This is a genomic window from Streptomyces sp. NPDC025721 (assembly GCF_055558595.1).
This window is the reverse complement of record NZ_JBVHMF010000016.1, coordinates 79,077-135,602: the sequence shown is the minus strand read 5'-3', so window position 1 is coordinate 135,602 and position 56,526 is coordinate 79,077. Positions and strand designations below refer to the sequence as shown.

At 73.7% G+C, this 56,526-nt stretch carries 47 protein-coding genes (1 of these 47 cut by a window edge); 22 read left to right on the top strand and 25 right to left on the bottom strand.

Going from position 1 to position 56,526, the window contains the following annotated elements; genetic code table 11:
- The first annotated feature begins 123 nt into the window (after positions 1-123).
- Positions 124-2,067: an N-acetylmuramoyl-L-alanine amidase gene (locus tag ACZ4EF_RS22615; protein ID WP_391050110.1), complete on the top strand. Its 1,944-nt coding sequence runs from the start codon at positions 124-126 to the stop codon at positions 2,065-2,067.
- Between the two features lie 210 nt (positions 2,068-2,277).
- Here the strand turns inward: ACZ4EF_RS22615 and ACZ4EF_RS22610 are convergent, their stop codons facing one another.
- The 3 genes from ACZ4EF_RS22610 to ACZ4EF_RS22600 form a co-directional block, all read right to left on the bottom strand.
- The gene (locus tag ACZ4EF_RS22610; protein WP_355344009.1) at positions 2,278-2,778 is read right to left on the bottom strand and encodes a hypothetical protein; all 501 of its coding nucleotides are present in this window, start codon (positions 2,776-2,778) and stop codon (positions 2,278-2,280) included.
- Between the two features lie 128 nt (positions 2,779-2,906).
- Positions 2,907-5,852, bottom strand: a complete 2,946-nt coding sequence (locus ACZ4EF_RS22605) for an ATP-binding protein (RefSeq protein ID WP_467506250.1) — start codon at positions 5,850-5,852, stop codon at positions 2,907-2,909.
- Positions 5,853-6,413: 561 nt separating this feature from the next.
- Positions 6,414-7,046 carry a CGNR zinc finger domain-containing protein gene (locus ACZ4EF_RS22600; RefSeq protein ID WP_467506249.1) on the bottom strand — a complete coding sequence of 211 codons (633 nt, stop codon included), beginning with the start codon at positions 7,044-7,046 and terminating at the stop codon, positions 6,414-6,416.
- 49 nt (positions 7,047-7,095) lie between these two features.
- Between ACZ4EF_RS22600 and ACZ4EF_RS22595 the strand changes: the two genes are divergently transcribed.
- Entirely contained in the window at positions 7,096-7,749 is a 654-nt protein-coding gene (locus tag ACZ4EF_RS22595; RefSeq protein ID WP_355344000.1) for a pyridoxine/pyridoxamine 5'-phosphate oxidase, read from the top strand.
- Positions 7,746-8,471 (top strand): maleylpyruvate isomerase family mycothiol-dependent enzyme, encoded by a 726-nt coding sequence (locus tag ACZ4EF_RS22590; protein WP_467506248.1) that lies wholly within the window; start codon positions 7,746-7,748, stop codon positions 8,469-8,471. The genes ACZ4EF_RS22595 and ACZ4EF_RS22590 overlap by 4 nt, the downstream gene beginning before the upstream one ends.
- A 91-nt stretch (positions 8,472-8,562) precedes the next feature.
- On the opposite strand, the gene ACZ4EF_RS22585 is transcribed toward ACZ4EF_RS22590, so the two are convergent.
- The 5 genes from ACZ4EF_RS22585 to ACZ4EF_RS22565 all read right to left on the bottom strand — a co-directional run bounded on the left by ACZ4EF_RS22585 (position 8,563) and on the right by ACZ4EF_RS22565 (position 13,046).
- Entirely contained in the window at positions 8,563-8,802 is a 240-nt protein-coding gene (locus ACZ4EF_RS22585) for a DUF397 domain-containing protein (RefSeq protein WP_093716245.1), read from the bottom strand.
- A 97-nt stretch (positions 8,803-8,899) separates the two neighbouring features.
- Positions 8,900-10,066: a thiolase domain-containing protein gene (locus ACZ4EF_RS22580; protein ID WP_467506247.1), complete on the bottom strand. Its 1,167-nt coding sequence runs from the start codon at positions 10,064-10,066 to the stop codon at positions 8,900-8,902.
- Positions 10,067-10,069: 3 nt separating this feature from the next.
- Positions 10,070-11,113, bottom strand: coding sequence for a thiolase domain-containing protein (locus ACZ4EF_RS22575; RefSeq protein WP_391164171.1), 1,044 nt, complete (start codon positions 11,111-11,113; stop codon positions 10,070-10,072).
- Positions 11,114-12,085, bottom strand: coding sequence for an OB-fold nucleic acid binding domain-containing protein (locus ACZ4EF_RS22570; protein WP_391050122.1), 972 nt, complete (start codon positions 12,083-12,085; stop codon positions 11,114-11,116). It lies immediately after the preceding gene.
- Positions 12,086-12,242: 157 nt separating this feature from the next.
- On the bottom strand, positions 12,243-13,046 hold the full coding sequence (locus tag ACZ4EF_RS22565) for a crotonase/enoyl-CoA hydratase family protein (protein WP_401313935.1): 804 nt from the start codon (positions 13,044-13,046) through the stop codon (positions 12,243-12,245).
- A gap of 198 nt (positions 13,047-13,244) precedes the next feature.
- Between ACZ4EF_RS22565 and ACZ4EF_RS22560 the strand changes: the two genes are divergently transcribed.
- The 6 genes from ACZ4EF_RS22560 (at position 13,245) to ACZ4EF_RS22535 (ending at position 18,429) form a co-directional block, all read left to right on the top strand.
- Positions 13,245-14,882: an acyl-CoA synthetase gene (locus ACZ4EF_RS22560; RefSeq protein ID WP_391050124.1), complete on the top strand. Its 1,638-nt coding sequence runs from the start codon at positions 13,245-13,247 to the stop codon at positions 14,880-14,882.
- 9 nt (positions 14,883-14,891) lie between these two features.
- Complete coding sequence (locus tag ACZ4EF_RS22555) at positions 14,892-15,500, top strand: isochorismatase family protein (RefSeq protein ID WP_391164164.1); 609 nt, start codon at positions 14,892-14,894, stop codon at positions 15,498-15,500.
- A gap of 99 nt (positions 15,501-15,599) precedes the next feature.
- Positions 15,600-16,169: a TetR/AcrR family transcriptional regulator gene (locus ACZ4EF_RS22550; protein ID WP_355343976.1), complete on the top strand. Its 570-nt coding sequence runs from the start codon at positions 15,600-15,602 to the stop codon at positions 16,167-16,169.
- A 117-nt stretch (positions 16,170-16,286) separates the two neighbouring features.
- Positions 16,287-16,874 (top strand): DUF4865 family protein, encoded by a 588-nt coding sequence (locus ACZ4EF_RS22545; RefSeq protein WP_401313941.1) that lies wholly within the window; start codon positions 16,287-16,289, stop codon positions 16,872-16,874.
- A 68-nt stretch (positions 16,875-16,942) separates the two neighbouring features.
- A complete protein-coding gene (locus ACZ4EF_RS22540) occupies positions 16,943-17,443 on the top strand; it encodes a carboxymuconolactone decarboxylase family protein (RefSeq protein WP_467506246.1) in 501 nt (166 codons plus the stop codon).
- The gene (locus ACZ4EF_RS22535; RefSeq protein WP_467506245.1) at positions 17,440-18,429 is read left to right on the top strand and encodes a phosphotriesterase family protein; all 990 of its coding nucleotides are present in this window, start codon (positions 17,440-17,442) and stop codon (positions 18,427-18,429) included. Before ACZ4EF_RS22540 ends, ACZ4EF_RS22535 begins: the two co-directional genes overlap by 4 nt.
- Here ACZ4EF_RS22535 and ACZ4EF_RS22530 read toward each other — a convergent pair.
- Positions 18,426-19,268: an endonuclease/exonuclease/phosphatase family protein gene (locus ACZ4EF_RS22530; RefSeq protein WP_467506272.1), complete on the bottom strand. Its 843-nt coding sequence runs from the start codon at positions 19,266-19,268 to the stop codon at positions 18,426-18,428. The two genes, ACZ4EF_RS22535 and ACZ4EF_RS22530, sit on opposite strands and share 4 nt — an antisense overlap.
- Positions 19,269-19,396: 128 nt before the next feature.
- Here ACZ4EF_RS22530 and cpt point away from each other — a divergent pair, with 128 nt between their 5' ends.
- The gene (cpt, locus tag ACZ4EF_RS22525; protein ID WP_391164157.1) at positions 19,397-19,942 is read left to right on the top strand and encodes a chloramphenicol phosphotransferase CPT; all 546 of its coding nucleotides are present in this window, start codon (positions 19,397-19,399) and stop codon (positions 19,940-19,942) included.
- A gap of 119 nt (positions 19,943-20,061) precedes the next feature.
- Here cpt and ACZ4EF_RS22520 read toward each other — a convergent pair whose 3' ends face one another.
- The 4 genes from ACZ4EF_RS22520 to ACZ4EF_RS22505 form a co-directional block, all read right to left on the bottom strand.
- Complete coding sequence (locus ACZ4EF_RS22520) at positions 20,062-20,793, bottom strand: alpha/beta fold hydrolase (protein ID WP_467506244.1); 732 nt, start codon at positions 20,791-20,793, stop codon at positions 20,062-20,064.
- 28 nt (positions 20,794-20,821) lie between these two features.
- Positions 20,822-22,375: an acyl-CoA synthetase gene (locus ACZ4EF_RS22515; protein ID WP_467506243.1), complete on the bottom strand. Its 1,554-nt coding sequence runs from the start codon at positions 22,373-22,375 to the stop codon at positions 20,822-20,824.
- Between the two features lie 58 nt (positions 22,376-22,433).
- Positions 22,434-23,579, bottom strand: coding sequence for an NAD(P)H-dependent flavin oxidoreductase (locus ACZ4EF_RS22510; RefSeq protein ID WP_401313951.1), 1,146 nt, complete (start codon positions 23,577-23,579; stop codon positions 22,434-22,436).
- A gap of 213 nt (positions 23,580-23,792) precedes the next feature.
- Complete coding sequence (locus ACZ4EF_RS22505) at positions 23,793-25,298, bottom strand: MFS transporter (RefSeq protein WP_467506242.1); 1,506 nt, start codon at positions 25,296-25,298, stop codon at positions 23,793-23,795.
- Between the two features lie 160 nt (positions 25,299-25,458).
- Here ACZ4EF_RS22505 and ACZ4EF_RS22500 point away from each other — a divergent pair, with 160 nt between their 5' ends.
- A complete protein-coding gene (locus ACZ4EF_RS22500) occupies positions 25,459-26,442 on the top strand; it encodes an Lrp/AsnC family transcriptional regulator (RefSeq protein WP_401313953.1) in 984 nt (327 codons plus the stop codon).
- A 40-nt stretch (positions 26,443-26,482) separates the two neighbouring features.
- On the opposite strand, the gene ACZ4EF_RS22495 is transcribed toward ACZ4EF_RS22500, so the two are convergent.
- Together ACZ4EF_RS22495 and ACZ4EF_RS22490 are read right to left on the bottom strand one after the other, a co-directional pair.
- Positions 26,483-28,774 (bottom strand): serine/threonine-protein kinase, encoded by a 2,292-nt coding sequence (locus ACZ4EF_RS22495; RefSeq protein WP_355343947.1) that lies wholly within the window; start codon positions 28,772-28,774, stop codon positions 26,483-26,485.
- Between the two features lie 254 nt (positions 28,775-29,028).
- Entirely contained in the window at positions 29,029-30,207 is a 1,179-nt protein-coding gene (locus tag ACZ4EF_RS22490) for an acyl-CoA dehydrogenase family protein (RefSeq protein ID WP_401724719.1), read from the bottom strand.
- Between the two features lie 292 nt (positions 30,208-30,499).
- On the opposite strand from ACZ4EF_RS22490, the gene ACZ4EF_RS22485 reads away from it, so the two are divergent.
- The 4 genes from ACZ4EF_RS22485 (at position 30,500) to ACZ4EF_RS22470 (ending at position 34,305) form a co-directional block, all read left to right on the top strand.
- Positions 30,500-31,966, top strand: a complete 1,467-nt coding sequence (locus tag ACZ4EF_RS22485; protein WP_467506241.1) for an LCP family protein — start codon at positions 30,500-30,502, stop codon at positions 31,964-31,966.
- Positions 31,967-32,163: 197 nt separating this feature from the next.
- Positions 32,164-33,156 (top strand): dihydroxyacetone kinase subunit DhaK, encoded by a 993-nt coding sequence (gene dhaK / locus ACZ4EF_RS22480; RefSeq protein ID WP_391050147.1) that lies wholly within the window; start codon positions 32,164-32,166, stop codon positions 33,154-33,156.
- Positions 33,157-33,229: 73 nt separating this feature from the next.
- On the top strand, positions 33,230-33,904 hold the full coding sequence (gene dhaL, locus ACZ4EF_RS22475; protein ID WP_355343936.1) for a dihydroxyacetone kinase subunit DhaL: 675 nt from the start codon (positions 33,230-33,232) through the stop codon (positions 33,902-33,904).
- Positions 33,901-34,305 (top strand): PTS-dependent dihydroxyacetone kinase phosphotransferase subunit DhaM, encoded by a 405-nt coding sequence (locus ACZ4EF_RS22470; RefSeq protein ID WP_391050151.1) that lies wholly within the window; start codon positions 33,901-33,903, stop codon positions 34,303-34,305. The genes dhaL and ACZ4EF_RS22470 overlap by 4 nt, the downstream gene beginning before the upstream one ends.
- A 76-nt stretch (positions 34,306-34,381) precedes the next feature.
- Here ACZ4EF_RS22470 and ACZ4EF_RS22465 read toward each other — a convergent pair whose 3' ends face one another.
- The 5 genes from ACZ4EF_RS22465 to ACZ4EF_RS22445 form a co-directional block, all read right to left on the bottom strand.
- Positions 34,382-34,639, bottom strand: a complete 258-nt coding sequence (locus ACZ4EF_RS22465) for a hypothetical protein (RefSeq protein WP_355343930.1) — start codon at positions 34,637-34,639, stop codon at positions 34,382-34,384.
- Between the two features lie 254 nt (positions 34,640-34,893).
- Positions 34,894-35,967 carry a hypothetical protein gene (locus ACZ4EF_RS22460; protein ID WP_467506240.1) on the bottom strand — a complete coding sequence of 358 codons (1,074 nt, stop codon included), beginning with the start codon at positions 35,965-35,967 and terminating at the stop codon, positions 34,894-34,896.
- Positions 35,968-36,147: 180 nt separating this feature from the next.
- Positions 36,148-37,803: an MFS transporter gene (locus ACZ4EF_RS22455; RefSeq protein WP_355343925.1), complete on the bottom strand. Its 1,656-nt coding sequence runs from the start codon at positions 37,801-37,803 to the stop codon at positions 36,148-36,150.
- 343 nt (positions 37,804-38,146) lie between these two features.
- Positions 38,147-40,924, bottom strand: a complete 2,778-nt coding sequence (locus ACZ4EF_RS22450; RefSeq protein WP_467506239.1) for an AfsR/SARP family transcriptional regulator — start codon at positions 40,922-40,924, stop codon at positions 38,147-38,149.
- A 384-nt stretch (positions 40,925-41,308) separates the two neighbouring features.
- Positions 41,309-41,818, bottom strand: coding sequence for an NUDIX hydrolase (locus ACZ4EF_RS22445; protein WP_391050159.1), 510 nt, complete (start codon positions 41,816-41,818; stop codon positions 41,309-41,311).
- Positions 41,819-42,006: 188 nt separating this feature from the next.
- Between ACZ4EF_RS22445 and ACZ4EF_RS22440 the strand changes: the two genes are divergently transcribed.
- The gene (locus ACZ4EF_RS22440) at positions 42,007-43,149 is read left to right on the top strand and encodes an O-antigen ligase family protein (protein ID WP_467506238.1); all 1,143 of its coding nucleotides are present in this window, start codon (positions 42,007-42,009) and stop codon (positions 43,147-43,149) included.
- Between the two features lie 76 nt (positions 43,150-43,225).
- Here ACZ4EF_RS22440 and ACZ4EF_RS22435 read toward each other — a convergent pair whose 3' ends face one another.
- Both ACZ4EF_RS22435 and ACZ4EF_RS22430 read right to left on the bottom strand, forming a co-directional pair.
- Positions 43,226-43,777 (bottom strand): hypothetical protein, encoded by a 552-nt coding sequence (locus tag ACZ4EF_RS22435; RefSeq protein ID WP_401313969.1) that lies wholly within the window; start codon positions 43,775-43,777, stop codon positions 43,226-43,228.
- 46 nt (positions 43,778-43,823) lie between these two features.
- Entirely contained in the window at positions 43,824-44,585 is a 762-nt protein-coding gene (locus tag ACZ4EF_RS22430; RefSeq protein WP_391050165.1) for a glutamate racemase, read from the bottom strand.
- A 351-nt stretch (positions 44,586-44,936) separates the two neighbouring features.
- Between ACZ4EF_RS22430 and ACZ4EF_RS22425 the strand changes: the two genes are divergently transcribed.
- A complete protein-coding gene (locus ACZ4EF_RS22425; protein WP_355344119.1) occupies positions 44,937-46,094 on the top strand; it encodes a glycosyltransferase in 1,158 nt (385 codons plus the stop codon).
- A 69-nt stretch (positions 46,095-46,163) separates the two neighbouring features.
- On the opposite strand, the gene ACZ4EF_RS22420 is transcribed toward ACZ4EF_RS22425, so the two are convergent.
- Complete coding sequence (locus ACZ4EF_RS22420) at positions 46,164-47,504, bottom strand: TerD family protein (protein ID WP_467506237.1); 1,341 nt, start codon at positions 47,502-47,504, stop codon at positions 46,164-46,166.
- 195 nt (positions 47,505-47,699) lie between these two features.
- Between ACZ4EF_RS22420 and ACZ4EF_RS22415 the strand changes: the two genes are divergently transcribed.
- From ACZ4EF_RS22415 to ACZ4EF_RS22400, 4 genes are all read left to right on the top strand, one after another.
- The gene (locus ACZ4EF_RS22415) at positions 47,700-48,332 is read left to right on the top strand and encodes a DUF6643 family protein (RefSeq protein WP_355343905.1); all 633 of its coding nucleotides are present in this window, start codon (positions 47,700-47,702) and stop codon (positions 48,330-48,332) included.
- 53 nt (positions 48,333-48,385) lie between these two features.
- A complete protein-coding gene (locus ACZ4EF_RS22410) occupies positions 48,386-49,213 on the top strand; it encodes an MOSC domain-containing protein (RefSeq protein WP_355343902.1) in 828 nt (275 codons plus the stop codon).
- A 93-nt stretch (positions 49,214-49,306) separates the two neighbouring features.
- A complete protein-coding gene (locus ACZ4EF_RS22405) occupies positions 49,307-49,936 on the top strand; it encodes an Rv1733c family protein (RefSeq protein WP_355343899.1) in 630 nt (209 codons plus the stop codon).
- 118 nt (positions 49,937-50,054) lie between these two features.
- Positions 50,055-52,466 carry a right-handed parallel beta-helix repeat-containing protein gene (locus tag ACZ4EF_RS22400; RefSeq protein WP_355343896.1) on the top strand — a complete coding sequence of 804 codons (2,412 nt, stop codon included), beginning with the start codon at positions 50,055-50,057 and terminating at the stop codon, positions 52,464-52,466.
- Here the strand turns inward: ACZ4EF_RS22400 and ACZ4EF_RS22395 are convergent.
- On the bottom strand, positions 52,436-54,862 hold the full coding sequence (locus ACZ4EF_RS22395; RefSeq protein WP_467506271.1) for a hypothetical protein: 2,427 nt from the start codon (positions 54,860-54,862) through the stop codon (positions 52,436-52,438). The genes ACZ4EF_RS22400 and ACZ4EF_RS22395 overlap by 31 nt on opposite strands.
- Before the next feature lie 347 nt (positions 54,863-55,209).
- Between ACZ4EF_RS22395 and ACZ4EF_RS22390 the strand changes: the two genes are divergently transcribed.
- Positions 55,210-56,055 (top strand): DeoR/GlpR family DNA-binding transcription regulator, encoded by an 846-nt coding sequence (locus ACZ4EF_RS22390; protein WP_188286022.1) that lies wholly within the window; start codon positions 55,210-55,212, stop codon positions 56,053-56,055.
- 114 nt (positions 56,056-56,169) lie between these two features.
- Here the strand turns inward: ACZ4EF_RS22390 and ACZ4EF_RS22385 are convergent, their stop codons facing one another.
- Positions 56,170-56,526, bottom strand: the final stretch of a protein-coding gene (locus ACZ4EF_RS22385) for a hypothetical protein (protein WP_467506236.1). It continues 1,047 nt past the right edge of the window; only the last 357 of its 1,404 coding nucleotides appear in the window; its start codon lies off the right edge, out of view; it ends in the stop codon at positions 56,170-56,172.

Genomic DNA, 56,526 nt, shown 5'->3' with positions numbered 1-56,526 from the left:
TTGACGGATGTTCCGGCAGCCGATACCTCTGTGGTGCCGATCGTTCGGCATCTCTTGGAGGAGGCTGCTTTGCGAGGATCCGCTCCCCCGTCCGACAGACGCCGTGGACGGCGCGCGCTGCGTATGGCCACGGCGGCCGCGGCTGCCGCCGCTCTGCTCCCGGTGTTCGGTGTCGCCCACGCGGCCGAGCCCGGCCCGAGTGCCGCGGGCTCGCTGCAACAGGCGTTCACGGACGCCGCCAAGGCGTACCACGTGCCGCAGAGCGTGCTGCTGGGCGTGTCGTATCTGGAGTCCCGCTGGGACGGCCACCAGGGCATGCCGAGTGTGACCGGCGGCTACGGGCCGATGCATCTGACCGACACCCGTACCGCCCTCGCGGACTTCCCGAGCAAGGGCATGGGGGACGGCGCGGACGACGGGCGCGGGGACGACACCCGGCCGATGATCAGTACGGCGACCGCGCAGGCGCCCGATCTGGCCGCGCTGCCCGCCTCGTACACCACGCTGGACCGCGCGGCGACGCTGACCGGGCTGTCGGCCGGTGCGCTGCGCGAAGACGCGGCGACGAATGTGGCGGGCGGCGCGGCGCTGCTCGCCGACACCCAGAAGTCGCTGGGCGAGCCGCTGAGTTCGGATCCCGCGGACTGGTACGCGGCGGTCGCCCGCTACTCCGGCGCCGACGACACGGCGACGGCCGCGGCCTTCGCCGACGACGTCTTCGACGTCCTGAAGCAGGGGCAGACACGGACCACCGACGCCGGGCAGCGGGTCACGCTGGCCGCGGCTCCCGCGGTGAGGCCCGCGGCGGGCCAGGCCGCCAGGATCGGCCTGAAGCAGGTCAACGCGGCGGGGACGGAGTGCCCGAGCGGCCTGGGCTGCGAGTGGATCCCGGCGCCGTACGAGGACACCGGCGGCGGGGACTACGGCAACTACGACAAGGCCGACCGGCCGAACACCGAGAAGATCGACACGATCGTCATCCACGACACCGAGGGCTACTGGGACACCGCCCTCCAGCTCGTCCAGGACCCGACGTATCTGGCCTGGCACTACACCGTGCGCTCCTCCGACGGGCACATCGCCCAGCACCTGAACACCAAGGACGTCGGCTGGCACGCGGGCAACTGGTACACCAACTCCAAGTCCGTCGGCATCGAGCACGAGGGCTTCCTGACCGATCCGGGCACCTGGTACACGGAGTCGATGTACCGCACGTCCGCGCGGCTGGTGAAGTACCTGGCGGCGAAGTACCACATCCCGCTGGACCGGCAGCACATCCTCGGGCACGACAATGTGCCGGGCCCGACGGCTTCGTACATCTCGGGGATGCACACCGACCCGGGCCCGTACTGGGACTGGGGTCACTACATGGCGCTGATGGGCGCCCCCCTGCGCGCGACCGCCGGTGCCTGGGGCGGCGTGGTCACCATCGCCCCCGACTACGACACCAACCAGCCGGTCTACACCGGCTGTGTGACGGCCGCGGCGGTCTGTCCGGCGCACGGCTCCGACGCGGTCCGGCTGTACACGGCGCCGAGCGAGGACGCGCCGCTGGTCAAGGACATCGGGCTGCACGGTGCGACCGGCGCGAGCACCACGGGCGTCAACGACGTGGGCGCGCGGGCCTCCGCGGGCCAGCAGTTCGCGGTGGCCGAGCGGCAGGGCGACTGGACTGCGGTGTGGTACCTCGGCCAGAAGGCGTGGTTCCACAACCCGGCGTCGCGGCCGACGGCCGTCAACTCGATCGGCCTGGTGATCACCCCGAAGAAGGGGCTGGCGAGCATCCCGGTCTACGGCCGCGCGTACCCGGAGGCGGCGGCGTATCCGGCGGACGTGCCGGTGCAGGGCATCTTCCCGATGCCGTACGCGATCCCGGCCGGACAGCGGTACGTGGTCGGCAATGTGGTGCCGGGCGAGTACTTCTACTCGACCTCCTTCGACACCAGCAACCAGAAGGTGGTGCGCGGGAAGCAGCTCTACTACGAGATCCAGCTCGGCCACCGGGTGGAGTACGTGATGGCCTCCGACGTGACCTTGCTGCCGTCGGTGCTGGGCGCTCCGCGCTGAGTCCGCCGGGCCCGCGGCGGCGGGCCCGAGGGTAGCGGGGGAAGGGCGGCACCGGGATTCCGGTGCCGCCCTTCGCCGTGTCCTGTCGCGCCCGTGTCGCGAAGCGTGCGTGTGCCGAAGCGTGCGTGTCCCGAAGCGTGCGTGTCCTGGGCGTCCTGTCGCGTCCGCGTCCTGGGCGTCCGCCCCGCGGAAGGTGTGTGTCCGCCGGTCTCAGCCCGCCTGGAACATCTCCGCGGGCAGCGGCTTCAGAAGCTGGTACAGATCGTCGGTGATCGGCCGGTCCCAGGTGGCGATGGTGACCTGGACGCCGTCGCTGCGGTCGAACTGGGCGCAGGCGACCCGCGACTCGGAGATCTTGATCCGGCGCACGATCAGCAGGCTGTCGCCGTGCATCACGGGGGTGTCCTCGATGCCGGTGACCTCGGCCGGTTCGTCGTTGCCGAGCGCCGCGAGGAGCTGGGCCACCTCGAAGGGCACCTGGCCGTCGTCCAGCTCGCGGGCGGGCGAGCCGACCGGGAGGTTGCCGATCAGCATCGCGGGGCCGCGTCCGCCGAACAGGTCGTAGCGCAGATAGATGCCCTGGCAACTGCCGTCGGGGCCGGGCAGCAGCCCGGCGCCGAGGTCACCGGGCCAGTCCCCCGGGTCCATCGCGAGGACATCGAAGTCCGGCCCGGTGGGCGTGGCTGCGCTACGGCGGCGGAGGAAGGACATGCCGCCATCGTACGGGTAGCGACCGCCGCCGGGGACCGGGCCCGCGCCCCTTCCGTGCCCTGGTCGCGTGCCGCCCCGGCCGGTGCGATCCCGTACGGCGGCCCGCCCATGGGCCGCTCCCCCGGCCGTCAGCGGCCGTAGGCGTCGTCGTCCGGCGGCGCGGGCGCCGCGGGGGTTTTGCGCAGGGCTTCCGGCAGCCCGGTGGGGTCGGTGCCGAGCTTGCGGTAGACGGCGTTCAGGGTGCGGACGACGTCGCGCTCGCCGGTGCCGAGGGCGGCGGCGATCCGGCGGTGGTCCTCGCCCTGTGCGGCGCGCAGGGCGGCGGCGTGCTCGCGGGCGGTGAGGGCGTCGGAGTCGGCCGAGTGCGGGTGCCGCGGGCGCAGCCCGGCCAGCTCCAGCTCCTGGCCGGCCCGGTCGGCCAGTCCGTCCGCGCCGCACGTCCGGGCGGTGTCGAGTCCGCGGTGGAGCTGTTCCGCGGCCCGCTCTGGCTGTCCCGCCCGGCGCAGCGCGGCGCCGTGGGCGACGAGCGAGCAGGCGAGCTGGTGCGCGGAGGGCGACTCCTCCAGCCGGTCGACGGACTCCTCGAGCAGCTTCAGCCCGTCCGGGCCGCCGGTGACCTCGGCGGCGACCCGCAGCGCGTGGCCGACGGCGGAGGCGGCGCCGAACTGGCGGGCGCGGGCGACGGCGTCCAGCGCGGTCGCCCTGGCCCGCTCGGGGGTGTCGTGCGCCTCGGCGAGCGCGAGGTGCAGTTGCCAGGGGCTCCAGGCGGGGTTGCGCATCCCCCGCGGGTCGAGCCTGCCGCCGACACCGGTCAGTTCGGCGACGGCTTCTTTGTACCGCCCCTGGGCGAGCAGCAGTTCGCCGTGCACGGCCTGGGCGTCGGGGAAGGTGACGGCCGCGGGGAACGGCTCCCGGAAGTCGTACGCGGCGGCGAGCGCGACGGCTTCCTCGGTCCGGCCGCGGGCCAGCAGGATCTCGATGAGGACGGCCACCGAGTACCACTGGACGGGGGTGCCGCGGCCGACCCGCTCGGCCAGCCGCAGCCCGTCGCGGGCGAAGTCCTCGGCCTCCGCGAGCCGCCCGCGGCGGTAGCGCAGGTAGCCGAGCAGCAGATACCCGAAGGACAGGTGGGCGCCGCGCCAGCCGTGCCGCTCGAAGCCCGCGATGCCGGTGGTGAACAGCTCCTCGGCGCGGCCCGGCTGGTCGGCGTACATGTAGGTCATGGCGACCAGGACGGGGACCTCGAAACCCCACCCCTCGTTGGCCCAGGGCAGGCCGCCGTCCAGGGCGCGGCCCGCGTGGTGCAGGACGGTGGTCGTGGGCTCGCCGCGCAAGGTGGCGTCCCAGGCGCGCAGGCCGATGATGTACCGCTCGGTGAGGTCGCGGCCGGTGAGCCGGTCGGCGAGCCTGGCCAGCCGCCGGGAGCGGCTGGGCGAGTCGGGTTCGTCGGCGCGGAAGGCGTCCCACATGAACTGTTCCGCCTGCATCCGCAGCCTGGTGCGGGCGCCGGTGGCGGTACGGGCGGCGTGCGCGACGACGTCGGCGGCCTCGCCGAGCCGGTCGCTGTGGGCGAGGGACTGGGAGAGCCGGAAGACGATCCCGTCGCGCAGTTCGGGGTCGGTGATCGGCTCTTCGAGCGCGGCCCGCAGGTGGTTGACGGTGACCGAGGGCTCCAGGAGCTGGGAGGCGGAGCCCAGTTCGTAGAGCACGGCGGCCCGGTCCTCGGGCGGCGGGGGTTCGCGCAGGGCGCGGCCCAGGTACGCGCGGGCCGCCTCGGGGGCGCCCGCGCGCAGCGTCTCCCGTGCGGCGGCGCGCAGTTGGGCGACCACCCAGGGGTCGCCCTCGGGGTGGGTCTCCAGCAGGTGGCGGGCCGCGGCGGCCGGGCCGAGGCCCTCGTCGACCACCGACCAGGCGGCCTGACCGTGCAGGGCGACGCGTACGGCGTCCGGGATCGCCCGGTAGACGGCGGTGGCGATCAGCGGGTGGACGAACTCCAGGGTGCCGCTGCCGGTGACGATACGGGCGTCGCGCAGCCGGTCGGCGCAGTCGGCGGCCTCCTCGCGGCCGAGTCCCGCGACGGTGGCGGCCAGCGTCGGGGAGATCTCCGTGCCGAGGACGGCGGCGGCCCAGGCGAGGCGGACGGTGGAGGGGCCCAGACGTTCGAGCCGGGCGATCAGACCGCTGCCCTTGGCCGCGGCGGCCAGGTCGCGCAGCAGGTGGGCGCTGGACTCGTCGGGGCGCAGCCCCCGGTCGCGGACCTTCTCGGCCAACTCGACGGCTTCGAAGGGGTTTCCGGCGGTGACCGCCCAGCACTCGCGGCAGAACGCCTCGTCGGCGTGCGCGCCGACCGACTCCCTGATCAGGTGGCGGATGGCGGTCGCGGTGAGCGGTTCGAGGCCGATCGGGCGGTGTCCCGCCCGGCCGGGCAGGCCGCGGAACGACTCGGCGCCCGGCGGGAGTTCGTCCGGCCGGTAGGCGACGACGATGAGCAGCGCCAGTTCGTCGGCGCGCGGCGCGAAGGCGGCGAGCCAGTTGAGCGACTGCGGGTCGGCCCAGTGCGCGTCGTCCAACACCAGTACGACGGGCGCGCGTTGGACGGCGATGTGGGTGAGGACCCAGTCCAGGCCGTCGCGCAGACCCTGCGGGTCGGGGGCGGCGCCTTCCGCCGTGCACAGTCCGAGGGCCGGGCCGACGATGCCGTACCAACTGCCGAGCCTGGCGCGGATTTCCGTCTCCGGGGCTCCGACGAGCTGGGGTTGCAGCAGTTGCCGCGCGACGTGGAAGGCGACCTGCTGCTCCTGGTCGCCGCCGCGCGCGGACAGTACGGTGCAGCCGCGTTCCGCGGCCCTGCGGCGTACTTCGGTGAGCAGTGTGGTCTTGCCGAGGCCGGCGGACGCGGCGAAGGCGATGAGCCCCCCGTGCCGTTCGGCGGGGCGCGCGGCGATGCCCGCGTCCGTACCGGCGTCGTCGTCGGCGCCTAAGCCGGTGAGATCGCTCAACGCCTCGTCCACGGCGACGAGTTCGGCGTCTCGTTCGAGCAGCGCGCGCCGGTTGCGCGAGTGGCGCTGCGACATGGTCAACCCCCCTGCCTGCCGGTGGTGTGCGCCCGGCGCACGACATGCGGGGACGTGCAGGACGGACAGCCGACCGGTGGCCTCACAGCGTACGCCGTCGGCTCCGCTGTGTAAGGGGGACGGCCGTGCCGGTTCGCCACTGGCAGGGGACGTGACCGGCACGGCGGGAGCGGCGGCGACCTGGGAGATCTTCCCGCCGCCCAACACGGGCGAGACTGCCACGCGAGACGGTCGTCCCACCAGGCACCGCAGTCCCCGCACCGCACTGGAGCACCCGTGCGCCCCATGTGCGCCCCCCTTACCCGCCGTAACGCGCCGTCTCGTCCGCGGGTCCTGCCATACGCCCCTCGTGCGCGCGTCAGCCCCCGCGGGATGTCGGCGCCTCTCGCTCATCGGCTCGCCGCGCACCTCAATCCGACGCGGGCCCCAACTCGACGCGGGCCTCAACTCGTCCCGCGCCTCAGCTCGCCCCGCGCTTCAGCTCGACGCGGGCCTCGACTCGAGCGGGCCTCGACTCGGCGCGCACACCCGCTCGATCCGCGCGTCACCCCCTCCCTTCGGTCAACTCCCCTGCCCAGCCCGCTCCTCGCGCTGCCGCGCGTGATGGCGGGCGACGCGGGCGCGGTTGCCGCAGGACGGTTTGCACCACTCCTGGCGGGCGTGCTCCTTGACGAAGTAGCGGACGCAGCGCGGGGCGGGGCAGGCGCGCAGCAGCGCGCGCTCGGGTCCGGCGAGGAAGGCGATGGCGGCGCGGGCGAGGGCGGCGGCCAGCCGGTCGGCCGGAGCCGCGTCGGCGGACACGGTGTGAGCCGCCGCGGGTTCCGCGCCGTCCGGCCAGTCCAGGCGCGGGGCGACGGGGACCACGGCGGACGCGGTGTTCAGCCGGTCGAGCGCCTGCCGGGCCGACGGCAGCCGTCCGGCGTCCGCGCGGCTGGGCGGACCGGGCAGCACGGCGCGGGCGAAGAGCGCGCGGACCGCCGTACGCACCTCGACGACGGCGGTGCGCGCGGCCTCGTCGGCGGTGAACCGCGCCGCCGAGCCCGGCACTTCACCGAGAACGCCGCTGAGCGCGTCGGCGTGCTCGCGCACCCACCGGGTCAGCCCGGCGGGGTCCGCGAGGTCGTCGGCGACGCCGCCGTGGCCGTCGTGCCGGATGGTGACGGCGAGGTCGAGCGCGAGATGATCACCGGTCATGTCCTAATGCTATCGTCGCCATGAGCCATTAATGACTGAGGGGGTACCTGTGTCCGACCTCCGCGAGATCCTGCGCGGTCTCGATGTGTTCGACGGCGACCTGCCGCCTTTCGACATCGCGGAACTGCCCGCGGATCCGCATGAGTTGTTCATCGAGTGGCTGCTGGCGGCCGTCGCGGCCGGGGTCCGCGAGCCGCACGCCATGACGGTCTCCACGCTGGGCGCCGACGGCGACCCCGCCGCCCGCGTGCTCATCGTCAAGAACGTGTCGGCGGCGGGCTGGGAGTTCGCCTCCGACACCGGCAGCCGCAAGGGCCGCGAACTGGCCGCCCACCCCGCGGCGGCGCTCACCTTCTACTGGTCGCCGCTCGCCCGCCAGGTGCGGATTCGCGGCCGGGTCGAGACCGCGGGCCCCGAGGCGAGCGCGGCGGACTTCCTGGCCCGCTCCCCCGGCGCCCGCGCCGAAGCGCTGCTCGGCCGCCAGAGCGCACCCCTGACCGACCTCGCCACCCGCGACGCGGCCGTGCGGGAGGCCGCGGGGCGGATCGAGCGCGACCCGGACCTGGTGGCCCCCGGCTGGGCGCTCCACACGCTGCGCGCGGACAGTGTCGAGTTCTGGCAGGGCGACCGCGACCGCAGACACACCAGAGTCAACTATGTCCGCACCGAAGGTGGTTGGGAGCGAGGTCTGCTGTGGCCGTGACCGGACACACGACCGGCCCGACGGCCGGAGGACCCGCGCTCGCGGCCGTGCTCGACGCGGGGCAGACCCGGCTGCGCACACTGCTCGACGGTCTCGACGACGCCGCCGTCCGCGCCCCCAGCGCGCTGCCCGGCTGGACCCGCGGACATGTCCTGACGCATATCGAGGGCGTCGGCCTCGCGCTGGCCCGGCAGGCGCGCTACGCGCTGCGCGGCAAGCTGATCGAGGTGTACGACGGCGGTCGCAGCGGCCGGGACGCGGCCATCGAGGCCGGGCACGGCCGCTCCGCACCGGTGCTGACCGCCGCGCTCGGCGACGCGCTGGACGAGATCGAGGCGTCCTGGGCCGCGGTCGGCCCGGACGACTGGGACCGGCCGGTGAGCTACCGCGACGGCACGGTGACCACGGCGGGGCTCGCCTGGTGGCGCGAGCTGGAGATCCACACGGCGGACGCGCTGCTCGGCCCGACCCCGGCGGACTGGTCCCCCGAGTTGTGTACGCACCTGGTCGACTTCCTGTCCGCGCGGGTGCCGGACGGGATACGGCTCACGCTCGGCACGCCGGGGGACGCGGCGGACGACACCTGGTCGTTCACGCGGGGCCAGGGCACACCCGTGCTCGTACGGGGTCGGCTGACCGACCTGGCGGCCTGGCTGGCCGGACGGGTGCCGCCGCGGGCGCTGACCGGCGATCCGCTGCCGACGCTGGGCAGTTGGCCGTAGCGGGCCCGCTGACCACGGTGACCCGCGGCGGGCGGCGGAAGCCTCCCGGCCGCGGGTGGGCGGCGGCCGATGCCGTCCGCCCGTGCTGGGCTCAGGTGAGGTCGAACTCGCCGTCCCGCGCGCCCAGCACGAAGGCGCGCCACTCGGCGGGGGTGAAGATCAGGGCGGGCCCGTCGGGGTTGCGCCCGTCCCGCATCGCGATGTAGCCCTCGACAAAGGCGATCTGTACGTCGCCGGTGCCCTGGCTGCTGGAAAGCCACTCCGCGTCCGTCAAGTCGACCTGCGGCTTCTTCCCGTTGGCCAACGGCTGTCCGATGGTGCTTTCGGCCACGTCCGCTCTCCTCCTACGTCGTCGTCCGTCCTCCAGCCTATCCACCGGATCCGGAGCCCGCACAAGTCCGCGGAAACCACCCGGCGCACGGTGTACTTCAGGTAGTGGGGGGCTCGCTGCCCACCACCCACATGGAGAAGAACTGCGACCCGCCGCCGTAGGCGTGTCCCAGGGCCCGCCTGGCGCCGGGGACCTGGTGCTCCCCGGCCTCGCCGCGTACCTGAAGGGCCGCCTCGGCGAAGCGGATCATGCCGGACGCGCCGATCGGGTTGGTGGACAGCACGCCGCCCGAGGGGTTGACCGGCAGGTCGCCGCCCAGCTCCGTGACGCCGGACTCGGTGAGTTTCCAGCCCTCGCCCTCGTCGGCGAAGCCCAGATTCTCCAGCCACATCGGCTCGTACCAGGAGAAGGGCACGTATATCTCGACGGCGTCGATCTCGCGGCGCGGCGCGGTGATCCCGGCCTGCCGGAAGACGTCGGCCGCGCAGTCCCGGCCGGCCCGCGGGCTGACGTAGTCCTTGCCCGCGAACATCGTGGGTTCGCTGCGCATGGCGCCGCCGTGCATCCAGGCGGCCGGTCGCGGCGCCCGGTCCGCGCCCGCGGTGTCGGTGAGCACCATCGCGCAGGCGCCGTCGGAGGACGGGCAGGTCTCGGAGTAGCGGATCGGGTCCCAGAGCATCGGCGAGGAGCGCACCTTCTCCAGGGTGATGTCGGTCTCGTGCAGGTGCGCGTAGGGGTTGAGCAGGGCGTTGCGGCGGTCCTTGTAGGCGACCAGCGAGCCGACGGCGGCGGGCGCTCCGGTACGGCGCATGTAGGCGCGCACGTGCGGTGCGAAGAAGCCGCCCGCGCCCGCCAACAGCGGCTGCTGGAAGGGGATCGGCAGCGACAGGCCCCACATGGCGTTGGACTCCGACTGCTTCTCGAACGCGACGGTCAGCACGGTGCGGTGGACGCGTGCGGCGACCAGTCCTGCGGCGACCAGCGCGGTGGAACCGCCGACCGAACCCGCGGTGTGCACCCGCAGCATCGGTTTGCCGACCGCGCCGAGCGCGTCGGCCAGATACAGCTCCGGCATCATGACGCCCTCGAAGAAGTCGGGCGCCTTGCCGATCACGACGGCGTCGACGTCCGCCCAGTCCAGTTCGGCGTCGTCCAGCGCGCGGCGGGCGGCCTCGCGGACGAGTCCCGCGATGGACACGTCGTGGCGCGCGGCGACGTGTTTGGTCTGGCCGACGCCGACGACGGCCACGGGCTCCTTGGGCATGGGTTACTCCCCTTCCAGGACGGCCACGAGATTCTGCTGGAGGCAGGGGCCCGAGGTGGCGTGGGCCAGCGCGCGGTCCGAGCCGCCGCGGTGGATACGGGCCGCCGCCTCGCCGAGCCTGATCAGCCCGGCGGCCATCATCGGATTGGCGGCGAGCGGCCCGCCGGAGGGGTTGACGGCCACGTCGGGGCCGAGCCGCAGCGCCCTGCGCAGGACGACCTCCTGCGAGGTGAAGGGCGCGTGCAGCTCCGCGGTGTCCACGGGCGCGTCGAAGGCCCCGGCCCGCTCGGCCGCGAGCCGCGTCGAGGGCGAGTCGGTGAGGTCGCGGACGCCGAGAGAGGGGGCCTCGATGCGGTGGTCCATGCCGCGGATCCAGGCGGGCCGCGCGCACAGCCGCCGGGCGGTGTCCCCCGCCGCGAGCACCACGGCCGCGGCCCCGTCGCCGACCGGCGGGCAGTCGGCGCGGCGCAACGGGCGTACGACATAGGGGTCGTCGGCTGCGGGCGCGGTGGTGAGCTGCGCGTTCGGGTTGGTGCGGGCGGCGGCGCGGCTGCGGGCGGCGATCCCGGCCAGCTCGCGCTCGTCGGTGGCTCCCGCGTCGATCAGCGCCCGGGCCTGGAGGGCGGCGAGCGCGACGGAGTCGGGCCACAGCGGCGCCATGTAGTACGGGTCGAGCTGCCGGGTGAGGACCGAACGCAGGTCGCCGGGCGAGGACTTGCCGTAGGAGTAGACGAGCGCGGTCTCGGCCTCGCCGGTGAGGATCCGCACCCACGCCTCGTACAGCGCCCAGGCGCCGTCGGTCTCGACGTGGGACTCGGAGATCGGCGGCCAGGCGCCGACGCCGTCCAGCGCCATGGTGAAGGAGAAGGCGCGTCCCGCGAGGTAGTCGGCGGAGCCCGAGCAGGTGAAGTCGATCTCGCTGGTGGCCAGTCCGGTCTGCCCGAGCGCGTCGTGCAGGACGGGCATCAGCAGTTCGACCTCGGAGACCTCGTCGGTGCGCGCGCGGTGGCGGGACTGCGCGAAGGCGACGATGGCGACGTCGGGCATCTAGACCAGCTCCCGGTAGGTGTCGTATTCGGCGTCCGGTTCCCCGGTGGGGCGGTAGTGGTCGGGGTAGCGTCCGCCCTCGGTCCAGACCGCCTCCACCCGCAGGCCCATCCGCACCTGGTCGTACGGCATTCCGGCGATCCGTCCGTGCAGCGGGAGGTCGGCGCCGTCGAGCGCGATGTGCGCGTAGACGTACGGGACTTCTATGTCCATGGCCTTCAGGTGGGCGCTCTTGATGTTGACGATGCAGAAGGTGGTGACTGTGCCGCGCGGGCCGACCTCGACCTCTTCCGCGGTGGCGACGCCGCAGGTGGGGCAGGCGCCGCGCGGCGGGACGTAGACCTTGCGGCAGGACGGGCAGCGCTCGCCGACGATCCGCCGGTCCTCGGCGGCGCGCAGGTAGCCGGTCTGGGCGCGGCCGGGCGAGTAGGTGTAGTCGAGGCGGGCGGGGGCGACGATGCCGGTGACGGGGTCGGTGAAGACGCCGTCGTGGGCGGTGGCCGCGCCGCGCGTACGGCCGTCGTCGTACGGCTCGAAGCAGGCGATGTCGGTGATGGCGCCCTGGCGTTGCCCGGCCCAGCGGATCGCGACGCGCATGCCGGTGCTGACGTCCTCGGGCGCGGCGGCGTCGAGCGCGTGCAGCAGGGCGGTGTCGGCGCCATCGAGGCGGACCAGGACCCAGGCGAAGGGCGTGGCCAGTGGCTGGTTGGGGCGCGGGTCGGGATTCCAGGCCCAGGTGGTGACGGTGCCGGTGGCGCCGACCTCGACCAGGTCGCGCACCTCGGCCGCGGTGACCGGGTCGTACTCGACGGGGGGTACGAGGACGCGGCCTTCGGCGGTCCGCACGCCGAGCACGGTGCGCTCGCGCAGCCCGGTGAGGAAGGCGCTCTGCACGGGGCCGAGCGAGCGGGTGAAGGGGAATTCCACGACGAGCGGGGCGCTGAGCACGTCCGGTGCGTGGCCTGGTGTCATGGGCTGGCCTCCTGGGGTGGGGCGGCTCGTCGGGGGTGGTGCGCGGTGGCTGTCCGAGCGCGCTGGGCGTCCGGTGCCGGGGGGGTTCAGGTGCCCGGCTTCAGGCGCCGGGGGTTCAGGTGCCCGGCTTCAGGGGCCGGGGTTCAGGGGCCGGGGCTCAGGCGCGGCGGAAGACCGGCTGCCGCTTCTCGGCGAAGGCGCGCGGTCCTTCCTTCGCGTCGGCGGTGGCGAACAGCGGCCAGCCGCGCTCGAGTTCGAGTTTCAGCCCCTCGGTCTCGGGCAACTCCGCGGTGTCGTAGACGCTGGCCTTGACGGCCTCGACGGCGAGCGGGCCGTTGGCGTTGATCAGCTCCGCGGTCTCCAGGGCCCGGTCCAACGCGGTCCCGTCGGGCACGACATGGCCGATCAGGCCGATGTCGCGGGCCTCGTCGGCGCTGTACGGGCGTCCGGTGAGCAGCATCTCCAGCGCGTGGGTGCGGGCGATCTGCCGGGTGAGCCGTACGGTCGAGCCGCCGATCGGGAAGAGGCCGCGACGGACCTCGAACAGGCCGAAGACCGCGCTCCGTCCCGCGATCCGGATGTCGGTGCCCTGGAGGATCTCGGTGCCGCCCGCCACGCACGGTCCTTCGACCGCGGCGATCACGGGTTTGCGCGGCCGGTGGTGCCGGAGCATCGCCTTCCAGTGCAGATCGGGATCGTCCTTCAGCCGGGCCCGCGCCCGCGTGGCGGTCTCGTCGGCGCCCTCCGACAGCGCTTTGAGGTCCATCCCGGCGCAGAAGGCGCCGCCCGCTCCGGTCAGCACGATCGAGCGGATCGCGTCGTCCTCGTCGGCCTCGACCCAGCCGTCGTACAGCCCGACAAGCATCGGCAGCGAGAACGCGTTGCGTGCCCGCGGCCGGTTCAGGGTGAGGACGAGGGTGGCGCCCGCACGCTCCACGGTGAGGTGTTCCGTACCGCCCATCACGGTGCTCCTTCCGTCCGGTACTGGAACAGGTTGCAGTAGCCGCAGGCCGGGGACAAGGGTTTTCTGACTACTCGTCAGATTTGTTGGACGGGAGCCCTTCCCACCGCACGCCCGGACCGCTCTAATGACCGCGAGCCCACCGCCACTTCACCATCACCGACGACCGACGCGGGACCGCGCGGGACGGGAGACGCCGTGGAGTACAACCTTGCCGACCTCTTCGAGTCGGTCGTCGACGCCGTACCGGACCGGGAGGCGCTGGTGTACGTCGACCACCCCGGCACCGGCTCCGAGCGGCGGCTGACGTACGCGCAACTCGACGCGGCGGCCAACCGGCTCGCCCACCACCTCCTCGCGGCCGGGCTGCGCCCCGGCGAACACGTCGGACTGCACCTCTACAACGGGGTCGAATACCTTCAGACCGCCTACGCCTGCCTCAAGGCCCGCCTGGTGCCGGTCAACGTCAACTACCGCTATGTGGCCGAGGAGTTGGTCTACCTCTACCGGGACGCCGACCTCGCGGCGCTGGTCTTCGACGCCGAGTTCACCGACCGCGTGGCCGCGGCCCTGCCGCAAGCTGACCGGCTGCGGCATCTGATCCGGGTGGGCGGCCCGCCCGCCGCCGAGGACGCGGAATCCGCCCTGGATACGGTGGAGTTCGCCGACGCGGTGGCCGCGGAATCGTCCTTACGCGACTTCGGCCCGCGGTCGGCCGACGACCAGTTCGTCATCTACACCGGCGGCACGACCGGCATGCCCAAGGGTGTGATGTGGCGTCAGGAGGACCTGTTCTTCTCGGGGATGGGCGGCGGCGCCCCGACCGGCGAGCCGGTCAAACGGCCGGAGGAACTGGCGGAGCGGGTCGCGGCCGGCGGCGAGGGCCTGGTCTTCTTCCCCACCCCGCCGCTGATGCACGGCACGTCCACGCTCACCGCCTTCATCGGCTTCCACTTCGGCCAGAAGGTGGTGATCCACCGGAAATTCGTGCCGGAGGAGGTGCTGCGCACCATCGCGAAGGAACGGGTCACCAGTGTCTCGCTGGTCGGCGACGCGATGCTCAGGCCGCTCGCCGACGCGCTGGCCGGACCGCTCCAAGGCACCGACTGCTCCTCGCTGTTCACCCTGTCCAGCTCGGGCGCGGTGATGTCGCAAACGGTCAGGGACCAGTTCCAGTCGCTGGTGCCCGGGGTGCTGATCCTCAACAACTTCGGCTCGTCGGAGTCCGGTTTCAACGGCACCGCGACGGCCGACGCGGGCCCCGACCGCGGCTTCCGCATCTCGGTCGACTCGCACATCGCGGTGGTCGACCCGGCCACGCTCGAACCGGTGACCGGCGCGGCGCCCGGCCGTATCGCGCTGCGCGGCCACGTACCGCTCGGCTATTACAACGACCCCGCCGCGTCCGCGGCGACCTTCTTCCGGCGGGACGGCGAACGCTGGGTACTGCTCGGCGACATGGCCACCGTGGACGAGGACGGCGTGGTGACGGTGCTCGGGCGGGGCTCGCAATGCATCAACACCGGTGGCGAGAAGGTCTATCCGGAGGAGGTCGAGGAGGCGCTCAAGGCGCATCCCGACGTCTACGACGCGCTGGTGGCGGGGGTGCCGGACGAGCGCTGGGGCCACCGTGTGGCGGCGGTGGTGCAGCCGCGCGACGGGGCGGACCCGCTCACCCTCGAGGACGTGCAGGCGCACTGCCGTGCGCGGCTGGCCGGGTACAAGATTCCGCGCAGTCTGGTGGTGACCGACCGCATCCAGCGCTCCCCCAGCGGCAAGGCCGACTACCGGTGGGCCCGTTCGATCGTCGTACAGGGGGCCGGATCCGGCGGGTAGGGTCCGATCATGACCGTACATGATCACCAACGCGGCGCCGGGCGGAACTCCGGCCGCGAGTCGCCGCATGCGCCGCACTCCGCCCTGTCCCCGCTCTCTCCCGGCCTCGATCCGGCCCGCACCGCGCTGGTGCTGGTCGACCTCATGGACCGGATCGTCGCGTTACCCCTGGCTCCGCACAGCGGGCCCGACGTGCTCACCGCCGCGTGCGGCCTCGCCGCGTCCTTCCGGGACGCGGGCGCGACGGTCGTCGCCGTCCGCGCGCAGCGCACCGGCCCCGCGGAACAGCCGCCGGGCAGCGGCCTGGTGGAGGGCGTGGCGCGGGACGGCGACCTGCTCGTCGTGAAGCGGACCGTCGGCGCCTTCCACGACACCGGCCTCCACGACCGGCTCCAAGAGCGCGGCATCGACACCCTCGTCATGGCCGGGATAGCCACCAACATGGGCGTGGAGTCCACCGCGCGGGCCGCCGCCGACCACGGCTACCGGCTGGTCTTCGCCGAGGACGCGATGTCCGGCCTCACCGCCGCCGAGCACCGGGCGACGGTCTCCCTCGACTTCCCCCGGTTCGGCACCGTCGTCTCCGCCGCGGAGGTGGAATTCGCCGGTCCCGGCTGAACCCGCCGGTCTTGGGGAACCTAGGAGTGGCGGCGGGGTGGCCCGCCGCCTTCTTTTTCACCCTGGTTTCTGTACCTACTAGTATGTACACTCGGTACCATGGACACGGCGGAGCGGTTGATCGAGAGCGCCCAGGAGCTGCTCTGGGAGCGGGGCTATGTCGGGACCAGCCCGAAGGCCATACAGGACCGGGCGGGTGCCGGGCAGGGCAGCATGTACCACCACTTCCGGGGCAAGCCGGACCTGGCGGTGACGGCGATGCGGCGCAGCGCCGCGCAGCTCAGGGCCCAGGCAGAGGAGCAACTGGCGGGCGGCGAGACGGCTGTGGAGAAGGCGCTGGCGTATCTGCTGCGCGAGCGCGACGCCCTGCGCGGCTGCCGGGTCGGCCGGATGGCCATGGACCCGGACGTCATCGACAGCGCGGAGCTGCGACAGCCGGTGGCGGAGACCTTCGGCTGGCTGTGCGACCGGCTCGCCGGGATTATCGCCGACGGCATGGACAGCGGCGAGCTGCGGCCGGGCCTGGATCCGTACGACACGGCCGCCGCGATAGTCGCCGTCGTCCAGGGCGGTTACGTCCTGGCCCGCGCCGCCGACTCGCAGGAGCCGTTCGACCGGGCGGTACGGGGTGCCACGGCGCTACTGACGGCGGCGCGTACGGCGTCCTGACCACCGCCGCCCTGCGCCGCTTCTCGACCCGACACCTGACAAGGACCCGTCCCGCCGCACGACGGCGGCGCACCGCTCCGAGGCGGCGCCGCGGCACTCATGGGGGAGCCACCGACCATGCACGCGATGAACTACCGCATCACCCTGCCCGCCGACTACGACATGGGGATCATCCGGCACCGGGTGGCGACCCGCGGCCACCTCCTGGACGATTTCCCCGGCCTGGGCGCCAAGGCGTACCTCATACGTGAGCGCGGGGTCGAGGACTCGCCGGTCAACCAGTACGCCCCGTTCTATCTGTGGAACACCCCGCAGGGCATGAACGGCTTCCTGTGGGGTCCCGGATTCCAGGGGATCGTCAGCGACTTCGGACGGCCGGTGGTCGAGCACTGGACCGGGCTCGGCTTCGCGCGGGGACCGTCCTTCGGCGCCGTTCCGCGCGCGGCGGCCAGGCGGGCGTGGCCGCTGGACCCGGGCGCCGAGCCCGCCGCCGTGATCAGTGCCGCGCTCGCGGAACTGCCGGAGCTGGCCGCACGCCCCGGCGCGCACAGCGTCGCGCTCGCCGTCGACCCCCGGCGGTGGGAGCTGCTGCGCTTCACCCTGTGGGAACAGACGGCCCCGCCCGCTCCCGGCGAGGAGCGGTACGAGGTGCTGCGTCTGTCGGCACCGGAGTTGGACACGATCGAGACGGGACAGCAGTGGTGAGCACCCCTACGGCTGATACGGCGCGTACATCCCCAACGGTCCCTACGGCCCGTACGGCCCCTGCGACGATGACGCCGAGCACGATCGACCGGGACGCGGGCTACCGGCTGCTGGCCGAAATGGCGGGCCCCTCCACCGTCGAGTCCACCCTCACCGGCCTCGACTCGCTCGCCCCCGGCTTCCCCGACTGGATCGTCACCGCCCTCTTCGGCGGCACCTACCAGCGCGAGGGGCTGGCCCTGCGGGACCGGCAGATCGCCAATCTGGCGGCGCTGACCGCGATCGGCGGGGTCGAGCCGCAGCTCGACGACCATGTCCGCAACAGCCTGCGGATCGGCATGTCCGCACGCGAGATCGTGGAGGTGATGGTGCACCTCGCACCGTACGCGGGCGTGCCGAGGGCGTTGGCCGGGCTGCGGGTGGCGGCCGGCGTCTTCGCGGACGGGGCGGGCGGCACGGGCAGCGCGGACTGCGCGGGCGATTCGGGTGGCGCGGGCAATTCCGGCGATTCCGGCGATGCGGGCAACGCGGACGACGCCGACGGCACAGCGCCGGGCGGTGCGCGATGAGCGGGCGGTCCGGGACGAGGGCGGTGCGTACGGTCCTCGGGGACATCGCGCCCGACCGGCTCGGAGTGTGCGACGCCCACGACCATCTCTTCCTGCGCATGCCCGCGCTCGCCGGACAGGAGCTGGACGATCCGGCGGCGGCGGTGGCCGAGTTGGCCGCCTTCCGGGCGCTCGGCGGGGCGGCGGTCGCCCAGTGGACGCCGTTCGGCCTCGGGCGGCGAGCGGCCGAGCTGCCCGCGCTGTCGCGGACCTCGGGCGTGCACGTCGTGGCGGCGACCGGACTGCACCAGGCCGCCCACTACGCGCCCGAGCTGGTGGAGCGGCTGCGCGCGGACGGCCTGGCCGCCTTCTTCATCGCCGAGCTGACCCGGGGGCTGCTCGATGGCGACGACCCGGACGGCCCGCGCGGCACCGCGAGGGCGGGCATGATCAAGGTCGCCGGGATGTTCCACGGCCTCGACGGCCACGCCCGGCGGGTCCTGGCGGCGGCGGCCGAGGCCCACCACGCCACGGGTGCGCCGATCGGCGTCCACCACGAGCTGGGGACCGCCGCGGTCGACGTCCTCGGCGTACTCCACGGTGAGGAGGGCGTGCCCACCGCCAGCGTCCTGCTCGGCCACCTCAACCGCTTCCCCGATCCGGGCGTCCACCGCGAACTGGCCGCCTCCGGCGCGTTCCTCGCCTTCGACGGCCCCTCACGCGCCAACCACGCCACCGACTGGCGGCTGATCGACTGCATGGTCGCGCTCGCCGAGGCCGGCCACACCGCGCAGCTCCTGCTCGGCGGCGACACCACGACGGCCGCCGCCCGCTCCTCGACCGGCGGCGGTCCGGGGCTGCCCTACCTCCTGCGTACGCTCCGGCCGCGCCTGGAAAGGGAGTTGGGCACGGCGGCGGCCGATGCGGTCTTCGTGACCAACCCGGCGCGGGCGCTGTCCGCCGAGTGGCACGACGGGGGCGGGAGCACGGGCGCCGACAGGGCCTAGCGCGGGTCCGGTCGGCCGCCGGTCGCCGCGCCCTGGGCCAGGTCGGCGACCACGGCCGCGTGGTCGGAGGGCCAGACGCCGTCGACCGGGCGGTCACCGGCCCGGTGGGTGCGCTGGACGGCGCCGCGCGTGCCCCCGGCCGTCGGCATGCCGACGAAGATGTAGTCGAGGCAGGTGGGCCGGTTGCCGAAGTTGGCCGCGTCCTGCTGGGTGATGTCCCACGTGCCGTTCGGCAGGGCGGGGTCGGCGAACCGCCAGGCGTCGACCAGCACGAGCCCCGGAACGGCGGGCGCCGTCCGGTAGCCGCCCATCAGCCGGATCTCGTCGAAGTCCGGTTCCGCGTTGAAGTCCCCGGTGACGACGGGCGGATGCCCGCCGGTCGACCGCTCGGCCACGAAGGCGGCCAGCTCCCGCACCTGGAGGCAGCGGACCGCGGAGTCGGCGGCCCCGGAGTTGAGGTGGGTGGTGAAGAAGGGCAGCGGGCCGCCGGGCGCGTCGATCAGCGTGTGCAGCGCCGTCTTGCCGTCGTCGGCGGCGGCGCCCGCGGGCAGCCGACGCTCGGCGGTCTCCAGGATCGGGTGGCGGCTGAGCACCGCGACCCCGACGTCGACGGTGGTGTCACCGCCGTTGCGCCCGTGCCAGCGGTCCTGCACCGGGGCGCGCGACCAGGCCCACTCCATGCCCAGCTCGTCCGCCAGCCACCCGGCCAGATTCTCGTCCGCGCTCCCCCACACCTCCTGGAGGCCCACGACGTCCGGCCGGACGTCGGCCAGGGTCCGCACGATCGCGTCCCGCCGCTCGCGCCAGTTCCCGAACCGCCACCAGAGATTCCAGGTCATGACGCGGGTGGTGTCCGCCGACCCGGAGCCGCTGCCGGAGCCGCCGCCGGAGCCGCCGTCGAAGCCCGTGTCCGGGCCGCTGCCGATATCCACTCGCCGGTTCCCCTCGCCGCGCCTACCGTGTCGGGATGTCCACTGAGGTGATCATTCTCAACGGCGGATCGAGTTCCGGGAAGTCCAGGATCGCCCGCTGCCTGCAAGATGTGCTGCCGCGGCCCTGGCTGACCTTCGGCTGCGACACCCTGGTCGACGCGCTGCCCGCCGCGATGCGCACCTCGGAGGACCCCGAGGGCGGCATCGGCTTCGGACCCGACGGCTCGGTGTCGGTCGGCGACGACTTCCGGCTGCTGGACATCGCCTGGGCGCGGGGCATCGGGGCGATGGCCCGCGCGGGGGCCAGGATCGTCGTGGACGAGGTCTTCCTCGGCGGGCCCGACTCCCAGGAGCGCTGGCGCACCGCCCTGACCGGCCTCGACGTCCTGTGGGTCGGCGTGCGCTGCGACCCCGAGGTGGCGGCGGCCCGCGAGGCCGCCCGCGGCGACCGCGCCACCGGCATGGCCCGCTCCCAGGCCGACCTCGTCCACCGCGGTGTGCGCTACGACCTGGAGGTCGACACCAGCCGAACGCCGTCGCTGGCCTGCGCCCGTACGATCGCCGCCCGCGTCACCGGCTGACCGCCGCCGGACGACGGCACCGGGCACCGGGCACCCACGACGGCCACGCCGCCCGTCGGCCATGGTGTCAGGCGGCGCGGTTCCCGTCGCCGGAAGGCGCCGACCGTACTCGTCGGGCCTCAGCCCCGCGCCCCGTCCGCCGGCCGACCGGCCGGGACCGGGGACAGGAAGGCCCGCACCTCGCGCAGGAATTCGGCCGGGCGGTCGTCGTGGATCATGTGACCGGCCTCGATGGTGACCAGGCGGCAGTCGGGGATGCGGCCCGCGACCCGGGCGAGCTGGTCCTGGCGCAGGTGGCTGCTCGGGCCGCCCGCGACGAGCAGGGTGGGCGCGGTGATCGCGGTGAGGTCGCGCCACCAGGCCGGGTCGGGGTCGTTGCGCTGCGCCGCGACGGCGGGCAGCAGACGCCAGTCGTACGGGGTCGGGTCCTCGGGGGCTTCGGTCGGGACGGGGCGCGGCGGGTCGGCGGGGAAGGGCAGCGGGCCCTCCTCCAGTACGAGCCGCCGTACGGCGTCCGGTCGCGCGATGGCCGCAAGCGACGCGGCGAACGTGCCCAGCGAGTGGCTGACCACCGTCACCCGCCGCAGTCCCAGCGCGTCGAGGAAGCCGAGCACGTCGTCCCGCAGCAGCTCGAAGGAGTACGTGCCGGGGTGTTCGCTCGCGCCGTGGCCGCGCAGGTCGGGCGCGTACGCGCGCCAGCCGTCGGCGGCCAGCGCGTCCGACACCGCGCGCCAGGACGTACGGTCCTCGCCCAGCGCGTGCAGCAGCAGGAGCGGCGGCCCGTCCGCCGGACCGGCCACCTCGTAGGCGAGCCGCACACCGTTCGCCTCGACGTTCAGAATCTCACCCATACGCCGAGGCTACGGTGCCGCGGGCCGCTCACAGCGGGCGTTCGCGCTCGGCCCAATACGGCTCGCGGAGCCGTCGCTTGTAGAGCTTGCCGTTGGGGTCGCGGGGCATCTCGGCGACGAAGTCGACGGTCTTGGGCCGCTTGTACCCGGCCAGTCTCCGGCCGCAGTGTTCGAGGATGTCGTCGGCGAGCGCCGGTCCCGGCTCGTGTCCGGGGGCGGCCTCGACCACGGCCTTGACCTCCTCGCCCCACTCGTCGTGCGGGATGCCGAAGGCGGCGGCGTCGGCGACGGCGGGGTGGGTGAGGAGGGCGGCCTCGATCTCGGCGGGGTAGATGTTGACGCCGCCGGAGATGATCAGGTCGATCTTGCGGTCGCGCAGGAAAAGGTAGCCGTCCTCGTCGAGATAGCCGAGGTCGCCGACGGTGAAGAAGTCGCCGATCCGGTTGGACCGGGTCTTGGCCGCGTCCTTGTGGTAACTGAAGCCGCCGGTCTTCATGTTGATGTAGACGGTGCCGACCTCGCCGGGCGGCAGCAGGTTCCCGGCGTCGTCGTGGACGGCGATCTCGCTGATCGGCCAGGCCCGCCCCACGGTGCCGGGTTTCTTCAGCCACTCCCGCGCGGTGGCGAAGGTGCCGCCGCCCTCGCTGGCCGCGTAGTACTCCTCCACGCACGGGCCCCACCACTCCAGCATCGCCCGCTTGACGTGGTCGGGGCAGGGCGCGGCGCCGTGGATCGCGTGCCGCATGGACGTCACGTCGTAGCGCCCCCGTACGTCCTCCGGCAGGGCCAGCAGCCGGTGGAACTGCGTGGGGACCATGTGCGTGTAGGTGCAGTGGTAGCGGTCGATGACGCGCAGCATCTCCTCCGGCGTCCACTTGTCCATCAGCACCACCGGGTGCCCGATGTGCAGGGCGGCGCCCGCGAATTGGAGCACGGCGGTGTGGTAGAGCGGTGAGCAGACGAGGTGGACGTTGCCGTCGAAGGGCTTGATCCCGAAGATCCCGAGGAATCCGCCGAGATACGTCTCCTCGGGCGGCTTGCCCGACAGCGGGCGGCGGATGCCGCGCGGGCGGCCGGTGGTGCCCGAGGTGTAGTTCATGACCCAGCCGCTGGTCCTGGCGTCGGGCGCGGTGGCGGGCTGTCCCGCGAGCAGGTCGGCGAAGGGGCGGAAGCCGTCGATGTCGCCGACCGCGTACCGCCGGTCCGAGGCGAACCCCGCCTCGTCGGCCGCCTCGCGGGCGGCCTCGGCGAAGCGCTCGTGCGCGATGAGCACCTTGGCGCCGGAGTCGGCGAGTATCCAGCCGATCTCGGGGGCCACGAAGTGGTGGTTGACGGGCACCAGGTAGAAACCGGCCTGGAAGGCGGCGAGATAGGCGGTGAAGAACTCGACGCCGTTGGGCAGGACGACGGCGAAGGCGTCGCCGGGCTCCAATCCGGCCGCGCGCAGCCCGTGCACGAGCCGGTTGGACGCCGCGTGCAGCCGCTCGGCGCTCCACTGCTCGCCGTCGGGCGCGGTGAGAACGGTACGGCCGGGGTCCTGTTCGGCCTGTGCCCAGAAGCCGTTGGGCGTGGACGTGCTCATCCGGTCCTCCTCAGCGGTCGGGTCTGCCGGAGCAGATCTGTTCTGCGCGTGCGGGCGGTCAGCGCCGGTCACGCCCTGGGCCGGGGGCGGCGCCGTCCCGCGCGCCGCGTCCGGCGATACGGTTCAGCCGGTCCATCGCGCGCTCGAAGCCGCGCGTGAGGTCGTCGAAGACGGCCTGGACGGGGCGCTCCTGGTTCATCGCGCCGACGATCTGGCCGACCGGTGTGCCGAGCAGCGGGCCGACCTCGTAGCGCTGGATGCGGGAGACGGCGTCGGCGACCAGCAGGCCCTGGAGCGGCATCGGCAGGGTGCCGGGGCCTGCCGGGTCCTCCCAGGCGTCGGTCCACTCGGTGCGGAGCTGGCGGGCGGGTTTGCCGGTGAGGGCGCGGGAGCGGACGGTGTCGCCCGAGCCCGCGGCGAGCAGCTTGCGGGTGAGGGCGGGCGAGTGCAGATCGGCCTCGGCGGCGGTGAGCCAGACCGAGCCGAGCCAGACGCCCTGCGCGCCCAACGCCAGCCCGGCGGCGACCTGTTCGCCGGTGCCGATGCCGCCTGCCGCGAGCACCGGCAACGGGTCGACGGCGCGCACCACTTCGGGGACGAGCACCATGCTCGCGATCTCCCCGGTGTGGCCGCCCGCCTCGTAGCCCTGGGCGACCACGATGTCGATGCCCGCCTCCTGATGGTGCCGCGCGTGCCGGGCGCTGCCGGCGAGCGCGGCGACCAGCACACCGTGGTCGTGGGCCCGGCGCACGACGTCGGCGGGCGGTGAGCCCAGCGCGTTGGCGAGCAGCTTGATCGGGTAGTCGAAGGCGACGTCGAGCTGGTCGCGGGCGACCTTCTCCATCCAGCCGGTGATCCGCCAGCCCGCGCGCTCGTCGGCGGCGAGTGCGGGGACGCCGTGTTTGGTCAGCAACGCCTCGACGTAGGCGCGGTGTTCCGGCGGGATCATCGCCTCGATGTCCGCCTCGGTGACTCCCTCGACCTTCTTCGCGGGCATCACGACGTCGAGGCCGTACGGCAGTTTGTCGGTGTGCCCGTCCAACCAGTCGAGGTCGCGGGCGAGTTCGTCGGGGGCGGAGTAGCGGACCGCGCCCAGGACGCCCATGCCGCCCGCGCGGCTGATCGCGGCGGCGACCGCGGGGAACGGCGTGAAGCCGAAGACGGGGTACTCGATGCCCAGCCGTGTGCTCAGCTCGGTCTCCATGGGGGGCAGGATGCCGCAGCCGGTCTGGAGAGGGAAGAGATTTTCTGACGCGGTGTCAGATTTCTGCGACCCCGCGCCCGTCACGCGGGGCCGCGACGCCCGAGCGCGCCACACGTCGGCGACACTCCCGGCCGCCGCCCCGTCACGTCGGCGGCGCTCCCGGCCGCCCCCCGTCACATCAGCGGCGGTCCCGGCCGCCGCCCCCCCGTCACATCAGCGGCTGTCGCCGCCCTCGTCGCCCCGCCGCACCGTCATCACCGCCGCGGCGACCGCGGTCGCCGCCAGGATCGCGGCGGCGGTACCGAGGGCTGCCTGCGCGGCGGCGCGCGGTGTGCCGTCCCCCGCGAGGTAGACGCCGCCGATCACGGCGACGCCGATGGTGCCGCCGAGTTGCTGGACGGCGTTGAGCAACCCGGCGGCCGAGCCGGTCTCCTGCCGGCCGACGCCGCTCAGCGCGGTGGTGAAGAACGGCGGGGTGAACAGCCCGGTGCCCAGGCCCGCGACGGCGAGCGCGAACAGCAGCGCCGTCGGGTACGTGTCGGGCGCGGCGGACCGGTAGGCGAGGACCGCGCCGCCGATCCCGACGCCGAGGAAGGCGATCCCGGCGTGCATGACGCGGGTCCCGTAGCGCGGGACCAGACGGCCGCCCGCGGCCACCGACCCCGCGGACAGCCCGAGCGACCAGGGCAGCATGGTCAGTCCCGCGGTGAGCGGGCCGCGGCGCAGGCCCAGTTCGAGATGGAGGACCACGGTGATCATGACGCCGTTCATGACGGCGAAGAACAGCGTGGAGGTGGCGAGCGCGGCGGGGAACGCACGGCCGCGCAGCAGGGCCGGTTCGATCAGCGGCGCCCCGCCGCCGCGCGCGGTGCGCCGCTGGTGGACGACGAACAGCGCCAGTACGGCGGCGCCGACGGCCGCCACCGCCCATCCGGCCGCTCCGGGCGAGCCGGTGGCCAGCGGGCACACCACCAGCGCGGTGCCCGCCATGGCCAGCGCCGTCCCCGCCGGGTCGAGGCGCGGCCGGACCGGGGCACGGTCCTCGCGCAGCCGTCGCGCGACGGCCAGCACGACGACCGCGAGCGGGACGTTGACCATGAAGCAGGCGCGCCAGGACGAGCCGAACAGGTCGGCGTGCGTCAGGACCCCGCCGAGCACCGGGCCGAGGACCGCGGACAGGCCCATCACCGGGCCGATCGTGCCCAGCGCCTTGGCCAGTTCGTCGCCGTCGAACATCGCGCGGATCAGGCCGAAGGTCTGCGGGATGATCAGCGCCGCCGCCGCGCCTTGCAGCGCCCGCAGTCCGATCAGCGTCTCGGGTGTCGGCGCGAGCGCGCACGCCAGCGACGTGACGGCGAAGGCCGTCACCCCGATCCGGAAGACCCGGCGGCGGCCCGCGATGTCGCCGAGCCGGGCGCCGGTCAGCAGCCCGAGCGCGAACGCGAGGGTGTAGGCGGCGCTGAACCACGGGATGGCCGCCGCCGCGCCGCCGAGGTCGGTGTGGATGACCGGGCCCGCGACCTGCACGATCGTGGCGTCCAGCAGATTCATCGCCTCCGCGACCAGCACGGCGGCCAGCGCGATCCACCGCCAGGGGTACGCGGACGGCGGTACGGAACCGGCCGCCGGTCCCTCTCCCGCGCCGGGACCCCCGGTCACGGCGGGCGCGCCGTGCGGGTCGTACGTGTCGTGCGTCTCGTGTCCTGTGCTGCGGGACATGCCTCTCCCCTGCGTACGGCGCGGTTGGTCGTCCGTGCGCGTGGTCCGTCTCGCGACGCCCCGGCCCCGTGACCGACGACCACCACCGTCCCGCCCGTACGGCACTCGCTTCCATTTCCGTGGCAGAATTCGATGATTACTTCCATCGAGGTCGGCTGATATGGCGAAGGCGCTCGCACTCGACGATCTGGACCGCGGCCTGATCCACGCCCTGCAAGTGGACGGCCGGGCGCCGTTCACGCTCGTCGCGGACGTCCTCGGCTGCTCCACCCAGACCGTCGTACGCCGCTACCGCCGCCTGTACGCGCACGCGGGCCTCCGGGTGGTCGCGCTGCCCGCGCCGCGCAGCGCCGGTATCCACCAGTGGTTCGTACGGCTGACCGCCGCCACGCGCGCCGCGCACGACATCGCGGTCGCCCTCGCGCGGCGCCCCGACACCTCGTGGGTACGGCTGACCTCGGGCGGCACCGAGATCGTCGCGATCATCCACACCCAGCCCGCGGGCCCCGACGCGCACGCGCTGCTGCTGCGCGACATCCCCCGTACCGCCGGGATCACCGCGGTGTCCGCGCACTACCTCCTGCACACCTACGTCGGCGGACCGACCGCCTGGCACGGACGGGTCGGTGTCCTGGACGCCGCACAGCGGGCGCGGCTGCGCGCCGAGAGCGCCGCCGAGGAGCCGGACGCCTCGCCGTATCTCCTCACCGGCTCCGACCGCCTCCTGCTGGACGCGCTGCGCGACGACGCCCGGATCAGCTACGCGGAACTCGCCGCCGCGACCGGCTCCACGGCCGCCACCGTCGCCCGCACACTCGCCGAACTGCGCACGCGCGGCGCGCTCTTCCTCGACGTGGACATCGAACCCGCGGTGCTGGGCGTGACCGTGTCGGCGCTGCTGTGGATGCAGGTGAAGCCCGCGCATCTGGACGCGGTCGCCACGGAGTTGGCGGGCCACCAGGAACTGGCGATGGTCGCGGCGACGACCGGGCCGACGAATCTGGTCGCGCAGGCGCTGTGCGGGGACGCGGAGGAACTGCACCGCTATCTGACCCGCGAGGTCGCGCTCGACCCGATCGCGCGGATCGAGACGGCGCCGGTCCTGCGCACCTACAAGGCCGCCGCGACCCTCCGGATCGGCTGAGGACGGGGCCGAGGGGCCGGGACCGGATCGGACCCGCCGCTCACAACCGCTCGGGCGCGCCCTGCTGTTGGGCGGAGACACGGCGGTACAGGGCCTGCGCCTCGGCGGTCCTGCCGAGCTGTTCCAGGCAGTGCGCCTCGTCGTTGCGACTGGTGAGGGTGTCGGAGTGGTCGGCGCCCAGCACGCGCTCGCGCGCCTCGGCGACCTCGTGGTAGACCGCGAGCGCGGTCGACCAGCGGCCCAGCCAGCCCAGCCCCACCGCTATCTCCCGCTTGCTGACGAGGGTGTCGGGGTGCTCCGCGCCCAGCACCCGCTCGCGCACCGCCGCCACGTCGCGCGCCTCGGCCAGCGCCCGGTCCCAGTGGCCGAGCCGTCCCAGATTGACCCCGAGCGCGTGCCGGGCCCGCAGCGTCTCGGCGTCGGTGGAGCCCCCGGTCCTGGTCCTGGCCTCGACCAACTCCTCGTACAGCGCGAGGGCGTCGCCGCTGCGGCCGAGCCGTCCGAGGCAGATGCCGGTCTCGTAGCGCGCGGCCAGCGTGTCGGAGTGGTCGGCGCCCAGCACCCGGGCGCGCGCGGCGGCCACGTCGCGGTAGGTGGCCAGCGCCTCGGCCCAGCGGCCCGCGCGGCCCTGCGCGTAGCCGACCTCGAAGCGGGTCACCAGCGTCTCGGGGTGATCGGCGCCCAGCACCCGCGCCCGGGCGTCGGCGACCTCGACGGCCATCGCGTACGACTCGTCCGTCCGGCCGAGACGGCCCAGGTTGAAGGCCAGATTGTGCTTGCAGTGCAGGGTGTCGGGGTGGTCCGCGCCGACCGTGCGCTCGCGCGCCGCCAGCACGGCCGAGTAGATCTGGTGGGCCTCCAGGTAACGGCCGAGGCTGCCCAGCGCGTACGCGGCCTCGTGCCGGGCCACCAGCGTGTCCGGGTGGTCGGGGCCGAGGACCCGGCGGCGTACGTCCGAGATGTACTCGTACAGCCGCAGCGACTCCTCGGTGCGGCCGAGCCTGCCCAGGCAGAAGGCGGCCTCGTGGCGGCTGGCCAGGGTGTCGGGGTGCTCGGTGCCGAGCGCGCGGTCGCGGGCGGCGGCGACGGAGGTGTGGAGGTCGTACGCCTGCCGCCAGTTGCCGACCCGGCCGAGGTCGATGCCCTCGGTGTGCCGGGCGGCGAGCGCGGCCAGGGTGTCGGGGCCCGCGGCGGCGACGACCACGCGGGTGGACCAGGCGCCGGTGAGCTCGTGGTGCGGCGCGTCGGGGATGCGGTGCGCGCGGGTGGAGCGCGCGGCGGAGCCGGTGGTCAGTCCGCTGGCCCAGGACGGCAGCGCCGAGGGACGCTCGGCGGCGGCCGCGCCCGCCGCCGCCCGCATGGCCTTGAGCCGGCCGCCGACGTCAGCGGCGTCCTGCGGGCGGTCCTCCGGGTCCTTGGCGAGCAGGTCGAGGATCAACCGGTCCAGTTCGGCGGGGAGTTCCGGCCGCGTCATCCGTGGCGGGTCGGGCGCGGTGTCCCGGTGGCCGACCAGGATCGACCAGGCGTCCTCCAGGTCGAACGGCGGCCGTCCGGTGGCCAGTTCGTACAGCACGCAGCCCAACGAGTAGAGGTCGCTGCGCTGGTCGACCTCGGAGACCGCGCCGATCTGCTCGGGCGACATGTAGTGCGGGGTGCCCATCGCCATGCCGGTGCCGGTGAGCCGGGAGGTGAAGCCGATGTCGTGGCCGAGCCGGGCGATGCCGAAGTCGCAGATCTTCACCGCGCCGTCGCTGAGCCGCATGATGTTGGCCGGTTTCAGGTCGCGGTGCACAATGCCCTGGGTGTGCGTGTACGCGAGGGCGTCCGCGACCTGTTCCGCGATGTCGGTGATGTCGGGGACCGGCAGCGGATGGCGCCGCGCGTCGTCCAGCACCTGGAGCAGATTGCGGCCGTCGAGCAGTTCCATCACCAGGTAGAGGACGCCGTCGTGTTCGCCGAAGTCGTGCACGACGGTGACCCCGCGGTGCTGGAGGGACGCCGCGACGCGCGCCTCGCGGCGGAAGCGCTCCTGGAGGATGCGGGTGAATCCCGCGTCGCCCGCGTGGCCGACCGGTTTCAGGCACTTCACCGCGACCCGGCGGCCCAGCGACTCGTCCAGCGCACGCCAGACCTCGCCCATGCCGCCGCGGCCGATCAGTTCGTGCAGCCGGTACCGTCCCTGGATGAGGGTCCCCAGTCCCTCGGGGCCGTTCCCCTGCCCGCGTCCCGGTCCGTGTCCCTGCTCGCGCCCCTGCTGGTAGGTCTGTTCGCGTCCCTGGCCGTGTCCCTGTGGATGTCCCTGGTCGTGTCCGTCGTGATGTCCAGCCGCCATCGCGTGCCGCCGCCCCCGTGGTCCTCGGTGCTTCCCCGGTCCCAGTATGGCCGCGACCGCCGACAAGCGGCACAGCGCATCAGGGCAAAACGGCCGCGGACTCGCGAAGCCGCGGCCCGCCGGGCGGGTGACGGGTGACGGGCGCCGGGCCCCACCAGTCGGACCGACGGCCGGGTGACGGCTCCGACCCGCCGGACCGCCACGGGCACGCGCCCCGGCGGGGGCCGAACAGCCGGGCACCCGCCGCACAGGTCCTAGCGGCGGACGCGCGGCATCCCCAGGCCGATCCAGGAGATGATCTCGCGCTGGATCTCGTTGTTGCCGCCGCCGAAGGTGAAGATGACGGCGCTGCGGTAGCCGCGTTCCAGCTCGCCGTGGAGCACGGCGCCCGCCGAGCCCTCCTTCAGCGGTCCGGCCGCCGCGGTCACCTCCATCAGCCAGGCGTACGCGTCCCGCCGGGCCTCGCTGCCGTAGACCTTGACCGCGGAGGCGTCCTGCGGGGTGAGGGTGCCGCGCTGGAGGGCGTCCACCATCTGCCAGTTGAGCAGCTTCATGGCGTCGAGCCGGGTGTGCGCGCGGGCCAGCCGGCCGCGGACCCAGCCGAGGTCGATGACGCGGCGGCCGTCGTCGAGCTTGGTGTCGGCGGCCCAGCGCTGGACGTCGTGCAGGGCGCGGATCGCCATGGTGCCGTGCGCGGCCAGCGTGACCCGCTCGTGGTTGAGCTGGGTGGTGATCAGCCGCCAGCCCTTGTTCTCCTCGCCGACCCTGCGGGCGACGGGCACGCGGACGTCGTCGTAGTAGCTGGCGGTCGTGTCGTGCGAGGCCAGGGTGTTGATCACCGTGCAGGAGTAGCCGGGGTCGGTGGTCGGCACCAGCAGCATGCTGATGCCCTTGTGCGGCGGCGCGTCCGGATCGGTGCGCACCGCGAGCCACACCCAGTCGGCGGTGTCGCCGTTGGTGGTCCAGATCTTCTGGCCGTTGACCACGTACGTGTCGCCGTCGCGCACCGCGCGGGTCTTGAGCGCGGCGAGGTCGGTGCCCGCGTCGGGCTCCGAGTAGCCGATGGCGAAGTCGATCTCGCCCGCGACGATCTTCGGCAGGAAGTACGCCTTCTGCTCGTCGGTGCCGAACTGCATGATCGTCGGACCGACGGTGTTGAGTGCCATCAGCGGAAGTGGCACCCCGGCCTGCGCGGCCTCGTCGAAGAAGATGAACTGCGCCATCGGCGTCATCCCGCGCCCGCCGAATTCGGTGGGCCAGCCGATCCCGAGCCAGCGGTCGGCGCCGAGCTCGCGGATCGTCCGCCGGTAGAAGTCCTTGCGTGCGGCGGGGTCGTCGTGCCGGGCGTAGGCGTTGTCCGGTACGAGACCGGCGAAGTAGTCGCGCAACTCGGCGCGCAGCCGCCGCTGTTCGGGCGTGTATTCCAGGTCCACGGCCCCTCCTGAACTCTTCGGGACTCCCGTCGGGACGCGTCGGCGGTGCCGGCCGCTGCCCCGATACCGGCGCACACAGTAGAACGCGTTCCAGAAATTCGGAAGGGCCGTGCGAGGGGCGGCGACGGCCGATAGCCCGGCGCGGGAACGGGGGCGGCCGGGTGCCGCGACGGTCCACGACACCCCGCCCGCGGGCAGCCGGGATTCGCCGCCGCCGTGGGTGATACTGCAATTTCGCTGGTGGGCGCCGTGTCCACCGGTCCGTGGACGGACGCGAGGGACGCACACACGTATGGCCGACGGGCAGGACGACCCCCACGAGGACGACCGGACCGGGCCGCCGGGGGCCGGCGGGGAACCGGGAGCCGAAGGAGGGGAAGCCCCCAAGGAGGACACGCCGTCCGTGCCGGGCGCCACAGCCCTCGGCGTCCGGCGGTACCGAGGGCGGCGGACGATGCGGGTGACCGCGCTCGCCGTCTCCGTCCTGGTCCTGCTGACCGCCGCGACCGGCGCCTTCCTCTACCTCCGCCTGGACGGCAACATCCGCGATCTGCCCCTGTTCGGCGGGGTCGGCGGCGACGCGGGCACCGAGCGGGCCGACGCCTTCGGCAGGACCCCGATCAATGTGCTGGTGATCGGCTCCGACACCCGCGCGGACCCGGAGGACTGCCGGCTCGGCGGCGACTGCGGCCCGGGGCAGAACGCGGACGTGGGCATGGTGCTGCACATCTCCGCCGACCGCTCGCACGCCTCGGTGCTCAGCATCCCCCGCGACACGGTGACCGACCTGCCCGCCTGCCGCGACCCGCACGGCGGTGTCACCGAGCCCCGGCACGCCCAGATCAACTCCACGCTGCGCTACGGCCCCGGCTGTACGGTCGCGGCCGTGCACGCGCTCACGCGGATCCCCATCGACCACTTCGTGATGGCCGACTTCGCGGGCGTGGTCCGGATGTCCGACGCGGTCGGCGGCGTCCCGGTCTGCGTGGACCGCAATGTGTACGACTCCTACTCGCACCTGAAGCTGGCCAAGGGCAGGCACGAACTCCAGGGCACGGCCGCGCTCCAGTTCCTGCGCTCGCGCCACGCGTTCGGCGACGGCAGCGACCTCGGCCGTACGGACGCGCAGCATCTCTTCCTCGGCGCGCTCGCCCACCGGCTGCGCGAGAACAGCACGTTCACCGACCCGGCCTCGCTGCTGGACCTCGCGGACGCGGCCACCCGGGCGCTCACCGTGGACACCCGGCTCGGGAGCGTCTCCCGGCTGGTCGGCCTGATCGACGACCTGCGCAAGGTGCCGTCGGCGCGGATCGCGTTCGTCACCATGCCCAACATGCCCGATCCGGAGGATCCCGACCGCGTGGTCGTCTCGCACTCCGGCCGCCGCCTGTTCGCCGCCATCGCGGCCGACCTCCCGCTGACCGTCACGGACTCCCGGGCGATCGACGGCAAGCCCGACGATCCGACGGACGCCACGGGCCCCACGGACTCCACGGATTCCACGGCGGGGGTCACGGGTGGTGACGACGGCGACCCGTCAGGGGACGCGGCGGGGGACCCCTACGGCGGCGAGGCGGCCACCGCCACCCCGCGCCCGACTCCGGCCCCGCCCCTGACCCACGCCTTCGGCCGTACCGCCAGCGGAAAGGCCGCCTGCGCGCGGGTCGCCACCGGACCCGCGGTCACCGTGCGTGGCGAGACCCTGACCCCGAGCGCCGCCTTCCGCGCCACCCCCTGGATCCCGGTCTCCGCGCCCTGACCGCCCCGCTCACCTGAGCACGCGGGTGCGGAACGCGCTGTGCGGCGCGTATGCGGCGATACTGGGGGGAGACGCGACAGCCCGGCCGGAGCATGCCGTGGGCCGACCGGGCAAGGCGGTCCCCGAACCGCGTCCGGCCCCTTGACCTGGACGAGGGCCCCCGGGCGCCGCACTGCCGACCTTCTCAGGAGGTACTGATGAAGATGCTGATCAACGTCGCCGAGACCGTGGTCGCCGACGCGCTGCGCGGGATGGCGGCGGCGCATCCGGAGCTGACCGTCGACGTCGAGCGGCGGGTGATCGTGCGGCGGGGGGCGCCGTACGAGGGGAAGGTCGGTCTGGTGTCCGGCGGTGGTTCCGGGCACGAGCCGCTGCACGGCGGATTCGTCGGACGCGGGATGCTGGACGCCGCCTGTCCCGGCGAGGTCTTCACCTCGCCCGTGCCGGACCAGATGGTACGGGCCGCCGCCGCGGTCGACAGCGGGGCCGGGGTGCTGTTCATCGTGAAGAACTACACCGGTGACGTGCTCAACTTCGACATGGCCGCCGAGCTGGCGGAAGACGAGGGCGTGCAGGTCGCCAAGGTCCTGGTCAACGACGACGTGGCGGTGGTCGACAGCCTCTTCACGGCGGGACGGCGCGGTACCGGTGCGACGCTCTTCGTGGAGAAGCTGGCGGGCGCCGCGGCCGACGCGGGAGCGCCGCTCGACCGGGTGGCGGCCGTGGCCCGCCGGGTCAACGAGTCCTCGCGCAGCTTCGGCGTGGCGCTCAGCGCCGTGACCACGCCCGCCAAGGGCGCCCCGACCTTCGACCTGCCCAGCGGCGAGCTGGAGCTGGGCATCGGCATCCACGGCGAGCCGGGGCGCGAGCGCCGGGCCATGATGACGTCCGGCGAGATCGCCGATGTGGCGGTCGACGCGGTCGTGGAGGACCTACAGCCGGACGGACCGGTGATCGTGCTGGTCAACGGGATGGGCGCGACGCCGCTGCTGGAGCTGTACGGCTTCAACGCCGAGGTGCACCGGGCCCTGACCGAACGCAAGGTCCCGGTCGCGCGCACACTGGTCGGTAACTATGTGACCTCGCTCGACATGGCGGGCTGCTCGGTGTCGATCTGCCAGGTCGACGAGGAGCTGCTGGGGCTGTGGGACGCGCCGGTCTCGACGCCCGCGCTGCGCTGGGGCTGCTGAGCGCCTGCTCTCCCGCGCAGTACCGACCGCTCCCGGCCACCGGCCGCCACCGCCGAAAGGACCGTACAACCGTATGAATGCCCTCCCCTCCCCCGGATCCGCCGGCTCCACCGTCGACGCGGACTTCGTGCGGCGCTGGCTGGACACGGCCACCGCCTCCGTCGACCGCGAGTCCGAGCGGCTGACCGAACTCGACTCGCCCATCGGCGACGCCGACCACGGCAGCAATATGCGGCGCGGTTTCATCGCGGCGCGCGACGCCGTCGAGCAGGAACCGCCCGGCACGCCCGGCGGCGTGCTGGTGCTGGTGGGCCGGACGCTGATCAGCACGGTCGGCGGGGCGTCGGGGCCGCTGTACGGCACGCTGCTGCGCAAGGCGGGCAAGGAGCTGGGCGACGAGGAGGCCGTGGGCGCGGACCGGCTGCGGGACGCGCTGCGCGCGGGGGTGGACGGGGTCGCCCAGCTGGGCGGCGCGTCGGCTGGGGACAAGACGATGCTGGACGCTCTGCTCCCGGCGGTGGACGCGCTGACCGGCGCGCTCGACGCGGGCGGCTCGCTGGCCGAGGGCCTGGCCGCCGCGGCCTCCGCGGCCGACGAGGGCGCGAAGGCCACCACGCCGCTGCGCGCCCGCAAGGGCCGGGCCAGCTACCTCGGCGAGCGCAGCGTCGGCCACCAGGACCCGGGCGCGACCTCGGCGGCCCTCCTGGTCGACGCGCTGGCCGCCACGGCGCGGGACGGTGCCGCGTGACCACCCCGATAGTCGGCATAGTGCTCGTGTCGCACAGCGCCTCCGTCGCGGCCTCCGTCGTCGCGCTCGCCACCGGACTGACCGGCGGCGCGGCCGATGTGCCGGTCGTCGCGGCGGGCGGCGGCCCGGACGGCGGGCTCGGCACCAGCTCCGATCTGATCGTCTCGGCCGCCCGTACGGTCGACCAGGGCGCGGGGGTGGCCGTCATCGCGGACCTGGGCAGCGCCGTACTCACCGTCAAGGCGCTGCTCGCGGACGACGAACTGCCCTCCGGCAGCCGGTTGTTGAACGCCCCCTTCCTCGAAGGCGCGGTCGCCGCGGTTGTCACGGCCTCGACCGGCGCGGACCTGGACGCGGTGGCCGCGGCGGCCGAAGACGCGTACACCTACCGCAAGTTGTGATCTGAGGCGCCGGAGAAGCCCGCGGGCCCCCGCCGTCCCACAAGGGTGACGGCGGGGGCCCGCGGGCTGCTGCGGGTCAGCGTCCGTAGCTGATCAGGGCGCGGACCATGCGGCAGGTGATGTCGGACGGCGGGTGGACGCCGATGCGCTCGGCGGTGTCGTGGATCCGGCGGTTGCTCGCCTGCGCCGGGTCGTAGACGCCCGAGTCGAGCAGGGCGATGACCAAGCGCATCGTCTTGAGCCGGCGGTTGTGCGCGATGTACCACTCACGCGGCCGTCCGGCGGGAAGCGGCTTCTTCGGCAAGGACAGTAGGGGCAGTGCGGCAACGGCCATCGGCATCCTCCTGAGGCGTCGGCCAACCCTCTCGAACACTGTCGATTTTACCGCCAAGCACTGACAAAGGCCGCTGCTCAGACGGGGGTTGGCGGAGGTTCTTCCGACCCGCGCGAGGGCCCTCCGCACGGCGCTTCACACGGCGCTTCGCGGGGCACTTCGCAGGACATTTCGCCGAGGGCCTTCGCGGTCCGCGGGACAGGCCCGTGCGTGCCATGGGGCGAAGGGGCCGTTCGTGATCCGCCGGACAGGCCCTAGCCGCCAAGCAGCCGTACGGCGTGGTGGGCGGCGGCGAAGCAGCGCGGGTCCTCGTAGGTCGCGTACTCGCGCCGCGCCACCTCGGCGATCTTGATGGCGTGTTCGTCGCGCAGTTCGACCGCGGTCTCGACGATCCGGCGGCGCTCCGCGGGGTCGTGGGAGTCCACGGCCGGTGCGGCGGGGTCGGGTTCACCGCGTCCGGTGAAGATGTTGAGCAGCGTTCCCGACACGTCGCGGACCGCTTCGTAGGAGGGCAGCGCGAGTTGCGGCGGCAGGTGCGGCAGCGTCATCCGGACCGCGGCGGGCGCGGTGACGGCGTGGATGGCAGGCACCGGATTGCCGCCCGGCCGCATCAGGGTGTAGCGCCCGGCGCCGATCGCGGTCAGCTCGGCGAGCGCGGCGTCCACCGACTGTTCGAGCCGCGCGTCGGCGGCGGCGAACAGCTTGGACTTCGGTCGGCGGCCGAGTGTCCTGACCGCGCCCACGGCCTTCGCGCCGCGCGCGAGGGCGCCGTCCGGCGGCTGGTAGAGCGCGGCCCAGAAGGCGAGGCCGTTGGCCAGTTCGTGGAGTTGTACGGTGCTCGGCGCGCCGACGGCGGTGATGCCGCGTACGGCGTGCGCGGTACGGATCACGCCGTGGGTCAGACCGGCGAACATGCCGGGAGTCAGCCGGGGCCACCACTTGACCAAGGTCTCCCGCCAGCCCGCGCCGTCGATCTCGCGCCGGAACAGCGTCGCCCAGTCGGCGAGCCGCCGGGCCTCGCCGAGCGCGGCGCGCCAGGAGTCGGGGTCCGCCGCGTCGATGGGGGCGAAGAGGTCGGGCGGCGCGCCGAGGCCGCGGTGGCCCGCGTACCACTCGACCCAGTCCGGCACCTGGTCGCCGTGGCCGAGGGCGGCCAGCGCCTCGGCTCCCATCGGGGCGTGGAGCGCGAATCCGCGCAGCTGATTGCCGGACCCGAGGAAGAACCCGGCGTGACCGAGCCGTTCCAGGGCCTCGTTGACGGCGGTGTCGTACGTGTCGTCGCGCGTGCTGTCGTACGCGTCGTCATGGCTGGGGGTGGCGTCGGGCATGGCGGGCACGGTCCCCTCGGGGTTGCGCGGAAGCGGCGGGTCGGGCGCGGGCGATGCGGTGCGGTGAGTCGCAGTACGGTGCGGTGCGGCGAGTCGCGGGCGGCGCGGTGCGGGAAACGGGCCCCGCTCCCCCTCGAACCGGGGAACGGAGCCCGCGCACCGCTGTCGCCCTGTACCGGTTCAGCCCCTGGCGGGGGCCGGGTCGGCGGGCGAGGCGGCGGCCTCCGCGGCGGCGATCTCGTCCGCGCTGAGCGGCAGCCCGTGGGGGTTGGCCGAGGCGCCGTCGATCTTCTTGACGAGCAGGCAGGACAGCGCGCCCAGCGCCATCACCACGACGGACACCAGCAGTGTCGGGTGCATGGCGTCGATGAAGCCGTGCCCGAAGACCGCGGTGCCGGCGTCCTGGATGCGGTGCGCCGCGTCGGCGGGGACGTCCGAGGGGAGCTTCAACCCCGAGGTGTTGCCCGCCACTTCGAGGTGCTTGCCCGCGTTGTCGAAGCTCTTCACGAACCCCTCGCGGTAGTCCGCGGGTACGCTCCCGGCCCGCTGCGCCGCCTGGTCCTTGAGGGAGGAGGCGAGCTGCCCCTGGAGCACCGCGCCGACCACGGCGCCCGCGAGCACGGAACCGACCTGCCGCAGCGCGTTGTTGACGCCGGACGCGGCGCCGGTGAGCTTGGGCGGCACATTGCGCATGACCTCGGTGGCCATCGGGGTGAAGGTGCAGCCCGCGCCCATGCCCATGATGAACAGCGGTGCCACGATGCCGGTCCAGCTCTGGCCGACGTCGGCCACGGACATCACCCACAGCAGACCGCCGCCGTACAGCACGAGGCCGGTCATCAGGATGTACTTGCCGCCCAGCTTCTCGGAGAGCACACCCGCGGGGCCGGCCATCACGAAGGTGCCGACGGACAGGGGCAGCAGCACGATGCCGGACTTCATGGCGCTGTAGCCGAGGATGGACTGGAGGTAGACGGTGATCGGGAGGAAGAGGCCCACGATGCCGAACGAGATCGCGATGCCGACGAAGTTCATGATCGTGAAGTTGCGGTCCTTGAACAGCGAGAACGGCACGAGGGGTTCGTTGTCCTGCTGGCCGCGCTGGTAGACCAGGAAGACCGCGAAGACCACGGCGGAGGCGGCGATCGACGTCCAGATCCAGCCGTTCCAGTTGTACTTCTGTCCCTCGATCAGCGCGAAGGAGAGCAGGAAGAGGGTCAGCGACAGCAGGACGACGCCGGGAACGTCGAAGCGGTGCTTGACCGTTCGTTCCGCGTTGGGGATGAACAGCAGGGCGCCGGCCACCGCCAGGACGCCGAGCGGGATGTTGACGAAGAAGATCCAGCGCCAGTCGATCTTGGTGACGAGCACGCCGCCGACGGCCGGGCCCGCGGCGCCGGACACACCGGCCACGATGCCCCAGATGCCGAGCGCGACACCGCGCTTCTCGTGCGGGAAGACGTCGATGATCAGGGAGAGGGTCTGCGGCAGCAGCATCGCGGCGCCGATGCCCTGGATCGCGCGGAAGGTGATGAGCTGCGACGGGTTCTGCGACAGACCGCAGGCCAGGCTCGCCAGGGTGAACAGCGCGACGCCGTAGACGAAGAGGTTCTTCTTGCCGGTCAGATCGCCCATCCGGCCCGCGGTGATCAGGAGTACGGCGAGCGCCAGGGTGTACGCGTTGGTGATCCACAGGATCTGGTCGAGTGACGCGTTCAGGTGCTCCACCATGTCCGGAATGGCGATGTTGACGATCGTCAGGTCGAGCAGTGTCATGAAGAACCCGATGGACAGCACCGTCAGGATCGCCCACGGGTTGCCCCGCAACTTGTTCACAATTCCTCCTTGCCGTGGGCGTGGCAGGCGCTCACGGTCGCGTGTGTCGTTCGAGGCGGCGACGATCAGCTCTACGGCCCCAAGAGGAGCCCTCCGCGAGCGGATGTGACATCGCCGTCGGGCGGTGAGGCAGGGATCACAGGCGTGACACCGGCGCGGCCACCGGCGGGAATCGCCGAGGTGAACGCGCGGGTGCGGGGGTGTGCTCGCCCGGCGCCCGCGGCGCGGTCAGGGCGGCGAAAAGCCCCCGTGTGAAGGGGAGTTCCCCCACGGAGGCTGTTGTGGGGCAGGACAAGCCCCTGGGAAAACCGTGACAGACGCCTTCTGGTCCGTCAACCGGCGGCTACAGGTGGGTCACCTCGCGCAGCACGGCGACCTCGCGGGGTTCGAGCCCTTCGAGAATGGTCAGGGCGGTGCGGCGGACCTCGGCCGCGGCGGCCGTGTCACCGGCGGCGTGATGGGTGTCACCCAGATAACTGAGCGTCACGACCTCCTCGGCGAGGTCGCCCAACGCCCGGGTGATCTCCAGCGACCGTTCGAAGGCATCGACGGCCTCCGCGTACTGCCCGAGCCCGTGGTGGGCGTAGCCCAGATTGTCCCAGGCGACCGCCTGCATCGGCCGGTCGCCGAGCACGCTGTAGAGCGCCAGGCCCTGCTGACACTGCGTCAGGGAGGCGGAGAAGTCGCCGAGTCTGCCCAGCAGCCAGCCCGCCGCGTTACGGGCCCGCGCCTCGCCGTGCTGGTGCGCGACGACGTTGAACAACTCCGCTGCCTGCTGGGCGTATTCGAGCGCTTCCTGGTAGCGGCCCCGGTGTTCGAGCACCGAGCTGAGGCCGAAGTAGGTGTGCGCGAGACCGGTGCTGTCGTCGAGGTCGCGGTAGACCCCGGCGCAGTGTTCGAGGTGGGTGAGGGCGGCCGGGTAGGCGACCAGCCACGAGTAGCTGGTGCCGAGACCCCGGTGCACGCCGGAGCGCCGGGGGCCCCAGGGGTCGGGCGGCGAGGCCGGGTTGGGGCCGCGCCGGTCGGAGACGCCCATCAGGATCCAGCCGAGCCGGTCGGAGTGCACGTCGAAGCCGTTGACATCGGCCTGCGTGACGGTGGCCATCAGGACCTGCTCCTCGGCCTCCATCCACTCCGCAGCCCGCCGCGCGTCGGCGAGCGTCTCGGGCACCGCGCCCGGCTCCGGGTCCCCCAGCGTCAGCGGGATCGGCACCGGGCTCAGCAGCCTGGCCGCCGCGTGGGCGGTGTGCAGGTAGTGGTCGAGCACCCGCAGCAGGACCGTACGGCGCTCCGCCTCGCTGTCGTGCGTGGCGGTCAGCTCACCGGCGTACGCGCGGAGCAGGTCGTGGAAGGTGAAGCGGCCCGGCACATGCTCCATCACCAGGTGGGCGCGGGTCAGGTCGTACAGCGCGCGGCGTGCCTCGGCGACGGTCACCCCGGTCAGGCTCGCCGCGGCCGGGACGGTGATGTCGGGTCCCGGGTGGACCGACAGCAGCCGGAACATCCGCCGGGCGGACTCCGACAGGTGCCCGTACGACCAGGAGAAGACCGCGCGCAGGTCGGTGGAGGCGTCGCCGATGTCGAGGGTGTCGAGCCGGTGCCGTACGTCGCGCAGCGCGGCGACCAGGTCGGCGAGCGACAGCCGGGGCGAGACGAGGGCGCGGGCGGCGGCGATGCTCAGGGCGAGCGGCAGCCGGGCGCACAGCTCGACCAGTTCGGCGGCTGCCTCGGGTTCCGCGGCGGTGCGCTCGGGGCCGAGGCGGCGGGCCAGCAGGTCCAGCGACTCCACCGCGCTGAGCAGGTCGAGGGTGACGGGGGTGGCGCCTTCGGCGGCGATCAGGCCGGTCAGTTGATTGCGGCTGGTGATCACCACGGCGCAGGAGGTGCTGCCGGGCAGCAGCGGCCGGACCTGGTCGGTGTCGCGCGCGTTGTCCAGGACGATCAGGACCCGGCGGCCCGCCAGCAGGGTGCGGTAGAGCGCCGCGCGGGCGTCCAGTTCCTCGGGGACGCTCTCGGCGGGCACCCCGAGCGCGTCGAGGAAGCCGCGGATCGCCTCGACCGGCGCCAACGGGCGGGAGCCGGGAGCGAATCCGCGCAGATTGACGTGGAGCTGGCCGTCGGGGAAGCGCTCGGCGTTGCGCTGCGCCCAGTGGATGGCCAGCGTCGTCTTGCCGATGCCCGCGGTGCCGTCGATGGCCGAGATGACGGCGGTGCCGCCGAACTGCACGGCGTGGTCGAGGAGTTCGTCGAGGAGCTTGAGCTGTCTGCGGCGGCCGGTGAAGTGCCGTGAGGCGGCGGGGAGTTGGCGGGGCACGCGGGCCGGGGCGGCGACCGGTCCGCCCTCCGTGGCGCGCGGCTTCTCGGGGGCGGCGACCGAGGGATCATTGGCGAGAATCCGCTGGTGCAGCAGATCGAGCGCGGGCGGTACGTCCAGGCCCATCTCGTCGGCCAGGCGGGTGCGCAGCCCGTGGAAGGCGGCGAGCGCCTCGCTCTGTCTGCCACCGCGGTGCAGTGCGAGCATGAGCTGGCTGACCGGCTTCTCGCGCAGCGGGTACTCGGCGACGATCGCGGACAGTGAGGCGACCACTTCCGTATGCCGCCCGAGGGCCAACTGGTGGTCGGTACAGGTCTCCTGGACCGCGAGCCGCCGTTCGTTCCAGGCCGCCGCCCTGGCCTCGATCACCCGCCCCGAGAGCCCGGCGAGCGCGGGTCCGTGCCACAACTCCAGCGCCGCACCCAGCAGTTCCACGCACTCGGCGAGGTCGCCCGCGACGCGCGCCGACTCCGCGGCGGCCACCTGACGGTCGAATTCGGCACTGTCCAGCGCGCCTTCGCTCACCGCCATCCGGTATCCCGCGTCTCCGACGGCCGTGATGTCCCCGGTCCCGCCGGGAGCGGCGACCAGCGCCGAGCGCAGTCGCGACACCGCGTTGCGGATCTGCTTTCCGGCCGTGGCGGGCGGAGTCTCGTCCCAGAGGGCGTCGACGAGGTGGCTGAGCGATACGGTCCTGTTGGCTTCGAGGAGCAGCAGCGCGAGGACTCGCTGTTCCCTGGGCCCGCCGAGGGATATTCGGGTCCGACCGGACCAGGCCTCCAAGGCGCCGAGGACCCGAAACCTCACGCCGTCCCCCTTACCGGGCTCGCCCGGCGTTGTGATCGGAAACTGCATCATAGACCGCGGGCTCCAATGAGGACCAGTTGAGGACGAGTTGAGGCCGCCGTGCCCAATGCTTGAGCCAGGCCCTTCAGCTGAGTAGTCGATGTAGTCGATTGATTAGTCGATCAGTGCGGTGAAGGCAAACAAGCTTGACGGTCTTCCGCCACCCAACGGGGGTGTGGCGTGAAGATCGGCTCGATGGCATACGCCTCGGGTCCCGGCGGCCGATGGCCGGGACACGCGCGGTGCCTCCCCTGGGCGAGGCCCGGGTTCGGAACCGGCACGGGGCGGCTCCGCACCCGGGCCTCGTTCGTACCCCCGCGCGGGCCGGTGTCCTCGGTGCGGCTGTTACGGGGCCGGGTATCCGGGGTGCGCCGCTCCCGGAGCGGTGGCGGGCGCGAACCACGTGGGGTCGTCGCGCAGCGCCATGTCGATCCGGCCGCGGGCGATCGGGCCGAGCGGCGGCAGTTCGTCAAGCGCGAACCAGCGCACGTCGAGCGATTCGTCGTCGTTCACCCGCGCCTCGCCGCCGACGGCCCGACAGCGCAGCACGATGTCGATGTACTGGGCGCGGTCGCCGTTGTCGTACCTCACCGGCTCGTTGGTGAAGACGCTCAGCACCTTCTCGACGACGGCGTGCACCCCGGTCTCCTCCTCGATCTCCCGGACGGCCGCCTCGGCGGGCTGCTCGCCCGGATCGGGGATGCCACTGATGAGCGCCCATTTTCCGGTGTCCGTACGGCGGTTGAGCAGGATCCGGCCGCGGTCGTCGAAGACGACGGTCACCACACCCGGCAGGAGCAGCAGGGTGTCCCCCGCCTTCGCGCGGATGTCTCGGATGAATTCGGGAATCGCCATGCCCAGAGCGTACGAGAACGACGGTGAACGCCACACCAGCACCAGGTTTCCCACGTGGTGCCGGGTTCCCGTACGACGTATCCACAGGTCGGGGTGTCACCCGTTACGGTGGCGACAGACAGCGCCCACGCGGGGAACGCGGGTGTGACGGTACCCCGTCGCGCCCGGGTGGCAGGGGGTACCGGGGGATGGACACGACGGCCGGCGGGACGCCGGGCGCCACGCGTACGAAGGCGGCCGGAGCGCCGCGCCCGCCGCGGCGCGAACCGCGTCCGTACAGCGGCACCACCGACGCCGTCGGCATCGCCCTCCTCGTCTGCTGCGGCGTCTGGACGCTGATCGCCGCCGCGGGCCGCGCCGCCCGCCCCGAGGGCACCCTGCTCGCCATCCTCGCGGTCAGCGCCGGATACGCGGCCGGCCGCATCCTCGGCGCGCTGCTGCCGGTGTTCGCGCCCGCCGTCGCGGCCGTGGCGGTACTCGCCCTGGTCCTCGTCCCGCCGAGCCGGCTGTCCGCGCACCCCGACGCGCCGCCGCTCGGCTATCCGAACGCCGACGCCGCGCTGCTGGTCCTCGCGGTCGGCGCCGCCTGCTGCGCCGCGTGGGCGGTCCGGGGCAAGGGGTGGCGGCTCGGGCTGCGGCTCGTGGCGGCGGGCGCCGCCGTCACCGCGCTCGCGCTGGGCTCGGCGGCGGGCTTCGCGGCGGGGATCGCCGTCGTCCTGTACTCGCTGGCCGCCGCCCGGATGCGGCGGCGGCTGCTCGGCCTGTGCGGGCTGGCGCTGGCCGCCGCGCTCGCCGTCGGCGGCAGCTACGCCGTCGCGGTCGACGCCCTGCCGTCGGGTCTGTCCGAATCGCTGACCGGCCAGCTCACCCAGCCGCGGGTCGAGCTGTGGCACGAGGCGATCGACCTGGCCGAGCGGCACCCGCTGCGCGGGGTCGGGCCCGAGCGGTTCACCGAGGAGAACGCCGGTCCGCCCGCGGACGCCACCACCGCCGTCGCAGCCTCACCGCCGTCCGCGCCGCTCCAGCTCGCCGCCGAGCAGGGCATTCCGGGCGCGGCGCTGCTCGCCGTCGCCTTCGGCTGGCTGCTGTACGCCCTGTGGCGCTCGCCGCGCCCCACCCCCGTCGTCCTCACCGCGGGCGCCGCCCTCACCGGGCTCGCCCTGCTCGCCACCGTCGACCACGTGCTCAGCTACGCCGTGGTCACAGCGGGAGCCGGGTTCCTCGCGGGCATGGCCACGGCCCGCCCTCTGCCGGACGACGGCTGCCCGCCGGTGGCCGGGTCGGCGTCCGGCCTCTTGCTGCCGGACGACGGATTCGGTCCACTGCGCTGACCGGGTGGCGCGGCCTCGGGGCCCGCCCCGGATACGGGTGTGCGGGCCTGGGTGTCTCCGGCCCGCGGGACGCGGGTCAGGCGCCGGAGGTGTGGCGGGCGGTGCGCAGCGTCAGCAGGTCGCGGATGGTGTCCACGGCGCCCTGCGCGTCGTCGACGGTGACCGTGAAGCGGCGACCGCTGCCGAGGTCGATGACCAGGCCCTGGCCACGGCGGACGACGACCGCGGTGCCCTCCTCGGGGCGCCAGCGGTAACCCCAGCCGCCCCAGTTGCGCGGGCTGACCAGGGGCGCGAGCTGGGCGCCGCTGACCTGCTCCAGCGGGATACGGCGGCGCGGCACTCCGATGTGGCCGCAGCGCACGTCGACCGCGTCGTGGTCGACCCGGACCCTGACGTGCGTGAAGGCGACCGTGCCGAACAGCACCAGGAGCCCGACGGCCACGCAGCCCACCACGGACATCACCAGCGGGGCCAGGCCCGAGGTTGCGTCGGGGCCTTCCACGGCCAGCTCGATGCCCAGCGCCATGCAGGCGGCGCCACAGGCGGCGAGCACCCATTGCATGCGGTTACGGGCCCGCCCCGTCCAGACCTGGGGCGCGCCGCTCTCCGGCCGAGGAGGGTGCGTCATGCTGTGAAGGGTACTGGGATACCCACCAGAAGGCAGCCCTATGCACTCAGGCGGTGGCGGGTGTCACCAATGAGGCGCCTTCGGCGTACGCCAGCGCCGCCGCGGGGAGCGGGGCCGACCGGCCGTTGAGGACGACCTCGATCCGGCCGCCGCCGGTCGCCCGGGCGGCGGACCCCGCACGGCGCAGCGCCTGCGCGGCGACGGCGTCCGCCGAGCCGTACAGCACGGCGCCGGGGACGGCCGCGGCGATCCGGTCGGCGACGAGTTCGTAGTGCGTGCAGCCGAGCACGATGGCCCGCGCTCCGGCGGGGGTCAGCGCCGCGGCGGCGGCGACCGCGGCGGCCACGGCCGCGGTGTCGCCGTGCTGCACGGCGTCCGCGAGACCGGGGCAGGGCACCTCGGTGATGTGCGCGCCGTTGCCGAATTCCGCGATCAGTCCGCGCTGGTACGCGCTGCCCGTCGTCGCGGGCGTCGCCCAGATGGCGAGGGAGCCGCCGGCCGCCGCCGCGGGCTTGATCGCGGGCACGGTGCCGACGACCGGCACGGCCGGTTCGAAGGCGGCCCGCAGCGCGGGCAGCGCGTGCACGGTCGCGGTGTTGCAGGCGACGATCAGCGCGTCGGGCCGGTGCGCGACCGCGGCCCGCGCGCACTCCAGCGCCCGCCCGGTCACGTCCTCCGCGCCGCGCGGACCCCACGGCATTCCCTCGGGGTCGGACGACAGCACCAGATCCGCGTCCACCCGCAGCCGCCGTACGGCCGCCGCCGCCGCGAGCAGTCCGATCCCGGAGTCCACCAGTGCGATCTTCACCCCGCCACTCTAGCGACGCCCCCCGCCCCGCCGCCGCGTCACCACCCACGACCCGCCCACGCCCCGATGCGGACCCCCGCACCGCCGGAGCCGCCGCCGTGCGGCGGTCGGAGGTTCGGCCCGATCCGCGTCGAGGAGGGCGGGGGCGCCGGGTGGCAGGGGGCCGCGCCCCTGCGGATGGGGCCATGGCGGCGGCCCGGACCGAAGTCGTCGCCGCCGCAGGCGGTGGGTATCGCAGCCGCCGGGCGGCCGTCGGCGGGCAGGGAGGCGGTCCGATCGGGCTTCGGGGAGGGCGGGGCGCGGCGGGTGGTGGGGGGTGGGTGCGGCAGACTGCGGGGCGTGACGGTGTTGATGGTGATCGCAGGGGTGTCGTTGCTGGCCTGGGTGTGGCTGGTGGTCGGGCAGGGGGGTTTCTGGCGGACCGATGTGCGGCTGCCGCGGCGGGGCGCGCTGGACGAGTGGCCGTCGATCGCGATCGTCGTGCCCGCGCGCGACGAGGCCGAGGTGATCGGGGTGAGCCTGCCGTCGCTGCTGGCCCAGGAGTATCCGGGGCACGCCGAGGTCTTCCTGATCGACGACGGCAGCACCGACGGCACCGGGGACCTGGCCCGCGCGCTGCACGACCGGCACGGAGGTCTGCCGCTGACGGTCTCCTCGCCCGGCGAGCCGCCGCCCGGCTGGACGGGCAAGCTGTGGGCGGTGCGGCACGGCATCACGCTGGCCGCCGAGCGCAGCGGCCCCGACTACCTGCTGCTGACGGACGCCGACATCGCCCACCGGCCGGACAGTCTGCGCGAGTTGACGGCCGCCGCGGTCTCCCGCGACCTCGACATGGTCTCGCTCATGGCACGCCTGCGCGTGGAGACGGGCTGGGAGAAGCTCATCGTCCCGGCCTTCGTGTACTTCTTCGCGCAGCTCTACCCCTTCCGCTGGATCAACAAGGCCCGCTCCCGTACGGCCGCCGCCGCGGGCGGCTGCGTGCTGATCCGCGCGTCGGCCGTGGCCGCCGCCCGCGTGCCCGACTCCATCCGGCAGTCGGTGATCGACGACGTGGCGCTCGCCCGCGCGGTGAAGCGTTCGGGCGGCAGGATCTGGCTCGGGCTCGCCGAACGCGTGGACAGCGTGCGGCCCTACCCGGACCTGGGCGAGCTGTGGCGGATGGTCTCACGCAGCGCGTACGCGCAACTCCGGCACAATCCGGCGGTGTTGCTCGGCACGGTGCTCGGGCTCGCGCTGATCTATCTGGTGCCGCCGCTCGCGGCGGTCGGCGGCGCGATCGCCGGGGCCTGGCCGCTGTGCGCGCTGGGGCTCGCGGCGTGGGCGGCGATGGCGGCCAGTTACGTACCGATGCTGCGGTACTACGGTCAGCCGTGGTGGCTGGCGCCGACCCTGCCGTACACGGCGGCGCTGTATCTGCTGATGACCGTCGACTCCGCGGTCGAGCACTACCGCGGCCGGGGCGCGGCCTGGAAGGGCCGCACCTACGCGCGGCCCGACGCCTCCGTCTAGGGCGCGTCGGCGCCCAGCCCGTCGGCACGGAGCCCGTCGAGGCCCGCGCCAAGTCCCTTCAGCCACGCCTCACTTGCGGCCCGGCGTCCAGTTCAGGCCCCAGCCGTACGCGTAGTCCGTCGTGCGCTGCGGGCTCACGCCACGCCTGGGCACCAGATAGCGCGCCTCGCGCCGTACGACGAGGTCGTCGCCCTCGCGGACCAGCAGCGCGAGGGCGCAGACGTTGGACTGCACGGTGCACTCGTCGAGGACGAAGTCGACCGGGGCGCCGTACTGCGGCTGGAGCGTGACGGTGGCGTGCAGTCCCGCGAAGCTGCGGGCGCCTTCGTAGATCGTGACGAAGACGAGGATCCGCCGGAAGTGGGCGGTGTGGTCGAGGTTGACGGTCAGATTCTCGCCGGACGCGCTGCCGCCGGTGCGGTCGTCGCCGTCGAGCAGGATGAACGGCGGCTGGTAGAGCGAGCCGAAGGCGTTGCCGAGGGCCTGCACCACACCCTTGCTGCCGTCGGAGAGTTCGAAGAGCGCGCACAGGTCGAGGTCGACGCCGCCGCCCTTGCGGAACCGCCCGCCGCCGCGGGCCGGGTCGACCCGCCAGCTCAGATTGACCCGCAACGCGCCCGTGGCGCCGCCCTGTTTGGTGAGCGAGACCGCCGGCGCGTCCTTGGTGAGCGTGACCTTGGACAGCCGTACCGGCGCGGGTGCCGAAGCCGGAACGGGCGGCGCCATCGGGGCGGGTGGTACGACGGGTACGACAACGGTCGGCTCCGGAGCGACGGCACGCGTCGCCTCGGGCAGAGGGTGGGACATGGGCTCGGACATGGGCTCAGGTACGGGCTCGGGTACCGGCTCTGGCACCACGTCCGGCAGCCGCTCCGGCAGTTGATCCGCCCGCAGCCCGTACGCGGCGCCCAGCCCCGCGAGCCCGGAGCCGTACCCCTGCCCGACCGCCCGGAATTTCCAGCCGCCGCCGCGCCGGTAACACTCGCCGAGGACGTACGCCGTCTCCGCCGTGGCCCCCTCGCAGTCGAAGCGCGCGACCTCCGCTCCCCCGTCGGTGACGCGCAGCCGCAGTCCGGGGATCCGGCCGAAGGTGCCGCCGTCGGAGCGGGCGACGATCAGCACGGAGGTGACGGCCGTTTCGACGGACGTGAGGTCAACCGAAAGAGTGTCAGTGACCGTGCCTGCGGCCGGGTCCGGATCCGGCGTTCCACCAGCCGCGTAGCGCACCGCGCCGGAGGGGTGCACGGGTGCGGCGGCGTGCACCAGATCGTCCGCATCGCGGGCCCCGGTGTCCGCCACGAGCAGCGCGCAGACGTCGGCGCGCGGGATGCCCGTACCCGCCCGCCTGGTGAACTCCACCTGGAGGACCGCCGTGGGCAGCGGCATGTTCTCGCCCTTGCGCAGCGTCATCGGATGCCCCCTCGCACGTGCGCCGAGACGCCCGGTAACACCAAGGACGCACGGCTTTTACCTGATCACATCATGAGACGCTGACCGTTTTCCCCGGATTCGCTCATATTGGGGACAGGACCGCGCAACACGCAGCGCAAACAACCCGCTAATCGGTCTCCCCAACGACCACATCGTGGGCTTAACTTATGGCTCATGAGCTCCCCCCGCGGTTCTTATGGTGGCGGCTACAGCGGCTACTACCCCTCGTCCTCGTCCTTCCCGGACACCCCGATCTACGACAGCCTCGTGGCCGAGCGAGGCACACCGCAGATCGCCCCCATCCGCGTGCCGTCCTACACCCCGTACGAGACAGGCACCGGATACAGCGGCTACCCCGGCAGCAACCTTCCCGCGCTGCCCGCGCTCCCGGCTCTGCCGTCGGGGCCGTCGGCCCCCTCGCCGCAGTACACCCAGCCGCAGCCCGCCGCGCAGAACGGCTACCCGACGCCCGCGTACCAGCCGCCGCCCGCGCCGTACATCCCGCAGCAGACCGCCGCCCCGCGCGGCGGCTTCAACGGGAACGCCTTCAACGGCGGCAACGGCGGCGCTTTCAACGGCGGCGGCTCCAACGGGACGGGCACCGGCAACGGTTACAGCAACGGCGGCGGGTACCCGGCGCAGCCGCCGCAGCCCTCCCCCTCCGGCTACGAGGCCGCGCGGCCGGTGCCGCCGCGTCCCGTACCGCCGCGGCAGGCGCCCGGCGGCCACCCGGAGGAGCAGTATCCGCGGCGCAATCTCGGCCAGGGTGTTCCCCCGGCCGCCGGAGGCGGTTACTACCAGGGCTGATCAGGTACCTCCCGGGCCGATCGGCCCGGCGCGCGTGCTGGCAGGATGGCGGTATGACCTCGACCGTCCTCAGCGCGCTGCACATCTACCCGGTCAAGTCGCTGCGTGGAATCAGCATGCGGACGGCGGTCGTGGAGCCGTGGGGGCTCACCGCTGACCGCCGTTGGATGCTGGTCGACCGCGAGCGGGGCAAGGCCGTGACACAGCGGGAACAGCCGCGTATGGCGCTGCTGGCCGCCGAACCCGTGGGGGGTGGCGGTCTGCGGCTGACCGGTCCCGGGCTGCCGCCGCTTGATGTCGCCGTGCCTGAGCCGGGTCCGCTGGAGACGGTGACGCTCTTCGCCCACAAGATCGAGGTCGTGCCCGCGGGGCAGGCGGCCGACGACTGGTTCAGCGGGTATCTCGGCCGCCCGGTGCGGCTGATGCACATGGACGACCCCGCGGTCCGGCGGCCGGTCGACCCCGATTTCTCCGCGCCGGGCGACATGGTCAGCCTCGCCGACGGCTTTCCGCTGCTGGTGACCACGACCGCCTCGCTCGCCGCCCTCAACTCGCTGATCGCGCAGGGCGAGCGGGCCGAGGAGGGCCCGCTGCCGATGAACCGCTTCAGGCCGAACGCGGTCGTGGACGGCACCGAGGCGTGGGCCGAGGACGACTGGCGGCGGGTACGGATCGGCGAGGTCACCTTCCGCGTCCCCAAACCCTGCGGGCGGTGCGTGATCACCACCACCGACCAGGGCAGCGCCGGGCGCGGCAAGGAGCCGCTGCACACCCTCGGCAAGTACCGCAGGATCGGTTCGAGTCTTGTTTTCGGCCAGAATCTGATCCCCGAGAACCCCGGAACCCTACGGGTCGGCGACCCGTTGACCATCGTGGAGTAACGCGTCGCCGCGGCGCTCCCGCGACCCCCGCGGATCCACACGCATGAGTCGCGCCGTTTGCGGTAGTTGAACGGGTGTGAAGGGGGTCCGTCCATGAATCGCCAGAGTCGGCAGCGTCACCGCACACGGCTCAGGAAGTTCGGCTGGCGGTGGCGGCGCAATCCGCTGCGGCGCCGCTCCGATCTCGTCGAGGCATGGCTCGGCGTGGCCACCGTGGTGCTGCTCTGCGCGACCCCCGCGCTCGGCTGGTGGGCGGGCAGTTCGGTGGACCGGGCCCTCCAGCGGGTGGTGCGCACCGAGAACGCGCAGCGGCGGCTGGTCCCCGCCACCGTGCTGGATCCGCCGGACACGACGACGCCCGTGGTCGCCGACAAGGTCGGCACCGCCGATCCGCGCCGCGGCGATCTGCTGCGCTGGAAGTCCCCGGACGGCGAATCCGTCTACAGCGCGACGGTGCCCGGCGACATCGAGGTCTGGCGCAAGGGCGGTATCTGGCTGTGGACGGACCGCTCGGGCGAACTGGTCGCGCCACCGCTGGATTCGGCCACCGCCGCCACGCACTCCGTGCTGGCGGGCACCGCGGCCGCGACGTCCGCCGCCGGATTCCTGATGATCGTACGGCAGTTGGTGATGTGGCGGCTGATGAGCCGCCGGCTGACGAGCTGGGAGCGGGACTGGGCCCGCGTCGGCCAGGACTGGGGCCGCGCGGGAGCGGGCGGCTGAGCGGCGCGACAACCGGGCGGGACCGCGGGCGGACCGGTGTTCGTCAACAGCCGCCTTCCGCGCACGCTACGGTGGGTCCCCGGTCAGCAGATGCAAGAGGTGGGGGCACAGCAGCCCGATGGCACATGGCGTGGTCCAGGTGACCAATCCGAACAGCTCGCGGTGGCGCCGCCGCACGGGCGAGTACGAGTCCCTGGCCGCCGCGGTCGAAGCGGCGGCGGACGGTGACATCCTCTCGGTGAGTTCAGGCACCTACCGGGAGAATCTGGTGCTGGACCGCGCGGTGACACTGCGCTGCGCCGACGGCGCCGGGACGGTACGGATCGCCCCGGCCTCGGGCGTGGCGCTGACCGTACGGGCCGCCGCGACCGTCCAGGACCTCGTGGTCGAGGGCCAGGACATCTCGGCCGCCGCCCTGCTCGTCGAGGCGTGCGCGCCCGAGCTGACGGGCCTGCGGATCAACACCCGTTCCGCCGTGGGCCTTGAGGTGCGCGACGGCGCTCGGCCCACGGTGCGGCAGTGCACGGTGGACAATCCGGGCGGCCTCGGGATCAGCGTGCTGGACGCCGCGGGCGGGCTGTTCGAGGAGTGCGAGGTGGTCGCCGCGGGCCAGAGCGGGATCGCCGTACGCGGCGGGGCCGCGCCGCGCCTCGAGCGCTGCCGGGTGCACAACACCTCGGGCTCCGGCCTGTCGGTGACCGGCGAGGGCAGCGCCCTGGAGGCGGTGGGCTGCGAGGTCTACGAGATCCGCGGCAGCGGTGTGCAGGTCTCCGCGCGCGCCTCCGCGCACTTCACCGACTGCCAGGTGCACCGCACGACCGGCGACGGCATCTCGCTGGACACCGACGGGGTGCTGGCGATGGCGGACTGCGACATCCACGACATCCCGGAGAACGCGGTCGACCTGCGGGCGCGTTCGGTGCTGACGCTGACCCGCTGCCAGGTCCGCCGCTTCGGCCGCAACGGCCTGTCGGTGTGGGACCCGGGCACCCGCGTGGACGCCAACCAGTGCGAGATCCACGACAGTACGGGCGACTACCCGGCGGTCTGGGTGAGCGACGGCGCCGTGGCCATACTGGATTCCTGCCGGGTCCACGACGTGCCGGACGCGCTCTTCGTCCTGGACCGGGGCTCGCGCGCCGATGTCGTGGACACCGACTTCTCGCAGATCCGCAACACCGCGGTGTCGGTGAGCGACGGTGCGAACGTCCAGCTCGACGACTGCCGGATCCGGGAGGCCGCCACCGGCGCCTGGTTCCGCGACCACGGCAGCGGCGGCACCCTCGCGCAGGTCACCATCGACGACACCGCGACCGGGGTGATCGTCACCAAGGGCGCCGACCCGGCGCTCGACCGCTGTACGGTCACCAACGCGGCCGAGTCCGGCATCTACGTCTCGGCCGAGGGCCGCGGCACCTTCACCGCCGTCCGGGTCACCGGCAGCCGCGGCTACGGCTTCCACATCATCGACGGCTGCCGGTCCACGCTGACCCGCTGCCGTACCGAGCGCTGCGCGCGCGGCGGTTACGAATTCGCCGAGCCGGGCCCGGTCACCGAGGACTGCACCAGCGACCGGGCGGCGACGGAGGCCGATCCGGTGCCGGTGCCCTCGGGCGCCGCGACCGTGCAGCAGGCCGCGGCGACACAGTCGTACGGGCTGCTCGGCGGTGTTCCCGAGCAGCGTCCGGTGGCCGAGACCGCGCCGCCCGAGCAGGTCGCGCGGGACAGCGACGACGTGCTCGGCGACCTGGACGCGCTGGTCGGCCTGGACAGCGTCAAGCGCGAGGTGCGCACGCTGATCGACCTGATCGCGGTCGGCCGCCGCCGCCAGGAGGCCGGGCTGAAGGCGCCCTCGCTCCGCCGCCACCTGGTCTTCACCGGCTCCCCCGGCACCGGCAAGACCACGGTGGCCCGGCTGTACGGGGAGATCCTGGCGTCGCTCGGTGTGCTCCAGCGCGGCCATCTCGTCGAGGTGGCGCGGGTGGACCTGGTGGGCGAGCACATCGGGTCGACGGCGATCCGTACCCAGGAGGCGTTCGAACGGGCCCGCGGCGGTGTGCTGTTCATCGACGAGGCGTACGCGCTGGCCCCCGAGGACTCCGGGCGGGACTTCGGACGCGAGGCGATCGACACGCTGGTGAAGCTGATGGAGGACCACCGGGACGCGGTGGTGGTGATCGTCGCCGGGTACACCGCGGAGATGGAGCGCTTCCTCGCCTCCAACCCCGGTGTGGCGTCGCGTTTCTCACGGACCATCACCTTCGGCGACTACACCGCGGAGGAGCTGCTGCGGATCGTGGAGTCGCAGGTCCTGGAGCAGGAGTACCAACTCGCGGACGACGCGGGCGAGGCGCTGCTCAAGTACTTCACCGCGATCCCGAAGGGTCCGGGGTTCGGCAACGGCCGCGCGGCCCGGCAGACGTTCGAGGCGATGGTCGAGCGGCACGCGGGACGGCTGGCGCAGGTCGAGGAACCCACGCACGAGGAGCTCCAGTTGCTCTACCCGGAAGATCTGCCGGAGCTGCCCTGAGCGGGCAGCGCGGTCGGCGCCGGGGCGGACCGTACGGCCCGCTCCGGCCCTGACCGCGCCAACTCGGCGAGCAGCGCCGTGCGTTCCTCGGCGAAGGCCGGGTCGGCCTGGAAGTCCGAGTGCCCGAGCACCGGTTCCGGCAGCGGGTGGTACAGACTGCGGCCGTACGCGACGGGGTCGAGCAGCGGACCCCGGTCGACGTACGGCGCGGCCGAACTGCCGTGCTCGTCCTGTGCGTTGGAGCGGGCGCCGAGGTGGACGGGGCCGCCGATCGGGTCGGTGCGGCGCCACAGATTGCGCCAGGCGTGCATGTCATCGTGCAGCGCGCGCAGCCGGTCGGGCCCGAAGTGGGCGGGGAACCAGCGGCCGTAGAGCCGGGCCAGCGGACAGCCGTAGGTGAGCAGGGCGACGCGGGCGCGGGTGGCCGGGTCGAGCTGCCAGACCGCGGCGGCGGCCAGGACGCTGCCCTGCGAGTGGCCGGACAGGATGATCCGGCCGCCGGTGCGCCGCGTCCAGGTCTGGATCCGCCAGCTCAGGTCGGGCACCGCGCGCTCGGCGTAGCAGGGCGGCGCGAAAGGGTGCGCGGCGCGCGGCCAGAAGGTGCCGACGTCCCACAGGATGCCGACCGTGCGGCGCGCGGAGGCGTCGCGGTACGCCCGCCGTCCCAGCGCGATCAGCGCCACCACTCCGGCGCCGACCATCCAGGAGCCGAGCGCCTGCGCGGTGCCGGCGACCGCGTCGAGGACGCCCGGCGCCCCGGCGGCGGTCTCCCCCGGTGTGCGGCCCGAGCGCAGGGCGCCCACGAGGGCCCCGGCGCCCAGGGCGAACGACGCCGCGCACACCACGGCGATCAGCGTCGGCGCGGTGTCGGTCAGCCCGGCGCGGGCGAGGGTCCCGGCGATCTGCCGGGTCCTGGTCCTGTGGTGCGGCTCGTCCGGGTACATCCGCTCGACCTCCGCGCGCAGCTCCCGCTCCCGGCGCCGCAGCCGCCACATCACCGCGGCGGCGCACAGCAGGAGCACCGCGAGGACGGCGGGGATCACGGACGCCTCCCAGGTCAGCACGGCGGGCGGCCCGGCCAGCGAGCTGCCCTTCTCGCCGGGCGTCGGACCCCGGTCCAGCCAGTCCGCGCACCGCTGCGCCACCCCGCCGGTCAGCACTCCGCCCATCGCGCAGGCCAGCAGCGCGACGGCGGGCCCGGCGAGCCCGCGCAGCGCGACCCCGCGGTCGGCGGGCAGGTCGTCGGGGGCGTCGTCAGGTGAATCGTCGGGCGCGTCGGCGGACCCGGGAGGGGCCGCGGACGTCGGCGCGTACTCCGGCGGAGGCGAGCGGTGCAGGAGCAGCGCCGTCACCGCGAGCGCGGCGATCAGCGCGCCCTGGAGCACGGTGAGCACGGTGAACGTCTGGGCGGCGGGCAGTCGTCCGGCGGAGGTCCAGCCGGGCCGGTGCCAGGCGCCGTAGACGACGGCCGCGGTCAGTGCCGCCGCCGTGCCGTTGAGCAGGACCCGCGTGGTGAGCCGGTCGGTGGTGTCGTCCACGTCGTTCTCGGTACGGCGGGCCCGGCACGCGGCGACGACGGCCGCCGTGCCGAGGACAGCGAGCAGCCCGGCGAGCGTCCAGCCGACCGCCGGGAGCGCCCGCCCGCCGTGCCCGTGGTCGTAGCGCAGGGCCGGGACGCACAGGGCGGCGGCGACGGTGAGCAGGCCGGCGGCGGTGTGGGCGGTGCGCAGCCGGGCGACGGACCGGCGGCCGTACCAGAAGCCGGGCAGCGCGAGGGCGGGGGTGCCGGAGCAGGGCGGCGGGGCCTGCCGGTCGTTCGGGCGCTGCGACTCGTACGCGTACCAGGTGCGGTGGGACAGCCACCACAGCAGGCAGGTCAGGGCGAGCGGTGCGGTGGCGGCCAGGGCGAGGCGGCGGCCGGGCTCGCTCCACCAGCCTCCGCGCTCGACGGCTGCGAAGCCGAGCCACGCCTTGTCGCGGGCGCAGGCGGCCCGGCCCGCGCACTGCCACGCGACGATGTCGAGGGCGACTTCGCAGGCGGCGGCGACCAGCAGCACGGTGAGGGTCAGCGCGATCAGCCGGACGAGGACGTCGTAGGCGCGGCGCAGCCGGTGCCGGGTGGACGGCGGGCGCATCCAGTGCGCCAGGTTGGCGATCATGAACGGCAGGAGCAGCAGCCACAGCGCGCGGCTGCCGTTGCCCGAGGTGAGGTTGGACCAGCAGTACGCCTCGGCCACCGGGCCGTCGCGGTGTTCCTCGGGGTGCGCCTCGGCGTCGGCGTCGCGGACGCGGCGGTGTATCCCGGCGATGTCGTCGCCCGCGACGCAGACGATGCGGGAGTCGTCGAGCATGAGGGCGGGGGTGGTGCCGCCGACTCCGTGGACGAGGAGTTCCAGCGCGAGCGTCTCGCACGTACCGGCTTCGAGTCCGGTGTTCGCCTCGGGTTCCGCTTCGGCTCTCGCCTCCGCTTCCGCCGCCCGCGCGTCCGTTCCGCCTTCCGCTCCCGCTCCCGCTCGTGGTGACACCGCGTCCCCCGTCCCTCGCTGTTCCCTCCGGTGGTGCCCGCCCGGCCCGTGGGCAGCCGTCAGCCCGGCAGCCGTGCCGTAATCGTGATGTCGATGGTCGGAAGTCGTACCGGTCCGGTCACCTGACGTACACGCGATGTCGCCGCTCATGGAAAGATGACCGCAGCACGTCGGTGGACGGCATCGCGGACAACGAGACGGACGGGACGGGGTCACGGGTGAGCGACAACCAGAACCTGCTCGCGGAGCAGCGGCGGGCCCTGATCCTCGACGAGGTGCGGCGGCGCGGCGGTGTCCGGGTCAACGAGCTGACGCGGCGGCTGAACGTCTCCGACATGACGGTGCGGCGCGATCTCGACGCGCTGGCCCGGCAGGGTGTCGTGGAGAAGGTGCACGGCGGCGCGGTGCCGGTCGTCGAGGCCAGCAGCCACGAGCCGGGCTTCGAGGCGAAGTCGGCGCTTGAGCTGGGCGCGAAGGAGGCCATCGCGCGGGCGGCGGCGACCCTGGTCACGCCGGGCAGCGCCATCGCGCTGGCGGGCGGCACGACCACCTTCGCGCTGGCCCACCATCTGCTGGACGTGCCGGATCTGACCGTGGTCACCAACTCGGTGCGGGTCGCGGACGTCTTCCAGTCGGGGCAGCGGCGGACCGGCGCCCACAGCGGCGAGGCGAGCGCGACCGTGGTCATCACCGGTGGTGTGCGCACCCCGTCGGAGACGCTGGTCGGCCCTGTCGCGGACCGGGCGATCCAGTCCCTCCACTTCGACCTGCTCTTCCTCGGCGTGCACGGCATCTCCGTGGAGGCGGGCCTGTCGACGCCGAACCTCGCGGAGGCCGAGACCAACCGGCAGTTCGTGCGGTCCGCCCGCCGCGTCGTGGTGATCGCCGACCACACCAAGTGGGGCACGGTGGGCCTGAGTTCCTTCGCCTCGCTGGAGGACGTGGACACTCTCGTGACGGACGCGGGCATTCCCGAGGTGCTGCGCGCGGAGATCGCCGAGCACCTGTCGGAGCTGATGGTCGCCGAGGAGCCGGAGGGCTCGACGGGCGCGGCCGACAACTGACCGCCCGGCTAAGGGTGTTCAGGACCTCGGCTCAGTTCGTATAGGGCTTCGGCCCAGGCCGTCCAGGGACTCGGCTCCGGTCGGTCAGGGACTCGACCCAGCCCGTCCAGCGGCTCAGCGGTATTCGGCGAAGCGTGCGCGCACGGCGAGGAGCACCAGCACACCGGCCGCGCCGAGCGCGCCCGCCGGGATCTGGGGCCAGCCCGCCAGGTCGTCGTGGGCGGCCCTCGCGTGCGTGTCGAAGTCGTCGAGCTGACGGCCCGCGAGGGCGTCCAGGGTGGTGGCGAAGTCCCAGAAGTCGAAGGCCACGTCACCGCGTCCGACATTGGTCAGGACAACCGCGGCCTCGTCCGTCCTGCCCCGCGACTTCAGTGACCGCAGCCGCTTGTCGTCGGCGAGGAAGTGGCCGTAGCGGGTGAGAACGTCCTCGTACGCGGCGCGTTCGGCCGCGGTGGCGTATCCGTCGGGGCT

Bases quoted from the DNA above. Each gene is read 5' to 3' on its own strand.
- ACZ4EF_RS22615 (WP_391050110.1), top strand. From the start codon at position 124: ATGGCCACGGCGGCCGCGGCTGCCGCCGCTCTGCTCCCGGTGTTCGGT.
- ACZ4EF_RS22610 (WP_355344009.1), bottom strand. From the start codon at position 2,778: ATGTCCTTCCTCCGCCGCCGTAGCGCAGCCACGCCCACCGGGCCGGAC.
- ACZ4EF_RS22605 (WP_467506250.1), bottom strand. From the start codon at position 5,852: ATGTCGCAGCGCCACTCGCGCAACCGGCGCGCGCTGCTCGAACGAGAC.
- ACZ4EF_RS22600 (WP_467506249.1), bottom strand. From the start codon at position 7,046: ATGACCGGTGATCATCTCGCGCTCGACCTCGCCGTCACCATCCGGCAC.
- ACZ4EF_RS22580 (WP_467506247.1), bottom strand. From the start codon at position 10,066: ATGCCCAAGGAGCCCGTGGCCGTCGTCGGCGTCGGCCAGACCAAACAC.
- ACZ4EF_RS22575 (WP_391164171.1), bottom strand. From the start codon at position 11,113: ATGCCCGACGTCGCCATCGTCGCCTTCGCGCAGTCCCGCCACCGCGCG.
- ACZ4EF_RS22570 (WP_391050122.1), bottom strand. From the start codon at position 12,085: ATGACACCAGGCCACGCACCGGACGTGCTCAGCGCCCCGCTCGTCGTG.
- ACZ4EF_RS22565 (WP_401313935.1), bottom strand. From the start codon at position 13,046: ATGGGCGGTACGGAACACCTCACCGTGGAGCGTGCGGGCGCCACCCTC.
- ACZ4EF_RS22555 (WP_391164164.1), top strand. From the start codon at position 14,892: ATGACCGTACATGATCACCAACGCGGCGCCGGGCGGAACTCCGGCCGC.
- ACZ4EF_RS22550 (WP_355343976.1), top strand. From the start codon at position 15,600: ATGGACACGGCGGAGCGGTTGATCGAGAGCGCCCAGGAGCTGCTCTGG.
- ACZ4EF_RS22545 (WP_401313941.1), top strand. From the start codon at position 16,287: ATGCACGCGATGAACTACCGCATCACCCTGCCCGCCGACTACGACATG.
- ACZ4EF_RS22540 (WP_467506246.1), top strand. From the start codon at position 16,943: ATGACGCCGAGCACGATCGACCGGGACGCGGGCTACCGGCTGCTGGCC.
- ACZ4EF_RS22535 (WP_467506245.1), top strand. From the start codon at position 17,440: ATGAGCGGGCGGTCCGGGACGAGGGCGGTGCGTACGGTCCTCGGGGAC.
- ACZ4EF_RS22530 (WP_467506272.1), bottom strand. From the start codon at position 19,268: ATGACCTGGAATCTCTGGTGGCGGTTCGGGAACTGGCGCGAGCGGCGG.
- cpt (WP_391164157.1), top strand. From the start codon at position 19,397: ATGTCCACTGAGGTGATCATTCTCAACGGCGGATCGAGTTCCGGGAAG.
- ACZ4EF_RS22520 (WP_467506244.1), bottom strand. From the start codon at position 20,793: ATGGGTGAGATTCTGAACGTCGAGGCGAACGGTGTGCGGCTCGCCTAC.
- ACZ4EF_RS22515 (WP_467506243.1), bottom strand. From the start codon at position 22,375: ATGAGCACGTCCACGCCCAACGGCTTCTGGGCACAGGCCGAACAGGAC.
- ACZ4EF_RS22510 (WP_401313951.1), bottom strand. From the start codon at position 23,579: ATGGAGACCGAGCTGAGCACACGGCTGGGCATCGAGTACCCCGTCTTC.
- ACZ4EF_RS22505 (WP_467506242.1), bottom strand. From the start codon at position 25,298: ATGTCCCGCAGCACAGGACACGAGACGCACGACACGTACGACCCGCAC.
- ACZ4EF_RS22500 (WP_401313953.1), top strand. From the start codon at position 25,459: ATGGCGAAGGCGCTCGCACTCGACGATCTGGACCGCGGCCTGATCCAC.
- ACZ4EF_RS22495 (WP_355343947.1), bottom strand. From the start codon at position 28,774: ATGGCGGCTGGACATCACGACGGACACGACCAGGGACATCCACAGGGA.
- ACZ4EF_RS22485 (WP_467506241.1), top strand. From the start codon at position 30,500: ATGGCCGACGGGCAGGACGACCCCCACGAGGACGACCGGACCGGGCCG.
- dhaK (WP_391050147.1), top strand. From the start codon at position 32,164: ATGAAGATGCTGATCAACGTCGCCGAGACCGTGGTCGCCGACGCGCTG.
- dhaL (WP_355343936.1), top strand. From the start codon at position 33,230: ATGAATGCCCTCCCCTCCCCCGGATCCGCCGGCTCCACCGTCGACGCG.
- ACZ4EF_RS22465 (WP_355343930.1), bottom strand. From the start codon at position 34,639: ATGGCCGTTGCCGCACTGCCCCTACTGTCCTTGCCGAAGAAGCCGCTT.
- ACZ4EF_RS22460 (WP_467506240.1), bottom strand. From the start codon at position 35,967: ATGCCCGACGCCACCCCCAGCCATGACGACGCGTACGACAGCACGCGC.
- ACZ4EF_RS22445 (WP_391050159.1), bottom strand. From the start codon at position 41,818: ATGGCGATTCCCGAATTCATCCGAGACATCCGCGCGAAGGCGGGGGAC.
- ACZ4EF_RS22440 (WP_467506238.1), top strand. From the start codon at position 42,007: ATGGACACGACGGCCGGCGGGACGCCGGGCGCCACGCGTACGAAGGCG.
- ACZ4EF_RS22435 (WP_401313969.1), bottom strand. From the start codon at position 43,777: ATGACGCACCCTCCTCGGCCGGAGAGCGGCGCGCCCCAGGTCTGGACG.
- ACZ4EF_RS22425 (WP_355344119.1), top strand. From the start codon at position 44,937: ATGGTGATCGCAGGGGTGTCGTTGCTGGCCTGGGTGTGGCTGGTGGTC.
- ACZ4EF_RS22420 (WP_467506237.1), bottom strand. From the start codon at position 47,504: ATGACGCTGCGCAAGGGCGAGAACATGCCGCTGCCCACGGCGGTCCTC.
- ACZ4EF_RS22415 (WP_355343905.1), top strand. From the start codon at position 47,700: ATGAGCTCCCCCCGCGGTTCTTATGGTGGCGGCTACAGCGGCTACTAC.
- ACZ4EF_RS22410 (WP_355343902.1), top strand. From the start codon at position 48,386: ATGACCTCGACCGTCCTCAGCGCGCTGCACATCTACCCGGTCAAGTCG.
- ACZ4EF_RS22405 (WP_355343899.1), top strand. From the start codon at position 49,307: ATGAATCGCCAGAGTCGGCAGCGTCACCGCACACGGCTCAGGAAGTTC.
- ACZ4EF_RS22400 (WP_355343896.1), top strand. From the start codon at position 50,055: ATGGCACATGGCGTGGTCCAGGTGACCAATCCGAACAGCTCGCGGTGG.